53 protein-coding genes (2 of these 53 cut by a window edge) are annotated in these 56,745 nt (G+C 72.7%); 5 read left to right on the forward strand and 48 right to left on the reverse strand.

All coding sequences use genetic code 11. The features are described from left to right. From gltB to rpe, 12 genes are all read right to left on the reverse strand, one after another. Positions 1-29 carry the 5' end (the start) of a glutamate synthase large subunit gene (gene gltB, locus MRBLMI1_RS03695; RefSeq protein ID WP_367726786.1) on the reverse strand. 4,552 nt of this gene lie to the left of the window's left edge, so the window shows 29 of its 4,581 coding nt (coding positions 1-29); it begins with the start codon at positions 27-29; the stop codon falls past the left edge of the window. Positions 30-87: 58 nt separating this feature from the next. Beyond that, on the reverse strand, positions 88-1,092 hold the full coding sequence (gene lgt / locus MRBLMI1_RS03700; protein WP_367726787.1) for a prolipoprotein diacylglyceryl transferase: 1,005 nt from the start codon (positions 1,090-1,092) through the stop codon (positions 88-90). Positions 1,093-1,102: 10 nt separating this feature from the next. After that, complete coding sequence (gene trpA / locus MRBLMI1_RS03705) at positions 1,103-1,894, reverse strand: tryptophan synthase subunit alpha (RefSeq protein WP_367726788.1); 792 nt, start codon at positions 1,892-1,894, stop codon at positions 1,103-1,105. After that, positions 1,891-3,216 (reverse strand): tryptophan synthase subunit beta, encoded by a 1,326-nt coding sequence (trpB, locus tag MRBLMI1_RS03710; RefSeq protein ID WP_367727593.1) that lies wholly within the window; start codon positions 3,214-3,216, stop codon positions 1,891-1,893. Before trpB ends, trpA begins: the two co-directional genes overlap by 4 nt. 2 nt (positions 3,217-3,218) lie before the next feature. Further along, positions 3,219-3,995, reverse strand: a complete 777-nt coding sequence (gene trpC / locus MRBLMI1_RS03715) for an indole-3-glycerol phosphate synthase TrpC (protein WP_367726789.1) — start codon at positions 3,993-3,995, stop codon at positions 3,219-3,221. A gap of 2 nt (positions 3,996-3,997) precedes the next feature. Continuing rightward, positions 3,998-4,228, reverse strand: coding sequence for a DUF6704 family protein (locus MRBLMI1_RS03720; protein ID WP_367726790.1), 231 nt, complete (start codon positions 4,226-4,228; stop codon positions 3,998-4,000). 280 nt (positions 4,229-4,508) lie between these two features. After that, a complete protein-coding gene (locus MRBLMI1_RS03725; protein WP_367726791.1) occupies positions 4,509-5,099 on the reverse strand; it encodes a Trp biosynthesis-associated membrane protein in 591 nt (196 codons plus the stop codon). Next, positions 5,099-5,446 carry a phosphoribosyl-AMP cyclohydrolase gene (gene hisI / locus MRBLMI1_RS03730; protein ID WP_367726792.1) on the reverse strand — a complete coding sequence of 116 codons (348 nt, stop codon included), beginning with the start codon at positions 5,444-5,446 and terminating at the stop codon, positions 5,099-5,101. Before hisI ends, MRBLMI1_RS03725 begins: the two co-directional genes overlap by 1 nt. Further along, entirely contained in the window at positions 5,443-6,207 is a 765-nt protein-coding gene (gene hisF, locus MRBLMI1_RS03735; protein WP_367726793.1) for an imidazole glycerol phosphate synthase subunit HisF, read from the reverse strand. The genes hisI and hisF overlap by 4 nt, the downstream gene beginning before the upstream one ends. Beyond that, a complete protein-coding gene (gene hisG / locus MRBLMI1_RS03740; protein ID WP_367726794.1) occupies positions 6,207-7,049 on the reverse strand; it encodes an ATP phosphoribosyltransferase in 843 nt (280 codons plus the stop codon). The genes hisF and hisG overlap by 1 nt, the downstream gene beginning before the upstream one ends. Before the next feature lie 46 nt (positions 7,050-7,095). Beyond that, positions 7,096-7,359: a phosphoribosyl-ATP diphosphatase gene (locus tag MRBLMI1_RS03745; protein WP_367726795.1), complete on the reverse strand. Its 264-nt coding sequence runs from the start codon at positions 7,357-7,359 to the stop codon at positions 7,096-7,098. Positions 7,360-7,503: 144 nt separating this feature from the next. Beyond that, on the reverse strand, positions 7,504-8,175 hold the full coding sequence (rpe, locus tag MRBLMI1_RS03750; protein ID WP_367726796.1) for a ribulose-phosphate 3-epimerase: 672 nt from the start codon (positions 8,173-8,175) through the stop codon (positions 7,504-7,506). Positions 8,176-8,314: 139 nt separating this feature from the next. On the opposite strand from rpe, the gene MRBLMI1_RS03755 reads away from it, so the two are divergent. Continuing rightward, the gene (locus MRBLMI1_RS03755) at positions 8,315-9,553 is read left to right on the forward strand and encodes a hypothetical protein (RefSeq protein WP_367726797.1); all 1,239 of its coding nucleotides are present in this window, start codon (positions 8,315-8,317) and stop codon (positions 9,551-9,553) included. Positions 9,554-9,662: 109 nt separating this feature from the next. Here the strand turns inward: MRBLMI1_RS03755 and MRBLMI1_RS03760 are convergent, their stop codons facing one another. The 21 genes from MRBLMI1_RS03760 to MRBLMI1_RS03860 all read right to left on the reverse strand — a co-directional run bounded on the left by MRBLMI1_RS03760 (position 9,663) and on the right by MRBLMI1_RS03860 (position 34,512). Then, complete coding sequence (locus MRBLMI1_RS03760) at positions 9,663-11,036, reverse strand: RsmB/NOP family class I SAM-dependent RNA methyltransferase (protein ID WP_367726798.1); 1,374 nt, start codon at positions 11,034-11,036, stop codon at positions 9,663-9,665. Continuing rightward, entirely contained in the window at positions 11,033-11,956 is a 924-nt protein-coding gene (fmt, locus tag MRBLMI1_RS03765) for a methionyl-tRNA formyltransferase (protein ID WP_367726799.1), read from the reverse strand. Before fmt ends, MRBLMI1_RS03760 begins: the two co-directional genes overlap by 4 nt. Positions 11,957-12,024: 68 nt before the next feature. Further along, complete coding sequence (locus tag MRBLMI1_RS03770; protein WP_367726800.1) at positions 12,025-14,007, reverse strand: primosomal protein N'; 1,983 nt, start codon at positions 14,005-14,007, stop codon at positions 12,025-12,027. Between the two features lie 27 nt (positions 14,008-14,034). Next, positions 14,035-15,228: a methionine adenosyltransferase gene (gene metK, locus MRBLMI1_RS03775; protein WP_367726801.1), complete on the reverse strand. Its 1,194-nt coding sequence runs from the start codon at positions 15,226-15,228 to the stop codon at positions 14,035-14,037. A gap of 95 nt (positions 15,229-15,323) precedes the next feature. Continuing rightward, a complete protein-coding gene (rpoZ, locus tag MRBLMI1_RS03780; protein WP_367726802.1) occupies positions 15,324-15,578 on the reverse strand; it encodes a DNA-directed RNA polymerase subunit omega in 255 nt (84 codons plus the stop codon). A gap of 143 nt (positions 15,579-15,721) precedes the next feature. Then, positions 15,722-16,288, reverse strand: coding sequence for a CoA-binding protein (locus tag MRBLMI1_RS03785; RefSeq protein WP_367726803.1), 567 nt, complete (start codon positions 16,286-16,288; stop codon positions 15,722-15,724). After that, positions 16,285-17,598, reverse strand: coding sequence for an O-acetylhomoserine aminocarboxypropyltransferase/cysteine synthase family protein (locus tag MRBLMI1_RS03790; protein WP_367726804.1), 1,314 nt, complete (start codon positions 17,596-17,598; stop codon positions 16,285-16,287). The genes MRBLMI1_RS03785 and MRBLMI1_RS03790 overlap by 4 nt, the downstream gene beginning before the upstream one ends. Before the next feature lie 20 nt (positions 17,599-17,618). After that, positions 17,619-19,631, reverse strand: coding sequence for an acetate--CoA ligase (acs, locus tag MRBLMI1_RS03795; RefSeq protein WP_367726805.1), 2,013 nt, complete (start codon positions 19,629-19,631; stop codon positions 17,619-17,621). Further along, complete coding sequence (locus tag MRBLMI1_RS03800; RefSeq protein WP_367726806.1) at positions 19,628-20,476, reverse strand: ABC transporter permease; 849 nt, start codon at positions 20,474-20,476, stop codon at positions 19,628-19,630. The genes acs and MRBLMI1_RS03800 overlap by 4 nt, the downstream gene beginning before the upstream one ends. After that, the gene (locus tag MRBLMI1_RS03805) at positions 20,476-21,516 is read right to left on the reverse strand and encodes an aliphatic sulfonate ABC transporter substrate-binding protein (protein ID WP_367726807.1); all 1,041 of its coding nucleotides are present in this window, start codon (positions 21,514-21,516) and stop codon (positions 20,476-20,478) included. Before MRBLMI1_RS03805 ends, MRBLMI1_RS03800 begins: the two co-directional genes overlap by 1 nt. Then, positions 21,513-22,373, reverse strand: coding sequence for an ABC transporter ATP-binding protein (locus MRBLMI1_RS03810; protein WP_367726808.1), 861 nt, complete (start codon positions 22,371-22,373; stop codon positions 21,513-21,515). The genes MRBLMI1_RS03805 and MRBLMI1_RS03810 overlap by 4 nt, the downstream gene beginning before the upstream one ends. A 67-nt stretch (positions 22,374-22,440) precedes the next feature. Continuing rightward, on the reverse strand, positions 22,441-23,340 hold the full coding sequence (gmk, locus tag MRBLMI1_RS03815) for a guanylate kinase (RefSeq protein WP_367726809.1): 900 nt from the start codon (positions 23,338-23,340) through the stop codon (positions 22,441-22,443). Continuing rightward, positions 23,333-24,193 (reverse strand): orotidine-5'-phosphate decarboxylase, encoded by an 861-nt coding sequence (gene pyrF / locus MRBLMI1_RS03820; protein WP_367726810.1) that lies wholly within the window; start codon positions 24,191-24,193, stop codon positions 23,333-23,335. Before pyrF ends, gmk begins: the two co-directional genes overlap by 8 nt. Then, positions 24,190-27,477, reverse strand: coding sequence for a carbamoyl-phosphate synthase large subunit (carB, locus tag MRBLMI1_RS03825; protein ID WP_367726811.1), 3,288 nt, complete (start codon positions 27,475-27,477; stop codon positions 24,190-24,192). Before carB ends, pyrF begins: the two co-directional genes overlap by 4 nt. Beyond that, entirely contained in the window at positions 27,470-28,627 is a 1,158-nt protein-coding gene (gene carA, locus MRBLMI1_RS03830) for a glutamine-hydrolyzing carbamoyl-phosphate synthase small subunit (protein WP_367726812.1), read from the reverse strand. Before carA ends, carB begins: the two co-directional genes overlap by 8 nt. Next, complete coding sequence (locus MRBLMI1_RS03835) at positions 28,624-29,124, reverse strand: hypothetical protein (protein ID WP_367726813.1); 501 nt, start codon at positions 29,122-29,124, stop codon at positions 28,624-28,626. The genes carA and MRBLMI1_RS03835 overlap by 4 nt, the downstream gene beginning before the upstream one ends. Further along, the gene (locus MRBLMI1_RS03840; RefSeq protein WP_367726814.1) at positions 29,121-30,443 is read right to left on the reverse strand and encodes a dihydroorotase; all 1,323 of its coding nucleotides are present in this window, start codon (positions 30,441-30,443) and stop codon (positions 29,121-29,123) included. The genes MRBLMI1_RS03835 and MRBLMI1_RS03840 overlap by 4 nt, the downstream gene beginning before the upstream one ends. Then, on the reverse strand, positions 30,440-31,408 hold the full coding sequence (locus tag MRBLMI1_RS03845) for an aspartate carbamoyltransferase catalytic subunit (RefSeq protein ID WP_367727600.1): 969 nt from the start codon (positions 31,406-31,408) through the stop codon (positions 30,440-30,442). Before MRBLMI1_RS03845 ends, MRBLMI1_RS03840 begins: the two co-directional genes overlap by 4 nt. 5 nt (positions 31,409-31,413) lie before the next feature. Continuing rightward, complete coding sequence (gene pyrR, locus MRBLMI1_RS03850) at positions 31,414-31,947, reverse strand: bifunctional pyr operon transcriptional regulator/uracil phosphoribosyltransferase PyrR (RefSeq protein ID WP_367726815.1); 534 nt, start codon at positions 31,945-31,947, stop codon at positions 31,414-31,416. A 209-nt stretch (positions 31,948-32,156) separates the two neighbouring features. Then, positions 32,157-32,786, reverse strand: coding sequence for a DUF1345 domain-containing protein (locus MRBLMI1_RS03855; protein WP_367726816.1), 630 nt, complete (start codon positions 32,784-32,786; stop codon positions 32,157-32,159). Positions 32,787-32,955: 169 nt separating this feature from the next. Next, a complete protein-coding gene (locus tag MRBLMI1_RS03860) occupies positions 32,956-34,512 on the reverse strand; it encodes a Rieske 2Fe-2S domain-containing protein (RefSeq protein WP_367726817.1) in 1,557 nt (518 codons plus the stop codon). Positions 34,513-34,639: 127 nt separating this feature from the next. On the opposite strand from MRBLMI1_RS03860, the gene MRBLMI1_RS03865 reads away from it, so the two are divergent. Further along, positions 34,640-35,635: a DUF2207 family protein gene (locus MRBLMI1_RS03865; protein WP_367726818.1), complete on the forward strand. Its 996-nt coding sequence runs from the start codon at positions 34,640-34,642 to the stop codon at positions 35,633-35,635. A 49-nt stretch (positions 35,636-35,684) separates the two neighbouring features. Here the strand turns inward: MRBLMI1_RS03865 and MRBLMI1_RS03870 are convergent, their stop codons facing one another. The 5 genes from MRBLMI1_RS03870 to MRBLMI1_RS03890 all read right to left on the reverse strand — a co-directional run bounded on the left by MRBLMI1_RS03870 (position 35,685) and on the right by MRBLMI1_RS03890 (position 42,192). Continuing rightward, positions 35,685-38,780 (reverse strand): DEAD/DEAH box helicase, encoded by a 3,096-nt coding sequence (locus MRBLMI1_RS03870; RefSeq protein WP_367726819.1) that lies wholly within the window; start codon positions 38,778-38,780, stop codon positions 35,685-35,687. A gap of 37 nt (positions 38,781-38,817) precedes the next feature. Beyond that, entirely contained in the window at positions 38,818-39,228 is a 411-nt protein-coding gene (nusB, locus tag MRBLMI1_RS03875) for a transcription antitermination factor NusB (protein WP_367726820.1), read from the reverse strand. A 2-nt stretch (positions 39,229-39,230) separates the two neighbouring features. Further along, positions 39,231-39,791, reverse strand: a complete 561-nt coding sequence (efp, locus tag MRBLMI1_RS03880) for an elongation factor P (protein WP_367726821.1) — start codon at positions 39,789-39,791, stop codon at positions 39,231-39,233. 120 nt (positions 39,792-39,911) lie between these two features. Then, positions 39,912-40,370 (reverse strand): type II 3-dehydroquinate dehydratase, encoded by a 459-nt coding sequence (locus tag MRBLMI1_RS03885; RefSeq protein WP_367726822.1) that lies wholly within the window; start codon positions 40,368-40,370, stop codon positions 39,912-39,914. Positions 40,371-40,383: 13 nt separating this feature from the next. Further along, positions 40,384-42,192 carry a bifunctional sugar phosphate isomerase/epimerase/4-hydroxyphenylpyruvate dioxygenase family protein gene (locus tag MRBLMI1_RS03890; RefSeq protein WP_367726823.1) on the reverse strand — a complete coding sequence of 603 codons (1,809 nt, stop codon included), beginning with the start codon at positions 42,190-42,192 and terminating at the stop codon, positions 40,384-40,386. Positions 42,193-42,242: 50 nt separating this feature from the next. Between MRBLMI1_RS03890 and MRBLMI1_RS03895 the strand changes: the two genes are divergently transcribed. From MRBLMI1_RS03895 to MRBLMI1_RS03905, 3 genes are all read left to right on the forward strand, one after another. Continuing rightward, positions 42,243-42,875, forward strand: coding sequence for a TetR/AcrR family transcriptional regulator (locus MRBLMI1_RS03895; RefSeq protein WP_367726824.1), 633 nt, complete (start codon positions 42,243-42,245; stop codon positions 42,873-42,875). A 162-nt stretch (positions 42,876-43,037) separates the two neighbouring features. Further along, entirely contained in the window at positions 43,038-43,919 is an 882-nt protein-coding gene (locus MRBLMI1_RS03900; protein ID WP_367726825.1) for a shikimate dehydrogenase, read from the forward strand. 13 nt (positions 43,920-43,932) lie between these two features. After that, the gene (locus tag MRBLMI1_RS03905) at positions 43,933-45,249 is read left to right on the forward strand and encodes an MFS transporter (protein WP_367726826.1); all 1,317 of its coding nucleotides are present in this window, start codon (positions 43,933-43,935) and stop codon (positions 45,247-45,249) included. Between the two features lie 333 nt (positions 45,250-45,582). Here the strand turns inward: MRBLMI1_RS03905 and aroB are convergent, their stop codons facing one another. The 10 genes from aroB to MRBLMI1_RS03955 form a co-directional block, all read right to left on the reverse strand. Further along, positions 45,583-46,659, reverse strand: coding sequence for a 3-dehydroquinate synthase (aroB, locus tag MRBLMI1_RS03910; RefSeq protein WP_367726827.1), 1,077 nt, complete (start codon positions 46,657-46,659; stop codon positions 45,583-45,585). Further along, on the reverse strand, positions 46,656-47,207 hold the full coding sequence (locus MRBLMI1_RS03915; protein ID WP_367726828.1) for a shikimate kinase: 552 nt from the start codon (positions 47,205-47,207) through the stop codon (positions 46,656-46,658). The genes aroB and MRBLMI1_RS03915 overlap by 4 nt, the downstream gene beginning before the upstream one ends. After that, positions 47,194-48,420, reverse strand: a complete 1,227-nt coding sequence (aroC, locus tag MRBLMI1_RS03920) for a chorismate synthase (RefSeq protein ID WP_367726829.1) — start codon at positions 48,418-48,420, stop codon at positions 47,194-47,196. Before aroC ends, MRBLMI1_RS03915 begins: the two co-directional genes overlap by 14 nt. Positions 48,421-48,424: 4 nt before the next feature. Beyond that, a complete protein-coding gene (locus MRBLMI1_RS03925) occupies positions 48,425-49,258 on the reverse strand; it encodes a shikimate dehydrogenase family protein (protein WP_367726830.1) in 834 nt (277 codons plus the stop codon). Then, the gene (mltG, locus tag MRBLMI1_RS03930) at positions 49,252-51,039 is read right to left on the reverse strand and encodes an endolytic transglycosylase MltG (RefSeq protein WP_367726831.1); all 1,788 of its coding nucleotides are present in this window, start codon (positions 51,037-51,039) and stop codon (positions 49,252-49,254) included. The genes MRBLMI1_RS03925 and mltG overlap by 7 nt, the downstream gene beginning before the upstream one ends. A gap of 1 nt (position 51,040) precedes the next feature. Then, positions 51,041-51,514: a Holliday junction resolvase RuvX gene (gene ruvX, locus MRBLMI1_RS03935; RefSeq protein ID WP_367726832.1), complete on the reverse strand. Its 474-nt coding sequence runs from the start codon at positions 51,512-51,514 to the stop codon at positions 51,041-51,043. Continuing rightward, positions 51,511-54,180: an alanine--tRNA ligase gene (alaS, locus tag MRBLMI1_RS03940; protein WP_367726833.1), complete on the reverse strand. Its 2,670-nt coding sequence runs from the start codon at positions 54,178-54,180 to the stop codon at positions 51,511-51,513. The genes ruvX and alaS overlap by 4 nt, the downstream gene beginning before the upstream one ends. A gap of 59 nt (positions 54,181-54,239) precedes the next feature. Continuing rightward, on the reverse strand, positions 54,240-54,539 hold the full coding sequence (locus MRBLMI1_RS03945) for an ATPase (RefSeq protein ID WP_367726834.1): 300 nt from the start codon (positions 54,537-54,539) through the stop codon (positions 54,240-54,242). Positions 54,540-54,888: 349 nt separating this feature from the next. Then, entirely contained in the window at positions 54,889-55,518 is a 630-nt protein-coding gene (gene rpsD / locus MRBLMI1_RS03950; RefSeq protein ID WP_367726835.1) for a 30S ribosomal protein S4, read from the reverse strand. A gap of 187 nt (positions 55,519-55,705) precedes the next feature. Next, on the reverse strand, positions 55,706-56,745 hold the 3' portion of the coding sequence (locus tag MRBLMI1_RS03955) for a replication-associated recombination protein A (protein ID WP_367726836.1). The gene runs 379 nt beyond the window's last position; 1,040 of the gene's 1,419 nt are visible here — the last part of the coding sequence; its start codon lies off the right edge, out of view; the stop codon is at positions 55,706-55,708.

Here is a 56,745-nt window from a genome sequence, read left to right on the forward strand (position 1 = left end):
GCGCCGGAACGGAGGCTCGAGGAAGCCATACCAACCGTCCTCACTTGCTGCTGCTGCTGGGGATGGGACGACGTCGGCCCAGTGGAGTCATTTCGTCGAGGAGCTGCTTGTGGCGCTGGTCTCGACGCGGTCGTTCGTCGCGGGCGGCTCGCTCACGTCGACGAAGTCAGAGGGGTCGGTTGAGTCTACAGCCCCGCTGCCCTTGGCTTCGCGCCCGGGCACGTACGGCGAGGGCTCCAGACCCGGGTGGCGTCGCTTCTGGACGACGATGATCGCCAGGCCGAGGACGACGCCGATGATCGCGGCCCACACGTTGGTGCGCAGGCCGAGGATGATGTCGCTCGGGTCGATGCGGATGGATTCCCAGACGATGCGGCCCGCGGAGTACCAGACGAGGTACACGCCGAACAGGCGTCCCCACTGCAGGCCGAAGCGCTTGCCGACGTACAGGATGACGGCGGCGCCGAGCAGGTTCCAGATGACCTCGTAGAGGAAAGTCGGCTGGAAAAGCGTGCCCGATGGCAGCCCGACGGGGACGGCCGGGTTGTTCGCGTCGATCTCCAGGCCCCACGGCAGGTCCGTCGGCTGTCCGAACAGCTCCTGGTTGAACCAGTTGCCGAAGCGGCCCATGGCCTGCGCGATGATCAGACCCGGCGCGACCGCGTCGGCGAAGGTCCAGAACCGGATGCCGGTCCACTTGCAGCCGAGGTACGCGCCGATGGCGCCGCCGATGAGCGCGCCGTAGATGGCGATGCCGCCCTCCCAGATCGCCCAGACCGAGCCCGGCTCGAAGGGGTTCCAGGGGTTCGAGCCCGGACCGAAGTAGTACCCGGCGTGCGTGAGGACGTGGTAGATCCGCGCGACGACGATCGCCAGGGGCACCGCCAGCAGGCAGATGTCGATGACGACCCACTTCTCCGCGCCGCGACGCGTCAGGCGCGCGTTGGTGAGGAAGAGCGCCACGATGATGCCCGCGACGATGCACAGGGCGTAGAAGTGGATGCGCAGGGGGCCGAGGTCGACGTACGAGATCGACGGACTCGGGATGCTGGCGAGCACGCCGGAGGCGGCGCTCGGGAGGGCGAACGTCATGGGAACGAGTTTAGGCGCGCCGCGCGGTGCCGGCGGACAGCTCGCCCGCCAGAGCGCGCAGCCCGTCCACACCGCCGTCGCGGAGGGCCTTGACCAGCGCCGTCCCGACGATGGCCCCGTCGGCGTACTCGACGACGCCGGCCACCTGGGCGGCGTTGGAGATCCCGATGCCCACGCACGCGTGCTCGGCGCCGTGGGTGCGCAGGCGCTCCACGAGGCGCCGGGCGGCGGCATCCAACTCCGCCCGCTCCCCCGTGATGCCCATCGTCGACACCGTGTACACGAACCCGCGGGACTCGCGGACGATCATCTCGAGGCGCTCGTCGGTCGATGTCGGGGCGGCGAGGAACACGCGGTCCAGGCCGCGGCTCTCGCTCGCGGCGATCCACTCGTCGGCCGCGTCGGGCGTGATGTCCGGCGTGATCAGCCCGGCGCCGCCGGCGGCGAGCAGCTCGTCGGCGTACCGCTCGACGCCGTACTGCACGACCAGGTTCCAGTAGGTCATGACGAGCACGGGGACGTCGGTGCGCGCGGTGACCTCGCGGATGATCGTGAAGAGGTCGCGCATGCGGAAGCCGTTGGCCAGCGCCGTCTGCGTCGCCTCCTGGATCACGATGCCGTCCATCACCGGGTCGCTGTAGGGCGGACCCAGCTCGATGACGTCCGCACCGGCCTCCGCCAGGGCGACGACGGCTTCGATGCTCGTGGCGACGTCGGGGTACCCCGCGGGGAGGTAGCCGACGAACGCGCCGCGGCCCTCGGCATGGGCGGCGTCGATGGCCGCCGAGACGCGCGAACTCACAGCTCGACTCCGGCACCGCTGGCCGCGTCGGGCGCCGGGACGACGTCCACGGGCGAGCCGGGAGCGGATGCCACGGCTCCCGCGGCCGCCGTCTGCGCGGGGCCGTCGGGGGTCTCGGGCGCGTGCGCCGCGTCGTACAGGTCGAAGTAGCGGGCGGCGGTGTCCATGTCCTTGTCGCCGCGACCGGACAGGTTGACCGCGATGACGGCATCCGGCCCGAGCTCCTTGCCGATGCGCAGGGCACCGGCCAGGGCGTGGGCCGACTCGATCGCGGGGATGATCCCCTCGGTGCGCGAGAGCAGACGGAGCGCCTGCATGGCCTCGTCGTCGGTGGCGGGGATGTACTGGGCCCGGCCGATGTCGGCGAGCCACGCGTGCTCGGGTCCGACGCCCGGGTAGTCGAGGCCGGCGGAGATCGAGTGCGACTCGGTGGTCTGCCCGTCCTCGTCCTGCAGCACGTAGGTGCGCGCGCCGTGCAGCACGCCCGGACGGCCCCGGCCGATGGATGCCGCGTGCTTGGGCGTGTCCACGCCGTCGCCGGCCGCCTCGACGCCGTACAGGGCCACGCCCTCGTCGTCGAGGAACGCGTCGAACATCCCAATCGCGTTCGAGCCGCCGCCGACGCAGGCGAACACCGCGTCGGGGAGACGGCCGAGCCGCTCGAGGAACTGCGCGCGGGTCTCCTCGCCGATGATCTTCTGGAAGTCGCGGACCATCGCCGGGAACGGGTGCGGACCCGCCGCCGTGCCGAAGACGTAGTTCGTCGTCTCGACCGAGGCGACCCAGTCGCGGTAGGCCTCGTTGATGGCGTCCTTCAGCGTGCGCGACCCGGTCGTGACCGGCACCACCTCGGCCCCGAGCAGGCGCATACGGGCGACGTTGAGCGCCTGGCGCTCGGTGTCGACCTCGCCCATGTAGACGACGCACTCGAGGCCGAACAGCGCGGCCGCCGTCGCGGTGGCCACGCCGTGCTGACCCGCCCCGGTCTCGGCGATGACGCGCGTCTTGCCGAGGCGCTTGGTGAGCAGCGCCTGGCCCAGCACGTTGTTGATCTTGTGCGAGCCGGTGTGGTTGAGGTCCTCGCGCTTGAGGAACACGCGCGCGCCCCCGGCGTGGGCGGCGAACCTCGGAACCTCGGTCAGCACCGACGGGCGGCCGGCGTAGTCGTGCAGCAGCGCGCGCAGCTCGGCGTGGAACTCCGGGTCGGCCATGGCCGACTCGTACACCTCGGTGAGCTCGTCGATCGCGGCGATCAGCGACTCGGGCATGTAGCGGCCGCCGAAGTCCCCGAAGAAGGGGCCCTTCTGCTCGCGCAGGCTGATGGTCATGCGGACTCCTGGAGGAAGGCGCGCAGTGTCGCGACGGGGTCGCCCGTGACGAGCGCCTCCCCCACGAGCACCACGTCGGCGCCGGCGGCGCGGTAATGGGCGACGTCGGCCGGGGCGAGCACGGCCGACTCGGCGATCTTGACGGCGTCGGCCGGGAAGCGGTCGGCGAGCGTGCCGAACAGGTCGCGGTCGAGCTCGAAGGTCGAGAGGTTGCGGGCGTTGACACCGATGAGCTTCGCGCCCAGCTCGGACGCGCGGGACAGCTCGTCGGCCGAGTGGGTCTCGACGAGGGCGGTCATGCCGAGGTCGGTCACCAGCCCGTACAGCTCGGTGAGCGTCTTCTGGTCGAGCGCGGCGACGATCAACAGCACGAGATCGGCGCCGGAGGCGCGCGCCTCCAGCACCTGGTACGGCGTGGCGATGAAGTCCTTGCGCAGCACCGGCACGGACACCGCTGCCCGCACGGCCTCGAGGTCGGCGAGGCTGCCCTTGAACTTGCGGCCCTCGGTCAGCACCGAGATCGCGGAGGCCCCGCCCTCCTCGTACAGGCGCGCCTGACGGGCCGGGTCCGGGATGGCGGCGAGGTCGCCGCGCGACGGGCTGGCGCGCTTGACCTCGGCGATGACCTTGACGCGGTCGGCGGGGGCGAGCATCGCGAGGGCGTCCCGCGCCGGCGTCTGCGCGAGGGCGTCGCGCTCCACCTCGGCGAGGGGCCGCGTGCGCGCGCGCTCCTCGGCGTCCTCGACTGCTCCGGCCGTCAGATCGGCCAGCACGGTCAGTGCGCCTTCGGGTTCGCCTTGGCGCCGTTCGCGCCGTACCCGGCCTTGGTCATGATGAGACCGACGAGCGCGCCGACGACGAGGAGACCCACCGACGCCCACACGAGCACCGGCATGTTGAGCCAGAAGAACAGCGTGCCGAGCGTGAATGCGACGAGCATGATGATCACGGCCGTCCAGGCGGCGGGCGAGTGTCCGTGGCCGGGATCGCCGATGGGGTTGCTCATGGATCTCCTTCAGGTCGCGCCGCAGCGCGGGTACAAGCGTCGTCCCAGTCTACCGAAGCGGCGCCGCGGGCCCCGCGCCCGCCGGGCCGGTGTTATCGCGACGTCGAACGATCCGGATCCGGCATGCCCGCGGGTGCAGGGGACCCGGTAAACGCTCGCTCGTGGGGGAAACGCCGCATCACGGCGTTTCCCCCACGCCGGAGCGTTTACCGGCCACAGATGCCACCGCGCGACGGATGCCGCGGGCGCGGTGGTGTCGGAGGCGACGCGCGGGCGCGGGTCAGGCGGTCGGATCGTCGCCGCGGGACAGGTCGTCCCACGAGTCGATCGCGTCGTGCGGGCGAGACGTCCCGTCCGCCGCCCCCGCGGTCTCGGTGCGGTACTTCCGCCCGGCGCCGGAGCGCCACCGCCGCGCCGTCACGAGTGTGAAGACCGCGGCGACGGCCAGCAGCATCTGCACGACGAGCGTCAGCGCGGGCCACGGGGTCAGCGAGATGTCCGCGACGAGGTCGGCGACGGCATCCAGTCCCGAGATCCCGGTCGCCTCGGTGACCGTCGCGGCCGTCGCCGACACGGGGGCCGTGAAGAGGATCTGCGCCGTCGAGACGCCGACGATCGCGGCGATCGCGAGACCCAGCACGCCGAACACGTAGCGCAGGACCGGCCCGACGATCGACAGGGCGGCGCCGAGCGCGAGCGCCGCGAGGCTGAGCGGCGTGAGCACCGGCAGCGCGTCCGACCCGGGGACGGACAGGCTCTGCTGCGCCCCGTCGGCGAGGACGACGTCCATCCACGTCTGCGTGGACGAGATCACCCCGAGGGCGCCGGCCAGCAGCATCGCGAGGACCGCGACGGACCGGCCCCGGCGCATCAGCGCTCCCCCACGACCGGCTCGAGGTCGACCGTGTCGAAGCAGGTCCGCGTCCCGGTGTGGCACGCGGCGCCGACCTGGTCCACCTCGATGAGCAGGGTGTCGCCGTCGCAGTCCACGCGAGCGCCCTTGACGAGCTGGATGTGCCCGGACGTGTCGCCCTTGCGCCAGTACTCCTGACGGGAGCGGGACCAGAACGTCACGCGACCGGTGGTCAGCGTGCGGCTGAGGGCCTCGGCATCCATCCACCCGACCATCAGCACCTCGCGCGTGTCGAACTGCTGGACGACGGCGGCGACGAGGCCGTTCGCGTCGTACGTCACCTTCGCGACGGCGTCGGCGTTCATCGGCGGACCTCGATCCCCTCGGCGGCCATGGCGTCCTTGACCTGGGCGACGGTCAGCTGACCGGAGTGGAACACGGATGCCGCGAGCACCGCGTCCGCACCCGCCTGCACGGCCGGGGCGAAGTGCTCCAGCGCGCCCGCGCCGCCCGAGGCGATCACGGGGACCGCGGCCACCTGGCGCATGAGCCGGACCAGCTCCAGGTCGAAGCCCTGCTTGGTGCCGTCGGCGTCGATGGAGTTGACCAGCAGCTCCCCCGCGCCGCGCTCGACGGCCTCGCGCGCCCACTCGAGGGCGTCGAGCGTCGTCTCTGTGCGACCGCCGTGCGTCGTCACGACGAAGCCGGACGGGGTGGATGCCGCCCGCTTGACGTCCAGCGAGAGGACGATCACCTGCGCGCCGAAACGGTCCGCGATCTCGTCCACGAGCTGCGGCCGGGCGATCGCGGCGGAGTTCACGCCGATCTTGTCGGCGCCGACCGCGAGGAGACGCGCGACGTCGTCGGTGGAGCGGACGCCCCCGCCGACGGTCAGCGGGATGAAGACCTGCTCGGCCGTCCGGCGGACCACGTCGTACGTCGTGGCACGCTCGTCCACCGTCGCGGTGACGTCGAGGAAGGTGATCTCGTCCGCGCCCTGGTCGAAGTAGAGCTTCGCCAGCTCGACCGGGTCGCCCATGTCGCGCAGGTCGAGGAAGTTCACGCCCTTCACGACGCGACCGGCCGCGACATCGAGGCACGGGATGATGCGGCGGGCGAGCGTCATCAGAGCCTCGCGGCGAGGATCTCGGTGACGAGGATGGCGCGGGCGCCGATGGCGTACAGCTCGTCCATGACGCGGTTCACGTCGCGGCGCGGGCTCATGACGCGGACGGCCACCCACTCGGGGTCGCGGAGCGGCGAGATCGTCGGCGACTCCAGGCCCGGGGCGACGGCGATCGCCTGCTCGACCAGGTGGGCGGGCAGGTCGTAATCGACGAGCACGTACTTGCGGGCGGCGAGCACCCCGCGCAGGCGGCGCAGCAGCGTCTCGGTGCCCTCGGCCTCGTTCGGGCCCGAGATGAGGACGGCATCCGACTCCAGGAGCACGGGACCGAAGATCTCCAGCCCCGCCTGGCGCAGCGTGGTGCCGGTGGAGACGACGTCCGCGACGGCGTCGGCGACGCCGAGCTGCACGGCGGACTCGACGGCGCCGTCCAGCGGGACGATGTCCACGGCGATGCCGCGCTCGTCGAGGAACGCGTCCACGAGGCCCGGGTAGGCGGTGGCCACACGCAGGCCCTGCAGGTCGGCGACGTCGGAGAAGCGGCCGGGGCGACCGGCGAAGCGGAACGTGGAGCCGGCGAAGCCGAGCGACTCGACCTCGCGCGCGCCGGGCATCCTGGCATCCAGGAGCAGGTCTCGCCCGGTGATGCCGACGTCGAGGGCGCCCGAGCCGACGTAGGTCGCGATGTCGCGGGGGCGGAGGTAGAAGAACTCGACCTCGTTGACGGGGTCGACGGTGTAGAGGTCCTTGGAGTCGCGACGTCCGGTGTACCCGGCCTCCGAGAGCATCTCGGCGGCGGTCTCGGCGAGCGACCCCTTGTTCGGCACGGCGATACGCAGCATGACGGGGGCTTTCGTGTTGGTCGAGCGGGGGGTGGCGGCGGGCGGCTCAGAGATGTCGGTAGACGTCCTCGAGCGACAGGCCCTTCGCGATCATCAGCGTCTGCAGGTGGTACAGCAGCTGCGAGATCTCCTCGGCCGCGGCCGCGTCGGACTCGTACTCCGCGGCCATCCACACCTCGGCGGCCTCTTCGACGATCTTCTTGCCGATCGCGTGCACGCCCGCGTCCAGCTGGGCGACGGTGCCGGATCCGGCGGGTCGGTCGACGGCCTTGGCGCTGAGTTCCGCGAACAGGTCGTCGAAGGTCTTCACCCCTCCAGGCTATCGGGTCGCCGGGGGTGGGGCTGTCGCCGGGCCCGCCGCCACCGGTCCGAGAAACGCTTCCCGCACCGAGGAACGCCCGCACCCGGCGTTTCTCGGCGCAGGGAGCGTTTACCGGCGGGCCGCGCGGGCGGGTCAGTGGTGGTGGCGGGCGGCGGCGGCGCGGAGGGACCGGATCGCACGATCCGGGTCGTCGGCGCCGAACACGGCCGACCCGGCGACGAAGGTGTCCGCCCCCGCCTCCGCGGCCTGGGCGATCGTGGACTCGCCGATGCCGCCGTCGACCTGCAGCCAGACGCGCGCCCCGCGCCGCCGCGCCTCATCCGCGAGCGTGCGGAGCTTCGGCATTGTCTCGGGCATGAACGACTGGCCCCCGAAGCCCGGCTCGACCGTCATGACGAGGATCTGGTCGAACTCGTTGAGCACGTCGAACAGGCTCTCGACGGGGCTGGCCGGCTTGACCGCCACGCCCGCGCGCGCGCCGATCGAGCGCAGCCGGCGGGCGAGGGCGACCGGGGATGCCGCCGCCTCGAGGTGGAAGGTGACGGAGGCGGCGCCCAGCTCGGCGTACTCCGGAGCCCACCGGTCGGGGTCGTCGATCATGAGGTGCACGTCGAGCGGAACGGGACTGGTGTCCTGGATGCGCCCCACCATCTGCGGCCCGAACGTGAGGTTGGGGACGAAGTGGTTGTCCATCACGTCGACGTGGACGAAGTCCGCTCCCGCGATGCGCGCGAGCTCGGCCTCCATGTTCACGAAGTCGGCGGCCAGGATGCTGGGGTTGATGCGCGGGGCGTCGGTGGGCACCCGCCCATTATCCGCGTCGAGGCGGGTCGCCCGTGTGCGCCGGGTGTGCCGCTATTCACCCGCGGCGGCCGCGGCCGTCCCCGCGATCTCCGGGATCGACGCGGTCCTACCGTCGAGATCTCGACCGATGGAGGTAACGATGACGACAGGTGACCAGAACTCCCCGGCACCGCAGTGGAACGAGAGCCTCGGGCGGTGGACCGCGAACGGCCATGTCTGGGACGACGCCACGCAGCGCTGGGTCCCCCTCGCCGCGGCTGCCGCGCCCCTCGCGCCCGAGGCCACCGACCCGGGGATCGATGCCGGCGCCCGACACACGGATCCGCGCGCGCTCCGCTCGGAGCACGTCGGCCCGCCGGGACCGTCTCGGCCCCGCCGCCTCCGGACCGGTGCCATCGTCGGCCTCTCGCTCGGCGGTGTCGGCGTCCTCGCCGTCGTGGCGCTGGTCATCGGGCTCGCGGTCCTGCCCCGTGGCACGACGACGCCGGGGCTCGCGGACTCTTCGAGCGCCTCGGCGGCCGACGTGGTCCGCACCTACCTGGAGGCGGTGGCCGAGGCGGATGCCGAGACGGCTCTGGCGCAGCTGTCGTCCCTCCCCTCCGACACCGTTCTGCTGACGGACGACGTCCTCGAGAAGTCGCGTCAGTTGGCTCCCGTCGGTGACATCGAGATCGGCGAGCCCGTCCTGTCGGGATACACCGGGCACGTCCCGGTCACCTTCTCGATCGGCGAGAGTCGGCAGCAGACGACCTTCCCCGTCGACGCCTGGGGGGAGGACGAGAAGTGGGGTGTCGGCAGCCCCGCGACCCTCAGCCTCCCCGGGTCGGTGGACAGTCTGCCGTTGGCGATCAACGGACAGGCCGTCACCGGCGACAGCGTGCACGCCTTCCCCGGAACGTACGAGATCACGACGGACTCGCCCCTCTTCGCGCTCGCCGGTCCGACGACCGTGACCCTCCGAGACGCGGACTGGCAGACCCTCTCCGGCGTCGAGGCGGTGCTCAGCCCGGACGGGCTGCAACGCTTCCGGACCGCCGTCACCGACGCGGTGAACGCCTGCCTCGCATCGACCGCTCTGCAGGCGGGGTGCGGGGTCGACATCCGCGCGGTGCTGGACGACGGCACCAAGGTCATCGACGGCACCGTGACGCGGACCCTCGGGGGCGAGGCCGCGACGCGCCTGGCGAACCTCGAGCCGATCTCGACGTACGGAGCACCGTTGCAGATGAGCACGGGCATCATCGGCCGCGTCGACCTCACCGCGGACTGCGAGAAAGACGGGGTGCGCATGTCGGGATGCCGCTTCACCCTGAACCCGAGCCTGGGCTCGGCCATCGTCGACTTCGCCGTCGACCCGCCCGTGGTGCGCTGGGACTGAAACCGCGGTACCGGGGCGGCGCGACGCCGTCGCCCCGGTCTCACCCGCCGCTCCCGAGGGGCGAATCCCCGGGTGATCTCGCCCGCGGTCCGCGCCGCGGGCGGGCGGGTCAGCGCTTGCGCAGCAGGGCGATCGACATCGCGTCCGTGCCGTGCCGGTGCGGCCACAGCTGCGCGCGCAGCGAGCCGTCGGCCTGGTCCGGAAGGTCGATGTCGTCGCGGACGACGCCGCGGACGACTTCCCGCGCGTCGAGCTCCTCGGCCGCCTCGCCGAGCTCCCGCTTCACCTCCGCCAGCACGCCCGCGGTCTCGGCGAGATGCGGCGAGCACGTCACGTATGCGAGGACCCCGCCGGGGGCGAGCGCGGCGAACCCGGCGAGCACCAGCTCGCGCTGCAGCGCCGTGAGGTCCGGCACGTCGGCCGGCGTCTTCCGCCAGCGCGCCTCGGGCCGGCGCCGCAGCGCCCCGATCCCCGTGCACGGCGCGTCGACGAGGATCCGGTCGTACTCCCCCGGGGCCCGCGCCGCGCGGTCGCGCCCGTCCTCCTCGCTCACCTCGACCGGGAGGGGGAGGGATGCCACGGCCCGCCGCACCAGTCCGGCTCGGGCGGGGCTGATCTCGTTGGCATCCAGGTGCGCCCCGTTCGCCAGCGCCTCCGCGGCCAGGAGCGCCGTCTTGCCGCCGGGACCCGCACACAGGTCGAGCCACCGCTCCCCCGCGCGCACCGGGAGCGCCCGGGTCAGGGCGAGGGCGGCGAGCTGCGAGCCCTCGTCCTGGACGCGGATCCGCCCGTCGGACGCGGTGATGAGGGCTTCGGGGTCGCCCCCGGACGTCGTGAACGCGGTCGGCGCGTACGGGGTCGCGCGAGCGTCGGCGGGCGGCTCGGCCAGGCCCGGCAGCGCGATCATGGCGACCCGGGGCGCGACGTTGTCGGCCTCGAGCAGGGCGTCGAGCTCGTCTGCGCGCCCCTCGGCGGCGAGGGCCCGGCGCAGCGCCCGCACGATCCAGACAGGGTGCGAGGTGGTCACGCCGGTGCGCTCGTCGTCGCTGCGCGCGGCGGCGGCGGCGCGTTCGAGCCAGTGGCCCGGCGTCTCGCGCGAGACGCGGCGCAAAACGGCGTTGGCGAAGCCCGCGGCCCCGCGTCCGCCGCCGTGGCGGCGCGCCAGTTCGACCGACTCGTTCACGGCCGCGTGGGAGGCGACACGGGTGGACAGCAGCTGGTGGACGCCGAGCCGCAGCGCGTCGAGCACGGGCGGGTCGATGCGGTCGACGCCGCGGTCGGCGGCGACGGCGATGATCGCGTCGTAGGTCCCGCGGCGACGGAGTGTGCCGTAGGTGAGCTCGGTGGCGAGGCCGGCGTCCTTGGCATCCAGTCCCGCCCGCGCGATCGCGTGGGGCAGGAGCAGGTTGGCGTAGGCCTCGTCGTCGGTGACGGCGCGCAGCACCTCGTAGGCGACGGCGCGCGCCCCCTGGACCGCGGTCATGATCCGAACACCACGTCGCTCGTGCGGAGCCCCCGCAGCCAGTCGCCCGCGTCCATGGCGCCCTTGCCGGCCGGCTGGACCGTGCGGAGGTGCAGCGGCGACGTCCCGGTGCCGACGAGGACGGACCGACCGGATGCCGCCACCCGTCCGGGATCCAGCGGGGGCGCCGCCGGGTCCGCGGGCGCCGCCCGCAGCACCTTCACGCGGGCGCCGTCGAGGGTCGTGTGCGCACCGGGCTCCGGGGTCACGCCCGCGATCCGGGCGAGGAGGGACGCGGCATCCGCCGAGAAGTCCAGCAGGCCGTCGGTCAGGGTGAGCTTCGGGGCGACCGTGGGCTCGCCCTCCTGCGGGACGGCGACGGCGGTCCCGTCCGCGATGCCGTCCACGACACGGGCCAGCAGCGGCGCGCCCACCTCGGCGAGGGCGTCCAGCACGTCCGCGGAGGTCGCCCCGGCGGGGACGTCGTACCGCTCCTCGGCGAACACGTCGCCGGCGTCGAGCGCCGCGACGAGCTGGAAGACGCTCGCGCCCGTCACGGTGTCGCCCGCGATGAGCGCCCGCTGCACCGGGGCGGCGCCGCGCCAGCGCGGGAGCAGGGAGAAGTGCAGGTTGATCCACCCGTGGACGGGGGTCGAGAGCAGCGGCTCGCGGACGAGCCCGCCGTACGCGACGATGACGCCGAGGTCCGGCTCGAGCGCGGCCAGGCGCGCGGTGACGTCCGCATCGAGGCGGTCGGCCTTGACCACGTGCAGGCCCAGGTCGCTCGCCGCCTGCGCCACCGGCGACGGCGTCAGGACCCGCTTGCGGCCGAGCGGTGCGTCCGTGCGCGTGACGACCGCGGCGATCTCATGCGGCCCGTCGGCCAGGGCGCGCAGCGACGGGACGGCGACGGCGGGGGTGCCGGCGAAGACGAGGCGCATGGTTCTCCTCACGCGGTCGGGTGCGGGACGGGCGGGACCGGGGCGGGTCGAGCGATGGATGCCACCGCTCAGAGGTCGGGCTCGGGGATGTCGAGCCGGACTCTGAGTGTATTGCGCGGCTTCGGGCCGCGATCCTTGGTCGACTTGCGCGCACGCAGGGCGTCGGCGATGACCCCGGCCCGCAGCGCCTCCGCGACCGCGCGCCCGTGGGCGTAGTCGAACCGCACGAGGGCGCGGGCCGTCGCCGTGTCCGGCGAGGTCGAGGTGTCGACGGGACCCAGGATCGCGAGGGGGTCCAGCGAGGGCACGCTCTCGCGGAGCGACGCGAGCAGGGTGTCGACGCTCCGGGCGTGTCCGTCGACGCTGGCGACGCGGACGGCGGGCGGCATGCGCAGCGGCGCCCGGTCGGAGAGCTCGGACCGGGCGTAGGCCGGCTGGGTCCAGGTCGCCAGCGCGCGGGCGACGGGTCCGGCGACGCCGACGAGGTGCACGGGAGCGCCGGGGGCGGCGAGGGCGGCGGCGTTGGACCACCAGCGGAGGCAGTGCTCCCCGATCCGCAGCGCCTCGTTCTGCAGCATGCGGTCGCCGTCGAGCAGGATGACGGCGCGGTAGCCGCCGCGGGCGAGCGGCTCGGCGCCGCGCGTGGCGATCACGAGGGCGGGGGCGGCATCCACCTCCGTCACCGGGTGGGCACCGTCGGCGACGATGACCCGGGTCCCCGGGAATGCCCGGCCGAGCTCGTCCGCGGTGCGCTCGCTGCCCGAGGACGCCATCCGCAGCTTGGCCGATCCGCAGTGCCCGCACGTCCACGCGTGGGCGCTCCGCCCGCACCAGGCGCACACGGGGACCGCCCCGGGCCGGGCGGCGCGCAGCGGTCCCGCGCAGTGCGCGCAGCGCGCCGGGCGACGGCAGTCCGCGCAGACGAGGGACGGCGCGTAACCGGGCCGGGCGACCTGCACGAGCACCGGCCCCTCCGCCAGCGCCGCGCGCGCCGCCGCGAACGCCGACGACGGGACGCGCGACTGCCGCTGCTCCCCCTCCCGGGTGGCGCTGAGCACCACGCGCGGGCTCGGGCGGCGAGCCGGGGCGACCTCGCGGACGTAGCCGACGTCGACGAGCCGCTGCACGTCGGTGGTGCGCGTGTGCCCGGCGAAGAGCAGGGCGGACCCCTCCAGCTCCTGACGGACGAGCGCGGCGTCGCGTGCGTGCACGCCCGGGGCGAGCGGCTCGGCGAGGAGCGAATCGCCGTCGTCCCAGATCGCGACGAGTCCCGTCGCGTGGGCGGGCGCGTACACGCCGGAGCGCCGCCCGACGACGATGCACGGAACCGGGGCGAGCGTGCGCAGGTACTGCGCGTAGCGGGCGGGGCCGGACTGGTCCGCGTCGTCGCGGACGATCGCCTCCGCCGGGGCGAGGTCCGCCAGGGCCGCGAGCAGCTGCGCCTGGTCCCGGTAGTCCGGGACGACGAGGACGGCGCTGCGGCCCCCGGCGAGCGTGTGCACGGCCGCCGCGGCGAGCAGATCCGCCCAGGCGCCGCGCGGCAGGTCGCCGGCCGGGAACGGGGGCGCATCGAGGGCGAGCCGCTCCCCCGCGTCCAGCGCGGTCGTGAGGCCGATGTACGGGGCGAGCAGGGCGTCGGCGCGCGCGAGGGACTCCGCGTCGACGACGGGCGTCTCGGGCGGGGGCGCGGCCGCCCAGGCCTTCTCGGCGCGCACCATGCGCTTGGGCACCGCAAGTCGCAGGACGTCGCTCACGGATCCCGCCGCCCGGTCCGCCACGCGGCGTGCGAGCGTGTACAGCGCGTCCGGCAGCACCGGCATCGGCGACACGACCGCCTCGACGGAGGACAGGGGCCGCTCGGTGCCGTCGTCGGCCACGACCTCGACGACGAAGGCATCCATCATCCGGCCGGCGGAGCGCAAGGGGACCTTGACCCGGATGCCGGGGACCACCTCGCCCACGAGGGCGTGCGGCACCGCATAGTCGAACAGCCGGTCGAGCTGCGGCACGGGCGAGTCCAGCTGGACCCGCGCGACCCGACGCGCGCTCATCGCGCACCGCCCGGAGGCGCGCCCACCTCAGAGCCCGGCGGCCGTGCGCAGTTCGTCGACGCGGTCCGTGCGCTCCCAGGTGAAGTCCGCCAGCTCGCGGCCGAAGTGGCCGTAGGCGGCGGTCTGCGCGTAGATCGGGCGCAGCAGGTCGAGCTGGTCGATGATCGCCTTCGGGCGCAGGTCGAACACCTCGCGGATGGCGCGGACGATGGTCTCGTCCGCGACGTGCGCGGTGCCGAACGACTCGACGTACAGGCCGACCGGGTTCGCCTTGCCGATCGCGTAGGCGACCTGCACCTCGAGACGGTCGGCGAGACCGGCGGCGACGGCGTTCTTGGCGACCCAGCGCATCGCGTAGGCGGCCGAGCGGTCGACCTTGGACGGGTCCTTGCCGCTGAACGCCCCGCCGCCGTGACGGGACGCCCCGCCGTAGGTGTCGATGATGATCTTGCGGCCGGTCAGGCCGGCATCGCCCTTCGGGCCGCCGATGACGAACGGGCCCGCGGGGTTGATGTAGTACTGCACGTCCGGCAGGTCGAGGCCCGTGTCGCGGAGGACGGGGTCGATGACCTCGGCCTGCACGCGGGCGCGGAGCTCCTCCTGCGAGATGTCGGGGTGGTGCTGCGTCGAGAGCACCACGGAGTCGACGGTGCGCGGGACGAGCCCGTCGTAGCCGAGGGTCACCTGCGTCTTGCCGTCGGGCCGCAGGAACGGCAGCGTGCCGTCGCGCCGCACGGCCGCGAGGCGCTCCGCGATGCGATGGGCGGTCCACGCCGCCATCGGCATGAGCTGCGGGGTCTCGTTCGTGGCGAAGCCGAACATGATGCCCTGGTCGCCGGCGCCCTGCAGGTCGCGCGGGTCAACCGAGCCGCGCTCCCGCTGCTCGAACGCCTTGTTGACGCCCGCGGCGATGTCGGACGACTGGGCGCCGATCGACACGCTCACTCCGCACGACTCCCCGTCGAAGCCGGTCTCGCTCGACGTGTAGCCGATGCGGTTGACGACGTCGCGGACGATCGCGGGGATCTCGACGTAGGCGCTCGTGGACACCTCGCCGGCCACGTGCACGAGACCCGTCGTGACGAGGGTCTCGACGGCGACGCGGCCGCCCGGGTCCTCGGTGAGGATCGCGTCGAGGATGCTGTCCGAGATCTGGTCGCAGATCTTGTCGGGGTGCCCCTCGGTGACGGACTCGGAGGTGAACAGGCGCAGGTCGGTCAAGACTTCTCCCGGGATGCTGGCGGGCAGGGGGACGGGCACAAGTATGCCCCGGACGGCGGACACCGCCCGGGGCATGCGTCACACCGTGACGGAGGTCACTCCGTGGGGCGCAGGCGCAGCTTGTCCTCGTAGATCTCGTGCAGCGCGATCGTGAGGGGCTTGTCCTCCACGGTCGAGTCCACGAGCGGGCCCACGTTGTCGAAGAGGTTCCCCTCGTGCAGGTCCGAGTAGTAGTCGTTGATCTGACGCGCACGCTTGGATGCGTAGATCACGAGCTGGTACTTCGAGTCGACCTTGTCGAGGAGAGCGTCGATGGGCGGGTCGATGATGCCCTGGTCGCGTCCGGCCATGGGGAACCTCCTGGTTCGGCGGGATTCGGTGGATGCGGCGCGCGAGGCGCCGAAGCATCCCCCTAGTCTACAGCGCCGACGGGCCGGCGACGGCGGCGTCCGTTCGAGTGTCCCGGACGGCCGCCGTCGACACGGCGACGGCGTCAGCGGCGCGAGAGCAGCTGACGCTTGGAGCTGAGCACGCCGGTGTCGAAGCCGGCCAGGTGCAGGCCGCCGTGGAAGCGGGCGTGCTCGATCTTGACGCAGCGGTCCATGACGACGGACAGCCCGGCGTCGCGCGCGATCTCCGCCGCGCCCTCGTGCCACGAGCCCAGCTGCAGCCAGAGGGTCTTCGCACCGGCGTCGACGGCCTCCTGCGCGACGCCCGGCAGGTCGTCGTGCCGGCGGAACACGTCGACGATGTCAGGCGTCACGGGCAGGTCGGCCAGCGACGCGTACGCGGGGCGGCCGAGGATGCTGTCCGCGCGCGGGTTGACGAAGTAGACGTCGTACGGCGAGCTGCTCAGCAGGTACGTGCTGACGAAGTAGCTCGCCCGGGCGGGGTTGTCCGACGCGCCGACGATCGCGACGGAGCGGGCCGCGCGCAGGATCTCGAACCGCTCCTGCGCGCCGGGCGCGGTGAAGGTGCGGGAGGGGTCGGCGGGGACGGCGGCGGCACCCGGGAGGGCGCAGGCGTCCACCGGGGGCAGGGCGCAGGACGCATCGGTCATCGGGTGGCTCCCGTCGCGGCGGTGAGGGCCTGGTCGAGGTCCCAGAGGATGTCCTCGGGGTCCTCCAGTCCCACGGAGATGCGGATAAGGTCGGCGGGGACGCCCGCCGCGGTCAGCTGCTCGGGGGTGAGCTGACGGTGCGTCGTCGAGGCCGGGTGGATGACGAGGGTGCGGGCGTCGCCGATGTTCGCCAGGTGCGAGGCGAGCTGCAGCGCGTCGATCACGGCCTCCCCCGCCGCGCGGGCGGAGGCCGGGTCGTCGGCGCGCACGCCGAAGGCGAACACCGAGCCCGGTCCGAGGGGCAGGTACTTCTCCGCGCGGGCGCGGTGCGGGTGGTCCGGCAGGCCCGCCCACGTGACGAACGAGACGCGGGGGTCGTCCTTGAGCCACTGCGCCACGACGCGGGCGTTCGCGAGGTGCGCGTCGACGCGCTGCGGCAGGGTCTCCACGCCCTGCAGGAGCTGGAACGCCGACTGCGGGCTGAGCGCCGGGCCGATGTCGCGCAGCTGCTCGGTGCGGAGCTTGGTGAGGAAGCCGTACTCGCCGAAGTTGTCCCACCACTTGATGCCGCCGTAGGACGCGACCGGCTCGGTCATCTGCGGGAACTTGCCGTTGCCCCAGTCGAACGTGCCCTTCTCGATGACGACGCCGCCGAGGGTCGTGCCGTGGCCGCCGAGGAACTTCGTCACGGAGTGGATGACGATGTCGGCGCCGTGCTCCAGGGGCCGGGCGAGGTAGGGGGTGGCGAGGGTCGAGTCCACGACGAGCGGGATCCCCGCCGCGTGGGCGACCTCGGCGAGCCCCTCGATGTCGGCGATCTCGCCGGAGGGGTTCCCGATCGTCTCGACGTACAGCACCTTGGTCTCGGGGCGGATCGCCGCGGCGTAGTCGGCCGGGTCGCTGGAGGGCACGAACGTCGTCTCGACGCCGAACCGGCGGAGGGTCACGTCGAGCTGGGTGACGGTCCCGCCGTAGAGCTGGGCGGATGCCACGACGTGATCCCCCGCTCCGACCAGGGCCGCGAAGGTGATGAACTCCGCGCTCATGCCCGACGCGGTCGCCACCGCGCCGATGCCCCCCTCCAGCGAGGCCAGCCGCTCCTCGAGCGCGGCGACCGTGGGGTTGCCGATGCGCGAGTAGATGTTGCCGTACTTCTGCAGGGCGAAGAGGTTGCCGGCATCCGTCGCGTCGTCGAAGACGAAGGACGTGGTCTGGTAGATCGGCACCGCGCGGGCACCCGTCGCGGCATCGGGGGTGCCGCCGGCGTGCAGGGCGCGCGTACGGAATCCGAACTGGTGTTCGTCGGTCATCGGATCTCTCTCGGGGGGTGTCAGGCGTCGGCGAGGACGTCCGCGATGCGGGCGACGGCGTCGGGGTTCTGCAGGGAGGTCGTGTCGCCCAGGGGGGCGGGGGTCCGGCCCTCCCGGCGGTCGCGCTCGGCCTCCCAGAGCTGGGCGAGGAGGCGTCGGAGGATCTTACCCGAGCGGGTCTTCGGCAGATCGGGGACCACGACGACGTGCCGCGGCTTGGCCACCGGACCGATCGCGCGGGCGACCTCGGCCCGGAGCGCCGCCTCGTCGGGCCGCCCGTCGCCGGCGGGCACGACGAACGCGACGACGGCCTGGCCGGTCATGGCGTCCCCCACCCCCGCGACCCCCGCCTCGGCGACGGTGTCGTGCGCCACGAGGGCCGACTCGATCTCGATCGTGGAGAGGCGGTGGCCCGACACGTTCACGACGTCGTCGAGGCGACCGAGGATCCAGATGTAGCCGTCCCGGTCGCGCGTCGCCCCGTCTCCGGCGACGTAGTAGCCCCCGTGCGGTCCGTGCCCGGCGAACGCGGACCAGTAGGCGTCGCGGTAGCGGCGCGGGTCGCCCCACACCGTGCGCGCCATCCCCGGCCACGGCCGGCGGACGACGAGCGTCCCCGAGCGCCCGGGCTCGACCTCGGCGCCCGCGTCGTCCACGACGGTCGCGTCGATGCCCGGCAGGGGCACGGTCGCCGAGCCGGGCTTGAGCGTCGTCGACCCCGGGAGCGGGGCGATCATCGCCGCGCCCGTCTCGGACTGCCACCACGTGTCGACCACGGGGACCTCGTCGCGGCCGAAGTTGCGGCGGAACCACACCCAGGCGGCGGGGTTGATGGCCTCGCCGACGGTGCCGAGCAGACGGATCGTGGACAGGTCGTGCCCCGCGGGCACGTCGTCGCCGAACCACGACATGAACGTGCGGATCAGCGTCGGCGCCGTGTAGTAGACGGTCACGCCGTAGCGCTCGATGATCTCGAGGTGCCGCTCGCGGTGCGGCGCATCCGGCGTGCCCTCGTAGATCACCTGCGTGAGCCCGTTCGAGAGCGGGCCGTAGATCTCGTACGTGTGCGCGGTGACCCAGGCGAGGTCGGCCGTGCACCAGTGCACGTCGTCGGGCTTGGCGTCGAAGTGCGCCCAGTGCGCCCAGCTCGCATGCGTGAGGTAGCCGCCGGCCGTGTGCACGAGCCCCTTCGGCTTCCCCGTGGTGCCCGAGGTGTAGATGATGAACAGCGGGTGCTCGGCGTCGAAGGCCTCGGCCTCGTGCGTGTCCGCGGCGACGTCGACCGTCTCGTGCCACCACACGTCGCGTCCCGGCGTCCACGGCACGTCGCTGCCGGTGCGCCGGACGACGAGCACGTGCTCGAGGGCGGGGAGACCGGATGCCGCGACGTCGGCGATCGACTTCACCTCGACGGCCGCCCCCCGACGGTTCTGCCCGTCCGTGGTGACGAGGAGCTTGGCACCGGTGTCCTCGAGGCGGAAGCGGAGGGCCTCGGCGGAGAAGCCGCCGAACACGAGCGAGTGCACGGCACCGATGCGGGCGCAGGCGAGCGTGACGACGACGGTCTCGACGAGCACGGGCAGGTAGACGACGACCCGGTCCCCCGGGCCGATGCCCAGCGCGGTCAGGGCGTTGGCGGCCTGCGCCACCCGCCGCTGCAGGTCCGCGTAGGTGACGGTGAGGCGGTCGCCCGGCTCGCCCTCGAAGTGCAGCGCGACCTTCGCCCCGCGACCGGCGCGCACGTGCCGGTCGACGCAGTTCTCGGCCACGTTCAGTCGTCCGCCGTCGAACCAGCGCGCCGCCGGGACGGAGAGCTCGCCGTCGTCCCCGACGACCGGCGGACGCCAGTCAAGCGTGGTGTGCCAGGGGGTGCGCCAGTCCAACCGGTGCGCCGCCGCCTCCCAGAACGCGAGGGGGTCGGCGGCCGCGCGCCCGTAGGCCTCGGAGCCGACGTTGGCGAGCGCGGCCACGGCATCCGGAGCCGGGAAGGTCCGCAGCTCGTGCAGACGGGCCTCGGTGTCGACGGCGGTCATGTCCACCTCCGCAGGAGACGTCGTTCGACGAGGCTCAGCAGCGCGTTCGAGAGCGCGCCGAGCAGCGCCAGCAGGGCGATCGTGAGCAGGATGCGGTCCACGCGTCCGTTCTGCTGCGACAGGGTGAGCAGGAAGCCCAGCCCCATCGCGGCCCCCAGGAGCTCGGATGCCACCAGGAACAGCCACGCCTGGGCCATCGCGAGCCGCAGCCCCGACATGAGCGACGGGATGACGGCGGGCAGCTGCACGGTGCGGAAGAGGGCCCATCCGCGCAGGCTGAACGAGCGGCCCATCTCGACCAGGTGCGCGTCGACGTGCCGCAGCGCGTTGGACACCGTGGTGAAGACGGGGAAGAACGCGCCGATCGCGATGAGCGTGACCTTGGAGTCCTCGCCGATGCCCATCCACAGCAGCAGCAGCGGCACGAGCGCGAGCGAGGGGATGGCGCGGATCGCCGCGAGCGTCGGCGAGAGCAGGACGTCGCCGGCGCGGGTCAGGCCCACGAGGGCCGCGACCGCGAGTCCCACGACGGCCCCGAGCGCGAAGCCGATGACCACGCGCTGCACCGAGATGGCGATGTTCAGCCACAGCTCCCCCGACGCGGCGAGGTCGATCGCCGCGGTGACGACCGAGGCCGGCGGCGGGAGCCGGTACACCGGTACGAGCCCCAGCGTGGTGCTCAGCTGCCAGGCGAGGAGCAGCGCCGCGGGCAGGAGGAGGCCGCCCGCGATCTGCACGACCGGGCGGCGCCAGAACGGCCGCGTCGCCAGCCTGTCCGCGCGGTCGACCGTCGAGACGCCCTCGCTCGAGGTCGCCACGCCGAGACCGTAGCCGTACTCCGTCATCAGGACGAGGTGGCGGCGCGGGCGAACTCGTCGTGGACGATCGACTCCAGCGCGTCCTGCACGGCCTGATCGCCGCCCTGGACGGCGTCGGAGTCCACGAGCACGGGCGCGATGACCTCCAGCACGGCGAGCTGGTCGTCGCCGGGGACGCCGCTCACGTCGAGGTTCGAGCGCTCCGTGATGACCGTCGAGGCCACGGACGGGTTGATGCCGGCGACCTCGGCGAGCAGCGCCGCCGTCTCCTCGGGGTTCTCCAGCGCCCAGGCGCGGGCCTCCTCGTAGGCGTCGACGACGACCTGCGCGACGTCGCCGTGGTTGTCGATGAAGTCCTCGGTCGCGTTGAGGAAGCCGTACGAGTTGAAGTCGACGTTGCGGTAGAGCAGCTTCGCCCCGGACTCGGCCTCGGCGCCCGCCATGATCGGATCCAGACCCGCCCAGGCGTCGACCGAGCCGGCCTCGAGGGCGGCACGGCCGTCGGCGTGCTGCAGGTTCTGCAGCTGCACGTCGCCGATGCCCAGACCCTCGGTCTCGAGCGCCTGGAGGAGGAAGAAGTAGGGGTCGGTGCCGGGGGTCGCGGCCACGGACTTGCCGGCCAGGTCGGCGACCGAGGTGATGTCGCTGTCGGCGGGGACGACGAGAGCCGACCACTCCGGCTGCGAGTAGATGTCGATGACCTTGATGGGCGAGCCGTTCGCGCGGGCGAGCAGCGCCGCGGAGCCGGCGGTCGAGCCGACGTCGATCGACCCGGCGCGGAGGAACTCGTTCGCCTTGTTCGAGCCGGCCGACTGGACCCACTCGACGGTGACGCCGTCGCCGAGGGCCTCCTCGATCAGACCCTGATCGCGGACGATGAGGCTCAGCGGGTTGTAGGTCGCGAAGTCCAGCGACAGCGAGTCGGTCGACCACTCGGCGCCCTCGGCGGAGCCGGCCGCCGCGGGCGCGCTCGAGGCGTTCTCGCCCGAGAGGCACCCGGAGAGCAGGAGCATCATCGCCCCGGCGATCGCGGTCGCGGGGACGATACGGCGGGACAGGGTGCTCATCGGGTCTCCTGAGGATGGGGGTGGGAGGGCGTCACCCCGAGCCCCGCGAGGAGCTCGGAGCGCAGACGGGTGAAGTCGTGGGCCGCGCGGTCGCGGGGGCGGCCGCCGGGCACCGTCGTGACGCTCACGACGGAGGGGACGGCCGGGTCGTCGCCGAGGGCGCGCAGCAGCACGACCCGGTCAGCGAGGTAGAGGGCCTCCTCGACGTCGTGCGTGACGAGCACGACGGTCGTCGGACGGGCGGCGTGCACCTCGAGCAGGAGGTCCTGCATGCGCAGGCGCGTCAGCGCGTCCAGCGCGCCGAACGGCTCGTCCAGCAGCAGTACTTCGGGGTCGCGCGCCAGCGCACGGGCGAGCGACGCCCGCTGGGCCATCCCGCCCGACACCTCGCGCGGCCGGCGCGTCGCGGCGGCCTCCAGGCCCACGAGGGCGAGCAGCTCCGCCACGCGGGCGTCCACGGCGGTGCGGTCGCCGCCGCGACGCAGGCCGAGGGCGACGTTCTGGGCGACGGTGCGCCACGGGAGCAGACGGGGCTCCTGGAACGCCACGGCCGTGCGGTCGTCGGTGTCGCGCACCGCGGTGCCGTCGACGGTGATGCGGCCGGAGGTGGCGGCATCCAGTCCCCCGAGGAGACGCAGGAGGGTCGACTTGCCGCAGCCCGAGGGGCCGATGACCGCGACGATCTCGCCGCCGGTCAGATCGAGGTCGACGCCCCGCAGGACCGCGTGCGGACCCTGCGCCGTCGGGAACGTCCGGCCGACCTGCTGCAGGGCGACGGCGCCCGGCCGCGCCGAGGAGGCGGCGTCGGGACGCGTGCCGTCCGCGGGCACGGCGGAGAGGGCGGAGGCGGGGGGCATTCCCTCAGCATGGCGAGGTCGTGCCGCCCGATCGAACCGGGCGTAATGAGACGAAACCTGGGCGGGATCAGCGGGCCGCGAGGGCGACGACCTCGGCGGCCGCCGACGCCACGTCCTCGTTCACGACGCGGTAGTCGAACTCGTTCTGCGCGGCCAGCTCCACCCGCGCGGTGCGCAGACGGCGGGCGCGCTCCTCCGCGTCCTCGGTGCCGCGCCCCACCAGCCGCTGGACGAGCTCGTCCCAGCTCGGCGGCAGCAGGAACACCAGCGTCGCGCGGGGATCCGCCGCCCGGACCTGACGGGCGCCCTGCAGGTCGATCTCGAGCAGCGCGGTGCCGCCCTCGGCGAGCACCTTCTCGATCGGGCCGCGGGGCGTGCCGTAGCGGTGGTGGTTGTGCACCGTGGCGTACTCGAGGAGCGCGCCGGTCGCGATCAGGCGGTCGAACTCGGCGTCGTCGACGAAGTAGTAGTGCTCCCCCTCGACCTCGCCCGGGCGGGGCGCGCGCGTGGTCGCCGACACCGACAGGTGGATCTCGGGGTGGTGCTCCTTGATGTGCGCGGCGACCGTCCCCTTGCCGACGGCCGTCGGTCCCGCCAGCACCACGAGGCGACTGCGGCCCGCGCGGGGGCGCGGCTCCGGCCACCGGGTGTCGAGGAAGTCGCGCAGGGCGTCGCGCTGTCGCGTGCCCAGGCCACCGAGGCGCTTGACCGGGGAAATCCCCAGGGAGGCCAGGATGCGGTCGCGCTTGCCCTCGCCGATCGCGGGGATCGCGGTGAGGAACTCCGTCACGCGCATCGCGCCGGCCGGGGACGCGGGGTCCGCCAGGGCGCGACGGAGCAGCTCCTGCGGGGAGATCACGCGCGTGGACACGTCGCGCTTGAGCGCGGCGCGCTCGCGGCGCGCGGCGACGGCGCGGCGCGACGCGGCGGCGCGATCGACCTCGGGCGGACGACGTTCTTCAGCCATGCGGGTTCTCTCGGTACAAGGCGGCGCGGGCGGTGATGCGGTCGGCCACGCGGTCCGGGCCGACGGCGAGGATGCTGCGGCTCTCGTTGGCCACGACCGCCCCCGCGACGTAGCCGAACAGCCGGGACAGGTCGGCGGGCTGGGCGCCCTGCGCCCCGAACCCCGGCGCGAGGATGGGCATGCCCGCCAGCGTCATATCGCCGAGGCCGAAGTCGGCACGGTCGACCGTGGCGCCGACGACGACGCCGATCGACCCGAGCGCGCCGGGCAGGCCGATGTTGGCCTCGTTCACGTCGCGCGCCACCCGCGCGGCCACGTGCTCGTCGTCGCCGATGGCCAGGGCGTCGTCGACGCGCGCGCTCTGCAGCGCACGGGCCTCCGGGTTGCTCGTCGCGGCCAGGACGAAGGCGCCCTTTCGGGCGCGCAGCGCCAGCGCGAGCGTGGCGCGGAGGGAGTCGGGGCCGAGGTATGGCGTCAGCGTCACCGCGTCGGCCTCCAGCGGCGACCCGGGCTCCAGCCAGGCGGCGGCGTAGCCCTCCATCGTGGTGCCGATGTCGCCGCGCTTGGCGTCCGCGATCACGAGCAGCCCGGCGGCGCGGGCCGCGGCCATCACGTCCTCCAGGGCGGCGAAGCCCCGCGACCCGTACCGCTCGTAGAACGCGACCTGCGGCTTGACCACGCCCACGCGGCCCGCGGCGGCCTCGACCACCCGCAGACCGAGCTCGCGCGCGCCGTCGGCCGTGGCATCCAGCCCCCACGCCGACAGCAGTGCGGCGTGGGGGTCGATGCCGACGCAGAGCGCGCCGTGCGTGTCGAGGGCGGCGCGGAGGCGCTGGCCGAACGTCTCGCTCACAGACGACCGGCGCGGTCGACGGCGTACTCCTGCAGGCTCCGCACGTCGAACCCGTCCTTGACGGCACCGAGGGCGCTCACCGCGGCGCCAAGCACCGCCATCGTCGTGAACAGCGCCTTGTCGGCGGCCACGGCCGCCGCGCGGATCTCGTAGCCGTCGGCGCGGGCGGTGCCGCCGCTGGGGGTGTTGACGATCATGTCGATCTCCCCCGCGTTGATGAGGTCGACGATGTTCTGCTGACCGTTCTCCTGCGTCTCCGAGTACTTCTTCACCACGCGCACGCGGATGCCGTTCCGCGCGAGGATCTCCGCGGTGCCCTCGGTCGCGACGAGGTCGAAGCCGAGCTCCTGCAGGCGGTGGGCCGGCAGGATGACGGCGCGCTTGTCGGCGTCCGCGACCGAGATGAAGACCGTGCCCGAGGTCGGCATGCCGCCGTACGCGGCGTCCTGGCTCTTGGCGAACGCGGTCGGGAAGTCGCGGTCGATGCCCATGACCTCGCCCGTGGAGCGCATCTCGGGACCGAGGACCGAGTCGACGGTGTGCCCGTCCGCGGTGCGGAACCGCTTGAACGGCAGCACGGCCTCCTTGACGGCCACAGGGGCGTCCAGCGGCACGCGCGAGCCGTCGTTCTCGGGCAGCAGGCCCTCGGCGACGAGCTCCGCCACGGTGCTGCCGGCCATGATGCGGCTGGCGGCCTTGGCGAGGGGGATGCCGAGCGCCTTCGACACGAACGGGACCGTGCGGCTGGCGCGGGGGTTCGCCTCGATGACGTAGAGCACGCCGGCGGAGATCGCGAACTGCACGTTCAGCAGGCCGCGGACGCCGACGCCCTCCGCGATGGCGAGAGTCGCCTCGCGGACGCGGTCGATCTCGGTGCGGCCGAGCGAGACCGGCGGGAGCGTGCAGGACGAGTCGCCGGAGTGGATGCCGGCCTCCTCGAGGTGCTCCATGACGCCGCCGATGTAGAGGTCGGTGCCGTCGTAGAGCGCGTCGACGTCGAGCTCCACCGCGTCGTCGAGGAACCGGTCCACGAGCAGCGGGAGGCCCGGGCCGATGATGGCCTGGTCGGCGACGCGGACGAAGTAGTCGCGCAGCGCCTCGGTCGAGTACACGATCTCCATGCCGCGACCGCCGAGCACGAAGCTGGGGCGCACGAGCACGGGGTAGCCGATCTCCTCGGCCACCTCGACCGCGCCCTCGACGTCGATCGCGGTGCCGTTGCGCGGGGCGACGAGACCGGCGTCGTCGAGCAGACGCGAGAACAGCTCGCGCTCCTCGGCGAGGTCGATGGCGGCGGGGCTCGTGCCGAGGATCGTGTAGCCGGCGGCCTCGATGCCCTTGGCCAGGCCCAGCGGCGTCTGCCCGCCGAGCTGGCAGACGACGCCGAGGATCTCGCCGGACTGCGCCTCGGCGTGCAGCACCTCCAGCACGTCCTCGAGCGTCAACGGCTCGAAGTACAGGCGGTCGGAGGTGTCGTAGTCCGTCGACACGGTCTCGGGGTTGCAGTTGACCATGACGGTCTCGTACCCGGCCTCGGCCAACGCGAAGGAGGCGTGCACGCACGAGTAGTCGAACTCGACGCCCTGCCCGATGCGGTTGGGGCCCGACCCGATGATGACGACCTTCGTCCGCTCGGACGGCGTGACCTCGGTCTCGGCGTCGTAGCTGGAGTAGTGGTACGGCGTGAGCGCGGGGAACTCCCCCGCGCACGTGTCGACGGTCTTGTAGACCGGACGCACGTCCAGCGTGTAGCGGGTCTCGCGCACCTCGGCCTCGTCGAGACCGCGCAGCTGCGCGATCTGGACGTCGCTGAAGCCGTGCTCCTTCGCGAGGCGCAGGGTCGCGGCATCCAGGTCGCCCGCCTGACGGATCGCCTCGGCGACCTCGTTGATCAGGACGATCTGGTCGATGAACCACGGGTCCATCGCCGTCGCGTCGAAGGCCTGCTCGGGGGTCGCGCCGAGGCGGAGCGCCTGCTGCAGGACGACGATGCGGCCGTCGGTCGGGGTCTTCGCGATCTCGAGCAGCTCCTCGACCGAGCGGCTCTCGTCGCCCCAGTGGAAGCTCGAGCCGCGCTTCTCGAGGGAGCGCAGCGCCTTCTGCAGCGCCGTCGTGTAGTTGCGGCCGATCGCCATGGCCTCGCCCACCGACTTCATGGTGGTGGTCAGGGTGGTGTCCGCGGCCGGGAACTTCTCGAAGTTGAAGCGCGGCACCTTGACCACGACGTAGTCGAGCGTGGGCTCGAAGCTCGCCGGGGTGACCTTGGTGATGTCGTTCGGGATCTCGTCGAGGCGGTAGCCGATCGCGAGCTTGGCCGCGATCTTGGCGATCGGGAAGCCCGTCGCCTTCGACGCCAGCGCCGAGGAGCGCGACACACGGGGGTTCATCTCGATGACGATGATGCGGCCGGTCGCGGGGTCGACGGCGAACTGGATGTTGCAGCCGCCGGTGTCCACGCCGACGGCACGGATGATGTCGATGCCGATGTTGCGCATCTTCTGGTACTCGCGGTCGGTGAGCGTGAGCGCCGGGGCGACCGTGATCGAGTCGCCCGTGTGGACGCCGACCGGGTCGACGTTCTCGATCGAGCAGACGACGACCGTGTTGTCGGCGGTGTCGCGCATGAGCTCGAGCTCGTACTCCTTCCACCCGAGGATCGACTCCTCGAGCAGCACCTCGTTGGTGGGCGAGTCGTGCAGGCCCGCGCCGCCGATGCGACGGAGGTCCGCCTCGTCGTACGCGAAGCCCGAGCCGAGGCCGCCCATCGTGAACGACGGGCGCACGACCAGCGGGTATCCCAGCTTCTCGGCACCGGCCAGCAGCTCGTCCATCGAATGGCAGATGACGGATGCCGCGACGTCGGCGCCCGCCTCGATGACGAGCTCCTTGAAGATCTGACGGTCCTCGCCGCGGTTGATCGCGTCGAAGTCGGCGCCGATGAGCTCGACGTCGTACTTCTCGAGGATGCCGCGCTTGTGCAGCTGGATGGCCGCGTTCAGGGCCGTCTGGCCGCCGAGCGTGGGGAGCACCGCGTCCGGCTTCTCCTTGGCGATGATCGTCTCGATGACCTCGGGGGTGATCGGCTCGATGTACGTCGCGTCGGCGAAGTCGGGGTCGGTCATGATCGTCGCCGGGTTGGAGTTGACGAGGATGACGCGGACGCCCTCCTCGCGCAGCACGCGGCAGGCCTGGGTGCCGGAGTAGTCGAACTCGCACGCCTGACCGATGACGATCGGGCCGGAGCCGATGACGAGGACGGAGTGGATGTCGTCGCGCTTAGGCATTCTTGTTGGTCTCCAGGTTCGCGATCACCATGTCGCGGAAGCGGTCGAACAGGTAGTTGGCGTCGTGCGGGCCGGCGGCGGCCTCGGGGTGGTACTGCACGCTGAACGCCGGGATGTCGAGGGCGCGGAGACCCTCCACCACGTTGTCGTTCAGGCCGATGTGGCTGACCTCGACGCGGCCGAAGCCGTGCGGGCTGTCGACGACCTGGTCCAGCGGGGCGTCGACGGCGAAGCCGTGGTTCTGCGACGTGATCTCGACGCGGCCGGTCGTCTTGTCGAGGACGGGCTGGTTGATGCCGCGGTGACCGAAGGGCAGCTTGTAGGTGCCGAAGCCGAGCGCGCGGCCCAGCAACTGGTTGCCGAAGCAGATGCCGAAGAACGGCAGGCCGTCGCCGAGGACCGCGCGCAGCAGCTCGACGTGCTGGTCGGACGCGGCGGGGTCGCCGGGGCCGTTGGAGTAGAACGCGGCGACCGGCTCGATCGCGCGGATCTCCTCGATCGTCGCGGACTGCGGGAAGACGTGGACGTCGAACCCGCGCGCGGCGAGGTTGTCGATCGTCGACTGCTTGACGCCGAGGTCGAGCACGGCGAGGTTGCCGATCCGCTCGGCCGCGGCGGGGGTGACCTCGACCTCGGTGACGGACACCTCGGCGCTCAGGTTGCGCCCCGCCATGCCGGGCGCCTCGCGCACGCGGCGCAGCTGCTCGTCGGCATCCAGATCCGCCGCCTCGCCCGAGAAGACGCCGCCGCGCATGCTGCCCGAGGAGCGGATGCGACGGGTCACGGCGCGCGTGTCGATGCCGGAGATGCCGACGATGCCGTCTTCGACGAGCGCGTCGTCGAGGGAGCGGGTGGCGCGCCAGTTCGACACGACGCGCGAGGGGTCGCGCACGACGTAGCCGGCGACCCAGATCCGGCGGGACTCGGGGTCTTCCTCGTTCACGCCGGTGTTGCCGATGTGGGGCGCGGTCTGCAGGACGATCTGGCCCGCGTAGGAGGGGTCGGTGATCGTCTCCTGGTAGCCGGTCATGCCGGTGGCGAAGACGACCTCGCCGAGGGTCTCGCCGCGCTTGCCGTAGGCGCGGCCGGGGTAGCGGGTGCCGTCTTCGAGCACGAGGACGGCGGGCTCGGTGGTGATCAGGGCGGTCATGAGTCGCTTCCTGTGGAGGTGAGGGGACGGATGGCGTCGGCGAGGGCTCGCGCCGAGGCGTCCTGGGGTCGGAGGTAGGTGTCGACGAGGGTGTCGTCGTCGATGCGCCAGGTCACGCGCGTCAGGCCGTCGCGCTCGACCACGCGGTCGATGGCGACCGTGGCCTGAGCGGCGTCGACGAGGCGGTCGCGGGTGAGCGCGATGCGCGGCTGTCCGGGCAGGTCGAGGGCGACGCCCGCGGAGCTGATCACGACGTCGGCGCGGGAGCGGAAGCCGAGGCCCTTGATCGCCAGGCGTTCGAGGGGCTCGCCGTGCCGGGTGGTCGCGACGTAGAGGCTCGCGAACGTCGCGGACTCGACCGCGTCGGCGGGGAGCTCCCCCACCGGTGCGGAGTACCGCGCGTCGCGCCGGGTTCGTCGCACCCAGGCCCACGCGAGCAGCGCGAGCACGAGCGCGGCGACGCCGACGATGACGAGCAGGGCGCCTTCGCGGGTCACGCGAGCGCCCCCGGCGCGTCGAGCACCGCACCGTCGGCGACGGTCGGGATGCCGCGGCGCACGGTCCAGCGGACCTCTCCGGGCAGCTCCCGGCCGAGGTACGGCGAGTTCCTGCTGCGTCCGCGGAGGTCCTCCAGCGCGAAGGGGCGGGACGGGCGCGGGTCGTACAGCGTGAAGCTCGCCGGCTGGCCCACGGCGACCGGGGTGCCGTGCCCGTCGAGACGGCCGATGCGCGCCGGCGCGGCCGACATGACGCGGGCGACGTCGGCCCACGTCAGCAGACCCGTGTCGACCATCGCCTGCTGCACGACGCGGAGGGCGCTCTCGAGGCCCACCATGCCGTTGGCGGCGGCGGCCCACTCGCAGGCCTTCGCCTCGGCGGGGTGCGGGGCGTGGTCGGTCGCGACGATGTCGATCGTGCCGTCGGCCAGACCCTCCCGCACGGCGAGGACGTCCTCCTCGCGGCGCAGCGGCGGGTTGACCTTGAACCGCGCGTCGTAGTCGCGGACGAGCTCGTCGGTCAGCAGCAGGTGGTGCGGCGTCACCTCGGCGGTGACGTTCACGCCGCGCTTCTTGGCCCAGCGGATGATGTCGACCGATCCGGCGGTGCTCAGGTGGCACACGTGCAGGCGGGACCCGACGTGCTCGGCGAGGAGCACGTCGCGGGCGATGATCGACTCCTCGGCGACGGCCGGCCAGCCGGTCAGTCCGAGCTCCGCCGAGACGGCGCCCTCGTTCATCTGCGCCCCCTCGGTGAGGCGGGGGTCCTGGGCGTGCTGGGCGACGACGCCGTCGAACGCCTTCACGTACTCCAGGGCGCGGCGCATGATGAGCGGGTCGAAGACGCAGAAGCCGTCGTCGCTGAAGACGCGCACGCGCGCCCGCGACTCGGCCATCGCGCCGAGCTCGGCGAGGCGCTCGCCCTTCTGCCCGACGGTCACGGCGCCGATGGGCTGCACGTGGACGTAGCCGGCGGCCTCGCCCAGGGCGAGCTCCTGCTCGACGACGCCCGCGGTGTCCGCGACCGGCGACGTGTTCGGCATCGCGAAGACGGTGGTGAAGCCGCCCGCCGCCGCCGCCCGGGATCCGGTGAGGACGGTCTCGGACGCCTCGTATCCCGGCTCGCGCAGGTGCACGTGCAGGTCGACCAGCCCGGGCAGGGCGACGAGACCGTCCGCGTCGATCACGGTGGCACCGGCCTGCGACAGACCCGCACCGGTCTCGGCGACGACGCCGTCGCGGACGAGGAGGTCGGTGGCATCCCGGCCCTCGATGCGCGCCCCGCGGACCAGGATCGTCTGGGGGGTGGCGTGGCTCATCGAGCGTCCTCTCTCTCGGTCTCGGGTCGCTCGCCCGCCAGCAGCAGGTAGAGCACGGCCATCCGCACGGAGACACCGTTCGCGACCTGCTCGAGCACCGTCGAGCGCGGGGAATCGGCGGCTTCGGCGGAGATCTCCAGACCCCGGTTCATCGGACCGGGGTGCAGAACGATGCTACCGTCCGCGAGGGCGTCCAGTCGCCGCGCGTCGAGGCCGTAGCGGCGCGAATACTCCCGTTCAGTCGGGAAATACGCGGCGGACATGCGCTCGAGCTGGATGCGGAGCATCATGAGCGCGTCGGGTCCGGCGGCGATCGCGTGGTCGAGGTCGTAGTCGATCTCGACGGGCCAGCCGCTGACGTCCTGCGGGACGAGGGTCGGCGGGGCCACCAGGGTGACCTGGGCGCCGAGGGTGTGCAGCAGCCACACGTTGGACCGGGCGACGCGCGAATGCAGCACGTCCCCGACGATGGTGACGCGGATGCCGTCGAGGTCGCGGCCGCGGCTGTCGTCGCCGAACGTGCGCTTGCGGATGGTGAACGCGTCGAGCAGGGCCTGCGTGGGGTGCTCGTGGGTGCCGTCGCCGGCGTTGACGACGCCCGCGGTGATCCACCCGCTGGTGGCGAGGGTGCGCGGGGCGCCGGACGCGCCGTGGCGGATGACGACCGCGTCGGCCCCCATGGCCTGGAGGGTCTGCGCGGTGTCCTGCAGCGACTCCCCCTTGCTGACGCTGGAGCCCTTCGCCGAGAAGTTGATGACGTCGGCACTCAGGCGCTTCGCGGCGGCCTCGAACGAGATGCGGGTGCGGGTCGAGTCCTCGAAGAAGAGATTGACCACGGTCTTGCCCCGCAGCGTCGGGAGCTTCTTGACCTCGCGGCGCTGGGTGTCGGCCATGTCCTCGGCGACGTCGAGGATCTCGAGGGCGGCCGCGCGGGAGAGGTGCTGGGTGTCGAGGAGGTGGCGCATGACGGTCACCGCCCCTCGATCGTGACGGACTCGGCGCCGTCCACCTCGGCCAGGCGGACGTTGACGCGCTCGTCGCGCGCGCTCGGCAGGTTCTTGCCGACGAAGTCCGGGCGGATCGGCAGCTCGCGGTGGCCGCGGTCGATGAGGGTGGCCAGGCGGACCGCCGCGGGGCGACCGATGTCCTGCAGCGCGTCGAGCGCGGCGCGGATGCTGCGGCCCGAGAAGAGCACGTCGTCCACGAGGACGACGACCTTGCCGTCGATGCCGCCGGCGGGGATCTCGGTGCGGCGAGGGGCCCGAGTGGGATTGCGGTGCAGGTCGTCGCGGTACATCGTCACGTCGAGCGCGCCGACGGGGACGGGTGCTCCGCCGAACTCCGCCAGCAACGGGGCGATGCGATCGGCGAGGGTGACACCGCGGGTCGGGATGCCGAGGAGGACGAGTCCTTCCGGTCCCTTGTTGGACTCCAGGATCTCGTGCGAGATGCGCGTCAAAGCGCGGGCGATGTCGGCATCGTGCATGACGGTGCGCGTACTCATCCGCTGCTCCCTTCTCCGCCTCACGGGACGGGGTTAAAGGATGCCGTGGTTCTGCTCCAGCTTAGCGGGTGCGGCCACGCCGCCGCTGCTCACCGCCGCCGCGGCTCGTCGCCGCCGCTGTTCACCGCCGTGAAGGGAGGAGATGCGGCGAACGGAGGATGGATGCCACGGCATCCCTCCTCCCCTCCCGACATCTCCTCCGCCGGGGCTCAGCTCGACTGCGTGAGGCTGGTGATGAGGTTGATCGCCACCGCCACCGCGAACGTTCCGTAGAAGTACGCCAGAAGCGCATGCCCGAACGCGATCTTCCGCGACGGCGTGGACGACTGCGTGATACTGCTCGAGCTGTACGACATGCCGATGTTGAACGCGGCGTACGCGAAGTCGCTGTACGAGGGGTCCTCCTCCTGGTTGAAGGCGAACCGGTGACGGTCGTCGATGTAGTACATCCGCGCGTATTTGAACGCGAAGATCGTGTTGACGACCGCCCAGGCCGCGACCACGCCGACGACGGCGAGCAACGCCGACAGCGCCCCGACGAGGTCGTGCTGCTGGCTGCGGATGAGCGCGAGCACGACGCCCACCATGCCGATGAACGTGGCGGCGATGATGAGCGCGTCGACGAGACGGCGCGACTCGTCCTCGTGCATCGCCAGTTCCTGGGTCTTCTCGGGATCGGCAGGCCAGGCCCGCAGCCACGCCCACGTCAGGAACACGGTCGCGGCGACCGCCCATCCGATGAGCAGCGCCAGCTCGGGCGCCCCGAAGAACAGCGGGATCAGTCCGACGAGGATCCCCACCACCGCCCCGACGCCGGCCTTGCGTGCGATGTGCGTCATGGTGGTTCCCCTCCGTCGCGAGGAGGCACGGTCGCATCGGCCGGCGCCGGCGACCCACGGGCTTGACAGCCACGTCGCTGCTCACCGCGGCGAAAGGAGGAGAAACGAGGAGGGGAGGATGGATGCCACGGCATCCGCCCTCCCCTCCCGACATCTCCTCCGCCGGGCGTCAGCCGGCCGCGACCTCCGCGGGCGCCCGCGTCGAACGGATCGGGTGGCCCGTCGTCGTCAGGCAGCGGCCCGTGGCGAGGTCCCACTTCCAGTCGTGCAGGGAGCAGGTCAGGACGCCGTCCTCGATCTTGCCGGTCTTGGTCAGGTCCGCGCGCAGGTGCGGGCAGCGGCGCTGGACGGTCCAGCCGTCGATCTCGGCGTCCTCGGTCTGATCCGACTGCTCGGCGTACCAGTTCTCGACGTACTCGATGCGGTCGCGCGACAGGCACTTGAGGAACGTCGTGAGGAACTCGTTGAACTTGCCCGAGCGTCCGACCTCGAACTGCATCGACAGGAAGATCGAGTTGGACCAGTCGATCTCGTGATCGCGGATGTTCGTCGACACGAGGTCCGCCGGGATCGTGTACCAGTAGATGCACTCCTCGCCGGCGTACTCGCGCAGCTTCGCCTTGGGGAAGTCCACGACCATGTCGAGCTCGCCGATGCGGAAGCGCACCATGCCGCCGACGCCGTTGCGGATCGTGCGGGCACGGCGCAGCAGCGGCTCCCACCACTCCTTCAGCGCGGCGAGCATCTCGGCCGGCGGGATGATCTCGGCCCGGGATGCCACCTCGGCGCGGATCTCGTCCTGGCGGCTGTCCCGCTGCTCGGCGAGGTAGTTCCACTTGTCGCCGAAGACGCGCTCGATCTCGTCGTCCGTGTACAGCGTCTGCGTGACCGTGACGTCGGAGCCCTGCACCTCGACCTCGGTGCCGGGCAGGAACAGGTAGCCCTTCTGGTCCGGCCGCTGCTCCTTCATGTGCGCGAGGAACTCGCGCTGGTCCGTGAAGATCGAGTCGTTCTCGAGGCCGGTGCCGTTGTAGCGGAACAGCTCCTCGCGGAGGAACATCGGCGGGCCCGCCATGGGGAAGACGTGCTCGGCATCCACCTTCTCGATGTAGTACATCGCCCGCTTGTTCTGGGCGTCGCGCTTGAGCTTGGCGAAGTTCTGCTTGGCGTCCTGCGGCAGGTCGTAGACCATGGGCCACCAGATCGCGCCGGAGACCTGGGTGAAGTACGCGTCGGGCTTGCCGAAGTCGAAGAGCTTCTCGAGGTCGAGGGGGTGCGAGTCGTTCTGGTTGAGGATGGATGCCGTGCCGTCGTCGACCGAGAGCGACGAGTCGCCGATGGGGCCGTCGGAGGGCGCGCGCAACGGCGTGATCATGAGCTTCAGGTCGCCGAACTGCAGCGGCACGCCCGCCTCGGTGCGCACGAGGTTGGTGTAGCCGAGGGCGACGAGGTCCTGCTCGAGGTCGTCGGTGGGGTACTCGGGCAGCAGCACCTTGACGTCCTTCGGGACGAAGCGCTCGAGCGAGGCGGGATCGAAGTGATCGCGGTGCCGGTGCGAGATGTACAGGAAGTCGGCCTTGCCGAAACGCTCCCAGTCCAGCGCGCGGTTGTCGGGGAACGGGAACCACGAGCCGAAGAAGCTCGGCCCGATGACGGGGTCGCAGAGGATGCTGCCGCCGGCGGTCTCGATGAACATTCCCGCGTGGCCGAGGCCGGTGATCTTCATGTCGCTCCCGAGTCGAGGTCGTAACCTCAGAAGTCTACGCGGCGCTCGCCTGAACGGGCGGTGAGCGCGCCCCCGGGTCGGGCTCGGGATGCCACGCCCCGCCACCGGCGGGACCTACGCTGACGTCGTGGGTCTTGCTGTGCTCGTGGTGTCGTCGGCCGTGCTCGTCCTCGTCGCCGCGGTCGTGCTCCGCCGCCGGGTCGGCGCTCTGCCGCCGTCGACCGTCGTGGAGTACCTGCCGCTGCCGGGGGCCTCGGTCGTCGACGACGCGATCCTGGCGGGGAGGGAGCAGGTCGCCGTCGCCGCCGGTCTCATCGACCTCGTCGTGCGCGGCCGCGTGCGTCTGCTCACGGAAGAGGGAGTCGACCGGTCCGCCCTGGCCGTGCAGATCGTCGACGCCGACGCGCTCACGGCGGACGACCGGCGACTGCTCCGCGTCGTCGCGGGCACGGCGACTCCGAGCGGCGCGTCGCGACGCCTGCCGGGGCTTCATCCCGGCACGGCGGTGCGCGTACGGGCCTTCGTCGACGCGCGCGCCCGTCGCCTTCGCCGGGCGGGGCTGACCGCGGGCCGCACCCCGTGGCGGGGCGTCGTCCGCTGGTCGGCGGTCGCGGTGCTCGTCCTCGCCGTGCTCTCCGCCCTCGTCACGCCCGTCCCCGTCGTCCTGGTCCTCTCCGCCGTCGCCGCCGTGCTGGCCGCCGCCGGCCTCGTGGTGGTCCCGGCCGGCTCCGCGCGTCGTTTCACCCCGGCCGCCGCGGCCCGCCGCACGCACCTCGCGGGTCTGCGGGCGTACATGCGGGTGGGCGATGCCGCACGCCTGCGCGCGCTGCAGTCGCCGGCCGGCTCTCTCACGCCGGCGGGCGCGGACGTCTCGCGATTCGTGCTGAACGAGCGGCTCCTCCCCTACGCCATCGTCTTCGGGATCGAGAAGGCCTGGCTGCGTACCCTGCGGCTGGAGTTCGACGAGATGGGCGAGACCTCGCGCGACGCGCTCACCGTCACGGGCGACGGCCTGGCGCAGGCGCTCGACGTGCTCGTGACGGCGGGCGCACAGCGGGTGGTCGCCTCGGTCGCCGGCCGCATCGTCGACGCCGTCGGGAACGGGTTCGACCTGCTCCCTTAGCGGCACGCACCGACGCGGCGCCTCGGTCGCGGAGCCCCCGGCGCGGCGGTCAGGGACCGAGAAGGCCGCGGATGTCGTCGGCGTCGAGCGCCGCGGCGAACGCCTCGCCGTCGTCCATCACCGCCCGCGACAGCGCGGCCTTGCGGCGTTGCAGCGCGAGCACCTTCTCCTCGATCGTGCCCGCGGCGATGAGGCGGTAGACGAACACGCTCCGCGTCTGCCCGATCCGGTGGGCGCGGTCGACCGCCTGCGCCTCCGCGGCGGGGTTCCACCACGGGTCGAGGACGAACACGTACTCCGCCTCCGTGAGGGTCAGACCGAAGCCGCCCGCCTTGAGGCTGATGAGGAACACCGGCGCCGCTCCCCCGCGGAACCCCTCGACGACCTCGCCGCGTCGGGCCGTGCTGCCGTCGAGGTGGGCGAAGGCGAGGCCGGCGGCATCCAATCGTTCCGCCGTCAGGTCGAGGAACGACGTGAACTGGCTGAACACCAGCGCGCGGTGGCCCTCGGCGGCGACTTCGACGAGACGGTCGAGGAGCACGTCGAGCTTCGCCGAGCCGAGCGCGGCGTCGCGCTCGTCGACGAGGGCCGGGGCCAGCGCGAGCATACGCAGCAGGGTGAGCGAGCGGAACACGATGAACCGCTGGCGGTCCAGGTCGTCGAGCAGTCCGAGCACCTTCTGCCGCTCCCGCTGCAGCACCCGCTCGTACAGCTCGCGGTGCGCGGGCGCGAGCACGACGGCGATCTCCTGCTCCTGCTTGGGCGGGAGATCGGATGCCACGACCTCCTTCGTCCGCCGCAGCAGGAACGGCCGCACCCTCCGGCGCAGCCGGGCCAGGCTCGTCTCGCGGTGCGCGGCGGACGCCGCCGCGGACAGCGGCGTCGGCGCATCGTCGGGCACCTGCTCGATGGCGCGGACGTACTCCTCGCGGAACCGACGGGCGGAGGGGAACAGGCCGGGCGCAGTGAGGGCCAGCAGCGCCCACAGGTCGTCGAGGCCGTTCTCGATCGGGGTGCCCGTCACGGCGAAGACCGCGTCGGCGTGCAGAGCGGCGACGGCGCGGTGGGCGCGCGTCGCGGGGTTCTTCACGAACTGCGCCTCGTCGAGCACGACCCCCGCCCAGCGCGGCTGGCGGAACTCGACGTCGTCCGTGCGCACGACCCCGTACGAGGCGACGACGATGTCGGCGTCGGCGGCGAGGGCGGCGATGCTCCGGTCGCGGCGGACGGCGGTGGACTCGACGACCACGACGCGCAGCGACGGAGCGAACCGCGCCGCCTCATCACGCCAGGTCGGCAGCACCGACGTCGGCGCCACCACGAGCCACGGCCGCCTCTCCCCCTGCGCCTGCACGTGCGCGATCAGCGCGAGCAGCTGCACGGTCTTGCCCAGGCCCATGTCGTCCGCCAGGATGCCGCCCAGTCGGTGCCGGTGCAGCAGGGCGAGCCACGCGAGCCCGTCCCGCTGGTACGGGCGCAGCTCCGCGCGGAACCCCTCCGGCGTCGCGACCGGCGGGACCTCGGCGACGTCGCGCAGTGCGCGGGCGAGCTCCCGCCACTCGAGCGCGGCCTCGCTCTCGTCCGCGAGGTCCTCGAAGTCCGCCCACAGCGACACGTGCGTGCGCGGCAGGCGCGGGCCCGTCTCCCACTCGTCGAGCTCGGCGGCCTCCTCCAAGAGGTCGCGCAGGCGCTGCAGGGACGGATGCGAGAGCGAGAACCACGCGCCGTCGGACAGCTTGATGCGGGTCCGCCCGCGCGAGAGCGCCGTGAAGAGCGTCCCGAAGGGGATCGTCCGCCCGTCGATGACGACGACGATGCCGAGGTCGAACCAGTCGCGGTCGACGGAGGGGACGGCCGTGATGCGGAGGGACGGGTCACCGCGCAGCTCCCGGAACGACGGCTCCGTCCCCGTGACGGACACGCGGACGTCCGCGAGCACGTCGATCGCGGGGAGCACGCGGGTGGCGAACGCGGCGGCGTCGGCGTCGCGGAGGGTCTCGCGGGCGCGCAGCGGCAGGTCGGCCGCGGCGGCCCACACCGCGCCGACGCGGGCGGCGATCTCGTCCTCCGCGTCGATCCAGCGGTCGGGATCGGCGCCGGCGGACGGCCGGGCGGAATCGGCGCCCGCGGACGGCCGGGCGGGATCCGCGCCCGCGGGCGGCCGCGCGGGACCGGCGCCCGCGGACGGCCCGGCGGAATCCGCGCCCGCGGGCGGTCCGGCGGAATCCGCGCCCGACCCTCCGGCCGGCTCGAACGCCACGGACCGCGGGCCGGGGTAGCGCCAGCTCAGCACGTACGTCAGGGCGTCGTCGTCGAGATACGCCACGTCGACCTGCAGCACCGGCCGGGGCGGCGGCGGCGCCGGCACCCCCGCTCCGACGCTGACCGGCACACGCCGCGCGAGCCGGGGGTAGAGCTCGGCGAGGAACTCCTCCGTCTCGGCCGCCGGGACGTCGAGCGGCCCCGTCGCGAGCAGCGCCGGCAACGGATCGGGCAGGGCGACCGGCGCGAGCACGACGGGGATCGGGTCGCGGTCGACCTCGAACACGTAGACTCCGCTCCCGCCGAGGGGCCGGGCGCGGGCGGCATCCACTCCCCCACCGTCGATCTCGAGATCGACGGAGACCCGCAGGCCCCCGCCGCGCCGTCCGTCCACGGCGACGCGCGCGACGCCCTCGGTCGCGAGGCGCACCGTCTGCTGCGGGTGGAGGGCGACGAGGGGGATGCCGCGCTCCCGACCGTCGCGCAGGTGCGCCCAGAGGTGCGGCGAGGCGACGGAGTCGAGCACGAGGGCGTCGGACACGGCCGAGAACGGTCCCGTCGACTTCAGCGCCTGGGCGAGCGCGTGCAGCTCGGCGAACCACCGGACGACGTCGGGTGCGAAACGGTCGCGCGACCGGCGGACCGCGTCCCACGTCGCGTCGCCGCGGATCCAGGTGTCGCGCGCGCCGCGCACGAGCGGACGCACGGCCAGCTGCAGGTCGTCCTGCCGCTGGCCGAGCATGCGCGGCGTGACGGGCTCGACCGCGCGCGCCTCCCAGCGCCGCGGGTCGTACGCCTCGCGCTGGCGCAGCTCGACGCCGAGCGCGAGCGGCTCGTACGTCGGCGGCTCGGCGCCCGGCAGCAGATCGCGCCAGGAGCTCACGCGATCATCCTGCCGGGGGCCTCCGACATGCCGGGACTCAGGACGAGCGGGCGATCCGGGCCAGCACGCCGTGCACGAACGAGCCGGAGTCGTCGGTCGAGAACTCCTTGGCCAGCTCCACGGCCTCGTCGATGGCGACGGCGGTGGGCACGTCGTCGTTGTAGAGGATCTCCCACGTGCCGATGCGCAGCAGCGCCCGGTCGACGGCGGGCATGCGCTGGAGCGACCAGTCCTTGGCGAACGTCGTGATCTGCTCGTCGATCGCGTCGCGGTTGTCGATCACGCCGTCCACGATGTCGCGGGCGTAGAGCCACGAGGCCTCGCGCGCCGGCTCGGACGCCGCGCGCTTGGCCTCGGTGGCGAGCATGATCGCCAGCTCCTCGCCGCGCACGTCGGCCTGGAAGAGGATGTCGAGGGCGCGCTTGCGCGCCTTGGTACGGGCGCTCAACGTCAGCTGATGCGGCCGAGGTAGTCACCCGTACGGGTGTCGACCTTGACCTTGGTGCCGGCGTCGACGAACAGGGGGACCTGGATCTCGTACCCGGTCTCGACGGTCGCGGGCTTGGTGCCGGCCGACGAGCGGTCGCCCTGCAGGCCCGGCTCGGTGTACGTGATCTCGAGGACGACGGACGGCGGCATCTCGACGTAGAGCGGGTTGCCGTTGTTGAGGGCGATCTGCACCTGCTGGTTCTCGAGCAGGAAGTTCGCCGCGTCGCCGACGGTGGCCGCGCCCACGGTGATCTGGTCGTAGTCCGCGACGTCCATGAAGACGAAGCCGTCGCCGTCGTTGTAGAGGTAGGTGAAGTCGCGGCGGTCGACGTTCTCGATGTCGACCTTGGCGCCGGCGTTGAACGTGCGGTCGACGACCTTGCCGGACATGACGTTCTTCAGCTTCGTGCGGACGAACGCGCCGCCCTTGCCGGGCTTGACGTGCTGGAACTCCACGACGTTCCAGAGCTGACCGTCGATGTTCAGGACGACGCCGTTCTTGATGTCTGCGGTGGATGCCATGAGAGTCGATGTTCCGTTTCGTGAGTCGTGGTGGGCGAGAGCCCGACGTCCGAGTCTACGCGATGGCCTCGCCCCTGCCTCCACGTGCGCCATATGCGCGCCAGGACGCGCCGGCGCGGGTCAGCCGTCCGCCTGCCCGGTGATGACGTCGACGAGGAGGTCGACCGCCCGCGTGTAGCCGGGCACTCCCTCGCCGATGACGTGCACGACGGCGACGTCCTCGATGTACGAGAAGTGCCGGAAGCTCTCGCGCGCGCGGATGTCCGAGATGTGCACCTCCGCGACGGGCAGGGCGACGGATGCCAGGGCGTCCCGCAACGAGACGGAGGTGTGCGTCAGCCCGCCGGCGTTGATCACGACGCCGGCGCAGTCGAGGCGCCCCTCGTGGATCGCGTCGATCAGCACGCCCTCGTGGTTGCTCTGGATCGCACGGACCTCGAAGCCGTGCCGGGCGGCGGCCTCCGTGGTCACCCGCTCGACGTCGGCGAGGGTGTCCCGCCCGTAGATCTCGGGCTGACGGGTGCCGAGCAGGTTGAGGTTCGGCCCGTGGACGAGCAGGAGGCGGCGGGGGCGGGTCACGTCAGGCACGCTATCAGCGCCGTCCCTGCGCGGTGAGGCGCACCGGGGCCGTGCCCGCGCCGTAGCCGGCGTACGCGTCGACGCGTTCGACGAACTCGAAGAACACCTCGCCGATCGTGCGCGTGTAGAAGTGCAGGTACTCCCCCGTGTCGTCGCGGTCGTACCCGAGGTGCAGGTCGCGCAGGTCCTCGACCGCGGCGGGCGCCAGGTCGAAGCGGGCCGCGATGTCGTCGTAGTAGTTGTCCGGCATCTGCAGGGGCCGGAACCCGCGGTCGCGGGAGGACCGGGCGAGCCGCCGCACGTCGGTGCACGCGAACGCCACGTGCTGCGGCATCGCGGCGTCGGCGAGGATCGGCGGGCCCACGTTCAGCGGGATGCGCACGCCCCCGCCCGGCGAGGTGAGGACGCGGCTCGCGACGAGACCCTGCGGGCCGGGGACGTCGGTGCTGCTGTCGAGGCCGAGCGCGAACCCCGCCGTGTAGAAGAGGATCGCCTCGTCGATCGCGTGCCACGGCTGGGTGAGGCTCACGTGGTCGACACGCGAGATCGGCGCGGGTCGCTGCCTCTCCCCGTGCTCGAACTCCCGGACCCAGGCCGGATCGCCCTCGTCCGCCGCCTGCGCCCAGTACACCTCGGTGCCGTCCGGCGCGACGGCGCCGTCGAGCCGCTCCTCCGACGCGTAGGTGCGGCGGTACGCGCGGGGCACGCGCAGCCCCCGCATGCGGAGGTCCACGGCCTCGGCGTCGTCGACCTCGAACCCGACCGCGGCGAGACGGGGCGGCCAGCCCCGGGCGTGCTGTTCGTTGAGCACGACGCGGGCCGCGCCCGCGACCCACAGGGTGACGGGCTTCGTGCGGTGGCGCCCGCGGGACGTGAAGCCGAGCTGGGCCAGCAGCTCCTCGATCGCCGAGGTGTCCTCGGCTTTGACCTCGACGAAGTCGATGCCGGACGGAGCGGCGGAGTCGGGCAGCATCGCGAAGTCGTGCCGCGAGGCCGTGGCATCCGGAGCCGTCCGCGCCACCGCGTCCTCGAGCCAGCGGAGGGACCGCCGGGCGTGCAGCGCGGTGCGGCCGGGATCGGTCTGCCGGAAGGTGTCGTTGAAGACCTCGAGCGACCACGGGCCGTCGTACCCGGTGCCGGCGATGAGCCCGGTGAACGTCGCGAGGTCGAAGTCGCCCTCCCCCGGGAACAGGCGGTGGTGCCGGCTCCACGACAGCACGTCCATGCTGAGGCGCGGGGCGTCGGCGAGCTGGACGAAGAAGATCCTCCCGCCCGGAATGTCCGCGATGGCGGCCGGGTCGTGGCCGCGCGACAGGATGTGGAACGAGTCCAGGCACACGCCCACCGCGGGGTGGTCGGCGAGCTGGACGACCCGCCAGGCGCGGCGGTAGTCGTCGATGAACCGCCCCCAGGCCAGAGCCTCGAAGGCGATGCGGATGCCGAACCGCTGGGCGAGGTCGCCCAGCCGGCGGAGCTGGTCCGCGGAGACCTCGTCGTCGTCGACCGTCGCGGTGGCGACGTTGCTGCAGCAGAGGACGGTGTCGATGCCGAGACGTCCCATCAGGCGGAACTTGGCCTCGGCTCGGCGCAGCACCGCCGCGAAGGCCTCCTCGTCGACACCCTCGACGTCGCGCATCGGCTGGTACAGGTCGAGCGTGAGGCCGAGGCGGGCGGCCAGCGCCGCGATCTCCTCGGGGCTCTCGGGGGCGGCGAGAAGGTCCGGCTCGAAGATCTCCACGCCGTCGAAGCCGGCGTCCGCGCAGGCGCGGAGCTTGTCGGCCAGGGTGCCGCTGATGCAGACGGTCGCCATCGAGGTCCTCATGGCGGCCGAATGTACCAGTTGGTACAAAAGCCGTCCACTATCCTGGCCCGATGGCCGAGGCACGTCGAGACGCCGAACGCACGCGCTCCGAGCTCCTGTCGGTGGCCACCGAGGTCTTCGCCGAGGACGGCTTCTCCGGCGCCCGGGTCGACGAGATCGCCGCGCGCACCCGCACCACCAAGCGGATGATCTACTACTACTTCGGCGGCAAGGAAGGCCTCTACCGGGCCGTGCTCGAAGAGGCCTACCGCGGCATCCGCGAGGCCGAGCGCACGATCGACGTCGCGCACGCGGACCCCCTGGATGCCATCCGCACCCTGGCCGAGCTGACCTACGACCACCACGTGGGGCACGACGCCTTCATCCGCCTCGTCGCGATCGAGAACATCCACCGCGGGGAGTTCGTCCGGCAGATCGAGGCGCTGCGGGCCCAGTCCCAACCGGCGGTCGGCCGGATCGACGAGATCCTCGAGCGCGGCCGGGCCGCCGGCGTCTTCCGGGCGGACGTCGACGCGCTCGACGTGCACCTGGTCATCAGCTCCTACTGCGTCTTCCAGGTGGCGAACCGCTACACCTTCGGCCACCTGTTCGACGTCGACCTCGCCGCCCCGGACCGCCGCCCGCACCTGCGCGCCGTGATCGGCGACCTCGTCGTCAGCTGGCTCACCGCACCCCGGCGGTGACCGGACCGGGATGCCGCGGCCCCGAGCCGGCGGTGCCAGGGAAGGTCTCGCGGCGGCGAGCCCGCGGCATCCGGATCCGTCGTTGACACGATCGCGCCGAGGTGGTTTCCTCTGAACGTACCGGTTAGTACATAGCCGGGATCCGGGAGACGAAGGAGTACCGTGATCGACGCGCACCCGTACCTCGTCGGCTTGATCGGCACGGGGGTCCTCCCCTCGCTGACGCCGCCGATGCACATGGCCGAGGCCCGCGCCCTCGGCCTGACCTACGTCTACCGCCCCCTCGACCTGACGAGCATGGGCGTCGATCCCGAGCGGGTCGGCGACGTGCTCGCGTGGGCGGAGCGCCTGGGCTACGACGCCGTCAACGTGACGCACCCCTGCAAGCAGCTCGTGCTGGCCCACCTCGACCGTGTCGACCCCGTGGCCGCCGCCCTCGGTGCCGTGAACACTGTGCTGTTCACCCCGAACGGCCGCGTCGGCCACAACACCGACACGACCGGCTTCGCCGCCGCCTTCGCCGACGGCCTGCCCGGCGCCGCGACCGACCACGTCGTGCAGCTGGGCGCGGGCGGGGCCGGCTCCGCCGTCGCCGACGCGCTGCTGCGCCGGGGGACCGGGCGCCTCAGCATCGTCGACCTCGACCTCGCGCGCGCCCGCGCCCTGGCCGACGACCTCAGCGCGCGGCATCCCCTCGCCCTCGTCGACACGGCCGAGCCCGCTCGCCTCGGCGAGGTCCTGGCCGGCGCGGACGGACTCGTCCACTGCACCCCGGTCGGCATGGCCGAGCACCCGGGGCTGCCCCTCGACGAGGACCTGCTGCGCCCCGAGCTGTGGGTGGCCGACATCGTCTACCGGCCGCTCGACACGGCCCTCCTCACCACCGCGCGCGAGCGCGGCTGCCGCACGCTCAGCGGCGGACGCATGGCGGTCCACCAGGCCGTCGACGCGTTCCACCTCATCACCGGGACGCGACCCGATCCCGACCGCATGACCGCCCATTTCCTCGATCTCGTCGCCGCCGGCGACGTCCTCGCCCGCTAAGGAGCACTCGTCCATGACCACCACCGCAACGACGCGGAAGACCCCCGTGAAGGCCGCCGCCGCGAGCTTCATGGGCAGCGCCGTGGAGTACTACGACTTCTTCCTGTTCGGCTCCGCCGCCGCTCTCATCTTCCCGACGGTGTTCTTCCCGTCGGGTGACGAGGCCGCCCTGGTGATGTCGTTCGCGACCTTCGGCTTCGCCTACGTCGCCCGCCCCTTCGGCGCCGTCATCCTCGGTCACTTCGGCGACCGCATCGGGCGCCAGAAGGTCCTGATGTTCACTCTCCTGCTGATGGGCCTGTCGACCTTCGTGATCGGCTGCCTCCCCGGCTTCGCGCAGATCGGGTGGTTCGCCCCGGCGCTGCTCGTCCTCTGCCGCCTCGCGCAGGGCCTCTCGGCCGCCGGCGAGCAGGCGGGGGCGTCGTCGCTGACGCTCGAGCACGCCCCGGACCGCCGGCGCTCGTTCTTCACCTCGTGGACGCTCACCGGCACGCAGGGCGGGCAGATCCTCGCCGCGCTCGTCTTCATCCCCGTCGTCGCGCTCCCCGACGAGATCAAGTTCTCGTGGGGCTGGCGCGTGCCGTTCTGGCTGAGCGCCGTCGTGGTCGTCGTGGCCTTCTTCATCCGCCGGAGCCTGCACGAGACCCCCGAGTTCGAGCAGGCCAAGGCCTCCGGACAGATCGCCCGGATGCCGCTGGTGCCGCTGCTGCGCGACCACTGGCGCGACGTGCTCCGCGTCATCTGCTGCGCGTTCATCGCGGCCGTGTCGACCGTGTTCGGCAACCTCGCCATCGCCTACGGCAAGCAGGAGGGTCTCGCTGAGAGCCTGACCCTGTGGCTCGTCGTCGTCGCCAACCTCGTCGCACTGTTCACGCAGCCGATGTTCGGCCGCCTGGCCGACCGGATCGGCCGCAAGCCCGTGTTCGTGTACGGCGCACTGTCGTCGGCGGCGTTCATGCCGTTCTACATGCTGTCGATGGGCGCGGGGAACGACGTCGTCACGTTCGCCCTCGCCGTGCTCACCTTCTCGTTCGGATACGCGGCCGCCAACGCCGTGTGGCCGTCGTTCTACGGCGAGATGTTCAGCACGCGCGTCCGCTTCTCCGGCATGGCGATCGGCACCCAGCTCGGCTTCCTCATGGCCGGGTTCGCGCCCAGCATCGTCGCGGCCCTCGGCGGCGTCGCGGAGGGCGGCTGGGTCGTCATCAGTGTCTTCACCGCGGTGATCGCGATCATCGCGTCGGTCAGTGCGCTGACGGCCCGCGAGACCCGCGACGTGCCGACCGAGCAGCTGGGCCTGGCCGCCGAGCGCGAGCCCGCCCGGGTCTGACCCGCGCCGAAAGGCCCCGTCTCCTCCGGGAGGCGGGGCCTTCTTGCGCGCTCCCCCGCACTGTTCCGCGCTCCCCCGCCGCCTTCTGCCGGGGCCCCGGGGCCGGGACCCGGAGCGCTGACTTGCCGCAAATGCACACCGGGCAGCGCCCGCCGCGTGCGTTTGCGCCAAGTCAGCGCAAGAGCGGGCCGCACCCCCGGGGCCGGAACCCTGGGGCGCTGACTTGCCGCAAATGCACACCGGGCAGCACCCATCGCGTGCATCTGCGGCAAGTCAGCGCGAAAGTGGGGCGCACCCCTCGCGGCAGGGGTCAGCACGAAGGGAGGGCGGGAGCTACGCCCCGACCTCCTGGTACGCGGCGAACAGCAGCGACTCGTCGGGCGCCTGCAGCACCGTCGGGCGGGCGAGGTCGTCGAGGACGATGAACCGCAGCATGCTCCCGCGGCTCTTCTTGTCGCGCTGCATGGTGGCCTTCAGCGTCTGGAACGCGCCCGCGCGGTACGTCGTCGGCAGCCCGAGCGACTCCAGCACGGTGCGGTGGCGCTGGGCGACGTCGTCGGACAGCCGTCCGGCCAGACGCGACAGCTCGGCGGCGAACACCATCCCCACCGAGATCGCCGCGCCGTGCCGCCAGCGGTACCGCTCGGCGTGCTCGATCGCGTGGCCGAGGGTGTGGCCGTAGTTCAGCACCTCGCGCAGGCCCGCCTCGCGGAGGTCCTCCCCCACGACGCGAGCCTTCATGTCGATCGCGAGCTCGACGCACCGGCGGAACTCGTCGCTCCGGGGGTCGACGACCCGCTCGGGGTCGGCCTCGATCAGGTCGAGGATCTCGGGATGCCAGATGAACCCGGCCTTCACGACCTCGGCGAAGCCCGCGGTGGCCTCGTTCCGCGACAGCGTGTCGAGCAGGTCGAGGTCGCACACGACCGCGACGGGCGGCCAGAACGCGCCGACGAGGTTCTTGCCCTCGGCGGTGTTGATCCCGGTCTTCCCGCCGACGGCGGCGTCCACCATGCCGAGGACAGTCGTCGGCACCTGTACGAGCGCGACGCCGCGCAGCCACGTCGCGGCGACGAAGCCGGCGAGGTCGGTGACCGCTCCCCCGCCGAACCCAACGACGACGTCGGTGCGGGTGAAGTCCGCCTGACCCATCACCTGCCAGCAGAACGCCGCGACCTCGACACGCTTGCCCGCCTCGGCGTCGGGGATCTCGGCCAGCAGCACCTGACGGTCGCCCATCAGCTGCGACCGCAGGGCCTCCGCCTGCGCGGCGAGGGTCGGCGGGTGCACCACCAGGACCTTCCGCGCCGCGGCGGGCAGCGTGTCCGCGAGCGAGGCGAGCAGGCCGCGGCCGATCGTGATGTCGTAGCCGGGGTCGCCGGCGACGCTGATGGTGGTGGTGTCGGTCATGCCGTCTCTCCGGCCGGCACACGGCGTGCCCAGGCCACGATGTCGTCGACGACGCGCGCGAGCGGTCCCGACGAGGTGTCGAAAGCGATGTCGGCGGCCTGCTCGTAGACCGGTCGCCGCTCCTCGTAGATGCGCTGCCAGCGGACCACGGGGTCCTCCCCGCCGAGGAGAGGCCGGTCATCGCCGTGGATGCGGGATGCCACGACGTGAGGGGCCACCGTCAGCAGGACGACGCGGTGGGCCGTCAGGCGCTCGCGCGTCTGCGGGTCCAGCACCGCCCCGCCCCCGAGCGCGACCACGCCGCCGCGGCCGAGGGCCTCGACGACGGCCTCGCGCTCGAGCGCTCGGAAGTGGGCCTCGCCATGCGCGAGGAACAGGTCGCGGATCGGCCCGTGGTCGCGGACGACGATCTTGTCCGTGTCGCTGAACGAGGCGCCCAGCGCCCGGGCGACGCGGCGCCCCACGCTCGTCTTGCCCGCCCCCATCGGTCCGATGAGGACGACCGCGGCGCCGGGGAGCTCTGCCGGCGCGCCGTCAGACGAGGTCATGCGCGAGGAGCGCGGCGTCCGACGCGTCGGTGCTGCGCAGGGTCTGCGGCAGGCTCGCGAGGTACGCGTCGAGGTTGCGCTTGGTCTCGGCCACGTTGTCGCCGCCGAACTTCTCCAGCACGGCGTCGGCGAGGGTGATCGCCGTCATGGCCTCCGCGACGACGCCCGAGGCGGGCACGGCGCACACGTCGGAGCGCTGGTGGTGCGCCGAGGCGGTCTCGCCCGTGGCGACATCGACCGTCCGCAGCGCCTTCGGCACCGTCGCGATCGGCTTCATCCCCGCGCGCACGCGGAGCACGGTGCCGGTGGACATGCCGCCCTCGGTGCCGCCGGCGCGGTCGGTGGAGCGGGTGATGCCGTCCTCGGTCTGGAACAGCTCGTCGTGCGCCTGCGAACCGCGGCGGGTGGTCGTGAGGAAGCCGTCGCCGACCTCGACGCCCTTGATCGCCTGGATGCTCATCAGGGCCTGGGCGAGCTTGGCATCCAGTCGCCGGTCCCACTGGACGTGCGAACCGAGCCCCGGCGGAACGCCGTAGGCGAGCACCTCGACGATGCCGCCGAGGGTGTCGCCCGCCTTCTTCGCGTCGTCGACCTCGGCGACCATCGCGGCGGAGGTCTCCGGGTGGAAGCACCGCAGCGGGTCGGCGTCGAGCGCGTCCACGTCGTCGGGCGTGGGGAACGGCGCGTCCTCGGGCACCCGGACCGGGCCGATCGAGAGCGTGTGGCTGACGAGGCGGATGCCGAGCTCGGCGAGGAAGGCGCGGGCGACGGCGCCGAGCGCGACGCGCGCGGCGGTCTCGCGGGCCGAGGCGCGCTCGAGGATGGGACGCGCCTCGTCGAAGCCGTACTTCTGCATGCCCACGAGGTCGGCGTGGCCGGGGCGGGGGCGCGTCAGCGCCGCGCCGCGTCCACGCGAGCGGTCCGACAGCTCGACGGGCTCCGGGTTCATGACCTCGACCCACTTCGGCCACTCGGTGTTGCCGATGCGCAGGGCGATGGGGCTGCCGATCGTGTAGCCGTGGACGATGCCCGTCGACAGCGACAGCTCGTCCTCCTCGAACTTCATCCGCGAGCCGCGGCCGTAGCCGAGCTTGCGGCGGGCCAGATCGGCGCGGATCTGGGCGGGCGAGATGGGAACGCCCGCGGGCATCCCCTCCATGAGGGCGACCAGTTCGGGGCCGTGGGACTCTCCGGCCGTCAGTACGCGCAGCATTCGTCTAGTCTCCCACGAGCGCGGCGCGCATTGCGGCCAGCACCGCGTCCTCGCGGTCGAGCGGCAGGGCCGGGTCGCCGCCGACGAACACGCGCACCTGCAGCAGCGCCTGGTGCAGCAGCATCCCGCGTCCGTCGTGGGCGTCCCGGCCGGCACGCCGCCAGGCCTGCGCGAGCGGGGTCGGCCATCCGCCGTAGACGACGTCGACGAGCGGGCCCCCGACGGATGCCAGCGCGTCGGCGATCGGACCGAGGTCGGTCCCGCCGGGCAGCGTCGCGATCGTGACGTCGACGGGCTCCGGCGCGGACGCGTCCAGGACCGGCGTGGTCACGGCGACGCCGAGGTCCTCGCCGAGCGCCCGCAGCGGCTCCGCGGCCTCGGGACGCCGGGCGCGCACCTCGATCTCGCGCGCCCCCGAGCCCGCGGCCGAGACCAGCGCCGACGTGGCGGTCGCCCCCGCACCGAGGATGCGCACGCGCCGCGGGGCGGCGACGCCGTAGTCGACGAGCGCCCGGGCGAGACCGGCGACGTCGGTGTTGAACCCGCGCGGTCCGTCCTCGCCCAGCAGCAGCGTGTTGACAGCGCCCGTGCGCCGCGCGTCGTCGTCGAGGGTCACCGCATGGCGCGCGGCGGCGTGCTTGAGCGGCATCGTCAGCGACAGCCCGCGCCAGGCGGCATCCAATCCCTCCACGGTCGGGACGAAGGACGTCTCGGCGACCTGCCGCCGGCCGTACTGCCAGTCCAGGCCGAGCTCGGCGTACGCCGCGGCGTGCAGGCGGGGCGACCGTGAATGCGCGATCGGGTCGCCCCAGACCTCCAGTCGGTGGCCCGTCAGCATCCGGCGTCGGGGTTGTCGGCGCACCACGCGCGCCACTGGTCCACGGCCTTGAGGTGCTCGGAGTAGGTGCTCGTGAAGACGGTCTCGCCGGTGTTGAGGTTGACCGTGACGAAGTAGAGCCACGGGCCGTCGGCGGGCTTCATGGCGGCGTCGATCGCCTGGTCGCCGGGGTTGGCGATCGGCCCCTTCGGCAGACCCGGGTACATGTACGTGTTCCACGGGTTGTCGGAGTTGCGCGCCTCCTCCGAGGTGCTCACGCTGCCGCTGGCCATTTCGCCCGCGCCGTACTGCACGGTGGAGTCCATCTCGAGCTTGCCGAAGGTCTCCTGGTTGGAGGGGTCGAGTCGGTTCTCGATGACCCGCGAGACCTTGTAGAAGTCCTCGGAGAAGCGCGCTTCGCGCTCGATGATGGATGCCACGGTGAGGATGCGCTCGCGGTCGTCGACGGGCACGCCGGCGGTGTCGAGGGACTGCACGGTGCGGTCGACCATGCGGGCGATCACATCGGTCGCCGAGACGCCCTCGTCGAAGTCGTAGGTGGCGGGGAACAGCCATCCCTCGAGGGTGTCCGCCGCGACGCCGTAGGCGGCGGGGTCGGCGGTCGCGGCCTGCAGGTCCTCGAGGGGGAGGCCGAGCTGCTCGGAGACGGCCTGGAGTGACTGCTCCACCGTCAGGCCCTCGCGCAGCTGCACGGTGTTGTTCAGGCGGCTGTCGGGGTTCTGCAACATCTTCAGCACCGCGGCCGAGGTCATCTGCTGCTGCAGACGGTAGACCCCGGGCTGGAAGGTGAAGACCACGTTGTTCTCGACCATGTACCGGTAGAGCGCGTCGGAGGTCTTCGTCACCCCGGCATCGAACAGCTTCGGCGAGACGGAGGCCCCGGTGTCACCGGAGACGATCGTCACGCGCGCCTCGCCCGTGGCCATGCCCTCCTCGTAGTCGAGGGGCTCGCTCGCGCCGAAGAAGCTCTGGACGCGATCGCCGTACGTGTTCCAGAGGTTCACGCCGACGAGGACGAGGGCGCCGATGAGCACGACGGAGATCGCGAGGGCGATCCAGCCGCCCATCCGGCGGCGGCGGCGCGGCGGGCGCGGCGGCGTCGAGCCGATCTGCTCAGTGCTCGCGGCCCCCGTGAACAGGTCTTCGAGGGAGCCGGAGGGCGCAGGACGGCCGGCGGAGGCGGCTCCCCCACCGGCAGCGGCCGCACCGACCCCGGCGAGGACCGGCTCGCGACGGCGCTCGGCGGCCTGGTCGTCCGCGGTCTCCGCGGCGCGCGGCGCGGGGACGGGCTCGGCGCGGCGGGCGGCGTCGTAGCGGCGCACGGGACCGGCGGCGGCCGATGCGGCGGCAGGACGGGATGCCGCCGGGCGCTCGGACGGGGCGGGGCGGGATGCCGCCGGGCGCTCGGACGGGGCGGGGCGGGACGCCGCGGGGCGCGAGGCGATGGCCTCGTCGGACACGGCCGGGCGGGGCGCGGCGGCGGCGGTCGAGGCCGAACGTGGCGCGGCGGCGTCGCTCACGGCCGAACGTGGCGCGGCGGCGTCGGTCACGGCCGGACGGGGCGCGGGGGTCTCCGGCGACGGCGCGGTCGAGGACGGTGCGTCGGGGTCCGCCGACTGCTGCGGCGTCTCGCCCGTGCGGGCGCGGCGGGCCTCGCGCGCGGCGCGGCGCGACTGCGGGGGCTCGTCGGCGTCGCGCGGCGTCGGCGCCGCACCGTTTCCGGGCAGACGCGAGAAGAGGTCTGCGAACGCGTCGTCGGTGGAGGGGTCGTTCTCGGGCATCTCAGGCGGGCTCCCGTCCCGGGGAAAGAGCGGGTCCGGCCGGCTCGCCGGACTGTCGCTCTACGTCGAGCGCCTGCTGCAGCAGCACCACAGCGGCGACTTGATCCACAATGCTACGAGAATCACGCTGAGAACGCCCCGCTTCGCGCAGAAGGCCATGCGCCGAGACCGTGCTCAGACGCTCGTCGACCAGCCGGACCGGCATCGGCAGGACGGCCGCGAGGTCCGCGGCGAAGGTCCGGGCGTCCGCCGTCGAGGGGGTGTCGCCCCCGCTCAGGCTGAGCGGCAGACCCACCAGCACCTCGAACGCCTCGTACTCCGCGGCCAGCGCCGCGATGCGGCGCACGGGCTCCTTCTTGCGCGGCACCGTCTCGACGGGCACGGCGAGGAGCCCGTCCGGGTCCGACCGGGCGACGCCCACCCGGGCGCGTCCCACGTCGATCCCCAGACGGATGCCGCGACGGAACTCCGTCACGCGATGGTCGCCCGCACGTCGGCCTGGACCCCGTCCAATGCGCGCGGGAGGGCGGCGGCATCCGTCCCTCCGCCCTGCGCGACGTCGGGACGTCCGCCGCCACCGCCGCCGAGGACACCGGCGGCCGCCTTGGCGAGGGCCCCGGCGGCCAGGCCGCGCTCGCGGGCGGCCTCGTTGGTCACGACGACGACCGTGGCCCGGCCGTTCGCGACGCTGCCGAGGGCCACGACAGCGGCCTCCGAGCCGAGACGGTCGCGCACCTGGAGGGCGAGCGAGCGCAGGTCGTCGGCGCTCGCGCCCTCGCCGAGCGACTGCGCGACGACACGGACGGAGCCGACGGCCACGGCCGTGTCGACCAGCTGCGGCAGACGGTCGGCCAGCGCGCGGGCCTCGAACGCGGCGATCTTCTTCTCGGCGGCCTTCAGACTCGCGGCCAGCTCCGCGATGCGGGCGGGCAGCTGCTCGCGCGGGGTCTTCAGGCTGGAGCTGAGCTGCGACACGATGGCGCGCTCGGAGGCCAGATCGCGGAAGGCGTCGAGCCCCACCAGCGCCTCGACGCGGCGATTGCTCGCCCCGACCGAGGACTCGCCGACGAGGTTGACGAGTCCGATCTCGGCGCTGCGCGCCACGTGCGTGCCGCCGCAGAGCTCGCGCGACCAGGGTCCGCCGATGTCGACCATGCGGACGGTGTCGCCGTACTTCTCGCCGAACAGCGCCATGGCGCCGGCGGCCTTCGCCTCGTCGAGCGACATCACGCGCGTCGTGACCTCGAGGTTGTCGCGGACCGCGTTGTTGGCGATCTCCTCGATCTCGCTGCGGGTCTCGGGCGACAGCGCCGCGCTCCAGCTGAAGTCGAAGCGCATGTAGCCGGCGCGGTTGAGCGAGCCGGTCTGCGTGGCGGTCTTGCCGAGGGTGTCGCGGATGGCCGCGTGCACGAGGTGCGTGGCCGAGTGCGCCTGCTGCGCGGCGTGACGGTTGAGCGCGTCGACGACCGTGGTGGCCGGGGCGCCCAGCGCCACCTCGCCGGAGGTCACCTCGACGGTGTGGCTGATGAGTCCGGGGACCGGGCGCTGGACGTCGAGCACCTCGAGCTCGTAGCCGGGGCCCACGATGACGCCCTTGTCGGCGACCTGACCGCCGGACTCGGCGTACAGCGCGGTCTCGGCGAGGATGACCTCGGCGATGCGCCCCTCGGCCGCACGGTCGGCCGGGCGGCCGTCGATGAGGATGCCGAGGACGCGCGACTCCGTCTGCACCTCGGTGTAGCCGGTGAAGACCGTCTCGCCCAGGGCGCGGAACTCGCGGTAGGCGCTCTGATGGGCGATGGCGCCCTTGCGGGAGCGGGCGTCGGCCTTGGCCCGCGCGCGCTGCTCCTGCATGAGCGTGTCGAACGCGGCGCGGTCGACGCTGAGGCCCTGCTCCTCGGCGATCTCGAGCGTGAGGTCGATGGGGAACCCGTACGTGTCGTGCAGCAGGAACGCCTCGGAGCCCGAGAGCTCGGTGGCGCCGTCGCTGCGAGCCTCGGCGACCGACTGGTCGAGGATCGCGGAGCCGGCGGCGAGGGTGCGCAGGAACGTCTGCTCCTCGGCGACGGCGTAGGCGGACAGGCGCGCCCAGTCGGACTCGACCTCGGGGTAGGACTCCTTCATGGCATCCCGCGCGGCGGCGAACAGCTCGGGGAACGTCGCGCCCTCCACGCCCAGCAGGCGCATGGAGCGGATGGCGCGGCGCATGATGCGGCGGAGGATGTAGCCGCGCCCCTCGTTCGAGGGGGTCACGCCGTCGGCGAGCAGCATGAGCGAGGAGCGGACGTGGTCGGCGACGATGCGCAGCCGGACGTCGTCCTCGTGCGACTCGGCGCCGTAGGCCTTGCCCGCCAGCTTCGCCGCCAGGTCGAGCACGGGGCGCACCTGGTCGGTCTCGTACATGTTGTCGACGCCCTGCTTGATGAACGCGATGCGCTCCAGGCCCATGCCGGTGTCGATGTTCTTGGCCGGCAGCTCGCCGACGATGTCGAAGTCGTACTTCGACCGCACGTTCGTGATCTCGTACTGCATGAACACGAGGTTCCAGATCTCGACGTAGCGGTCGTCGTCGGTGGCGGGGCCGCCGTCGATGCCGTAGGCGGGACCGCGGTCGAAGAAGATCTCCGAGCAGGGCCCGGCGGGGCCCGGCAGGCCCGTCGACCAGTAGTTCGTGTCCTTGCCGAGGCGCTGGATGCGCTCCTCGGGGAGGTCCGTGAGCTCGCGCCACAGGGCGTGCGCCTCGTCGTCCTCCTCGTACACCGTGACCCACAGGTCCTTCGGGTCGAAGGCGAGACCGCCGTCCTCCTCCGGGGAGGTCAGCAGCTCCCAGGCGTAGCGGATCGCGTCGCGCTTGAAGTAGTCGCCGAACGACCAGTTGCCGAGCATCTGGAAGAACGTGCCGTGGCGCGGCGTCTTGCCGACCTCTTCGATGTCGTTGGTGCGGATGCACTTCTGCACGTCCGCGGCCCGCGGGTACGGCGGCGGGACGACGCCGCTGAGGTACGGGATGAAGGGCACCATGCCGGCGACGGTGAACAGCAGGGCCGGGTCGTCGGTGACGAGCGAGGCCGACGGGACGATCGTGTGGTCCTTCTTCTCGAAGAAGTCCAAGAAGCGCTGGGCGATCTCAGCTGTTTTCATGTCGGGTCTTTCCGTGCGCGGGCGTGGCCGCCCCGGTGAGGGGGACGGGATGCCAGGGGTCAGTCGGAGGGGGAGACGGTCGTGCGCACCGCGGCGGCGGCGTCGCCCACGGCGTCGGCGGTCGTGTCGACCGTCGCGTCCACGGCGGTGCCCGCGGCGTCCTTGGCGTCGTCGATGAGGCGGGAGAGCCGGGTCTCCTGCTCGTGGTACGCGTCGCTCATGCGGTCGGTGAACTCGCCGATGCGGGAGTCGAGCTGCGCGAAGAGCTCCTGACCGCGCGGGTCCTTGTTGACCAGGTGGGCGGCGACGAAGCCTCCGGCGATGCCCAACACGAACCAGACGAGGCTTCTCACGATCACCACTTCTTCCTCGAGCGAATGCCGCGGTCGCGGCATCCCTTCATCGTAGGCGACGGCCCCGGCCCCGCGTGTCCGCGCGCTCGGGCCTCGGCGGGTGAAATCCGGCGCCCTCCCTCGCCGATAAACGCGTCCTGCCCCGGGAAACGCAGGGTGCGCACGTTTCTCAGGGAAGCCAGCGTTTATCGGGATGGATGCCACGGCAACGACAGCAGGCCGGGCGAGAACCCGACCGAGAACGACAGCAGGCCGGGCGAGAGCCCGACCGAAGACGACAGCAGGCCGGGCGAGAACCCGACCGACGACGACGAAGGGCGCCGGGAGAACCCGGCGCCCTTCTGTGCTCGCTGGATCAGCGGGCGGCGTAGTACTCGACGACGAGCTGCACGTCACAGGTGACGGGCACCTCGGCACGCTTCGGGCGACGCACGAGGCGCGCCTGGAGCGTCGAGAGGTCGACCTCGAGGTAGCCCGGGACCGGGGGCAGGACCTCGGCGTGACCGCCGGCGGCTGCGACCTGGAAGGGCTCGAGGCCCTCGCTCTTGGGCTTGACGTGGATCTGCTGACCCGGCTTCACGCGGAACGACGGGCGGTCCACGAGCTGGCCGTCGACCAGGATGTGGCGGTGCACGACGAGCTGGCGGGCCTGGGCGGTGGTGCGGGCGAAGCCCGAACGCACGACGAGGGCGTCCAGACGCATCTCGAGCAGCTCGACCAGGTTCTCACCGGTCAGGCCGTCGGTGCGGCGGGCCTCGTTGAACGCGATGCGCAGCTGCTTCTCGCGGATGCCGTACTGCTCGCGCAGACGCTGCTTCTCACGCAGACGGACGGCGTAGTCGCTGTCGGCCTTGCGCTTGGTGCGGCCGTGCTCGCCGGGAGCGTAGGGACGCTTCTCGAGGTAGCGGGCGGCCTTGGGGGTGAGCGCGACGCCGAGGGCGCGCGACAGACGGACCTTGCGGCGGTCCTGGGACTTCGTTGCCACGAAGTGCTCCTTCCGATGACGTGACCGCGCCTTTCGCGGTTCACGGACGTATCGCCCCCTTCCGCCCGTTCCGCAGCGCACGCCGGGGCGCACCGGAAGGTGATCTCAGGAAGAGGGGGATGCCCGAAAACCCTGTTTCGAGCCGATTCATGCTACCAGAGCGGCCCGGACGACCGGTGTGCGTCCGTCACTGCCCCTCGAGGATGCGGCGGATCTTCTCCAGGCGCGCGGCGACGTCGCGCTCGGCGCCGTGACTCGTGGGCTGGTAGTACCGCGTGCCGCGCAGCTCGTCGGGCAGGTACTGCTGCGCGACGATGCCGATCTCGCTGTCGTGCGCGTACTTGTAGCCCTTGCCGTGGCCGAGCCGCTTCGCCCCCGGGTAGTGCGCGTCGCGCAGGTGCATCGGGACGCGCCCGAAGCCCCCTCGGCGCACGTCGGCGATCGCCGCGTTGATGGCGTTGTAGGCGGCGTTGGACTTGGCCGTGGTCGCGAGGTAGACGGTGGCCTCGGCGAGCGGGATCCGCCCCTCCGGCATCCCGATGAAGGCGACGGCGTCAGCCGCGGCGACGGCGATCTGCAGGGCCTGCGGGTCGGCCATGCCGATGTCCTCGGCGGCGGAGATGACCAGGCGACGGGCGATGAACCGCGGATCCTCCCCCGCCTCGATCATGCGCGCGAGGTAGTGGATCGCCGCGTCGGCGTCGGAGCCGCGGATGGACTTGATGAAGGCGCTGATGACGTCGTAGTGCTCGTCGCCCTGCCGGTCGTAGCGCAGCAGCGCGCGGTCGACGGCCTGCGCGATGTGGTCGGCCGTGATCGTCGCGGTCCCGACCTCCGCCGCGGGCGGCGCGCCGGCCTCGTCCTCTTCGTCGTCGTCCGCGTCGGCGGCATCCCGGGGCACGTCCCCCTCGGCGCCCGCCTCCGCGTCGTCGACGGCGACGGATGCCGCGGCCTCCAGAGCCGTGAGCGCCCGGCGCGCGTCACCGGAGGCGAGTCGGACGAGGGCCGCACGCGCGTCGTCCGTCAGCTCCACCCGGCCGTTCAGGCCGCGCGGGTCGGACACCGCCCGGTCGACCAGGGCGCCCAGGTCGTCGTCGCCCAGCGGGCGAAGAGTGAGGAGCAGCGAGCGTGAAAGCAGGGGTGAGATGACCGAGAAGGACGGGTTCTCGGTCGTCGCGGCGATGAGGATGACCCAGCCGTTCTCGACGCCCGGCAGCAGCGCATCCT

The sequence above is a fragment of the Microbacterium sp. LMI1-1-1.1 genome (genome assembly GCF_040815675.1).
Taxonomy (GTDB): Bacteria; Actinomycetota; Actinomycetes; order Actinomycetales; family Microbacteriaceae; genus Microbacterium.

Coding starts and splice junctions, on each gene's coding strand:
- lgt (WP_367726787.1), bottom strand. CDS start 1,092: ATGACGTTCGCCCTCCCGAGCGCCGCCTCCGGCGTGCTCGCCAGCATC.
- MRBLMI1_RS03720 (WP_367726790.1), bottom strand. CDS start 4,228: ATGAGCAACCCCATCGGCGATCCCGGCCACGGACACTCGCCCGCCGCC.
- MRBLMI1_RS03725 (WP_367726791.1), bottom strand. CDS start 5,099: ATGCGCCGGGGCCGGTCCGTCGCGGTCCTCGCGATGCTGCTGGCCGGC.
- hisI (WP_367726792.1), bottom strand. CDS start 5,446: ATGAACGCCGACGCCGTCGCGAAGGTGACGTACGACGCGAACGGCCTC.
- hisF (WP_367726793.1), bottom strand. CDS start 6,207: ATGACGCTCGCCCGCCGCATCATCCCGTGCCTCGATGTCGCGGCCGGT.
- hisG (WP_367726794.1), bottom strand. CDS start 7,049: ATGCTGCGTATCGCCGTGCCGAACAAGGGGTCGCTCGCCGAGACCGCC.
- MRBLMI1_RS03755 (WP_367726797.1), top strand. CDS start 8,315: ATGACGACAGGTGACCAGAACTCCCCGGCACCGCAGTGGAACGAGAGC.
- MRBLMI1_RS03760 (WP_367726798.1), bottom strand. CDS start 11,036: ATGACCGCGGTCCAGGGGGCGCGCGCCGTCGCCTACGAGGTGCTGCGC.
- fmt (WP_367726799.1), bottom strand. CDS start 11,956: ATGCGCCTCGTCTTCGCCGGCACCCCCGCCGTCGCCGTCCCGTCGCTG.
- MRBLMI1_RS03770 (WP_367726800.1), bottom strand. CDS start 14,007: ATGAGCGCGCGTCGGGTCGCGCGGGTCCAGCTGGACTCGCCCGTGCCG.
- rpoZ (WP_367726802.1), bottom strand. CDS start 15,578: ATGGCCGGACGCGACCAGGGCATCATCGACCCGCCCATCGACGCTCTC.
- MRBLMI1_RS03785 (WP_367726803.1), bottom strand. CDS start 16,288: ATGACCGATGCGTCCTGCGCCCTGCCCCCGGTGGACGCCTGCGCCCTC.
- MRBLMI1_RS03790 (WP_367726804.1), bottom strand. CDS start 17,598: ATGACCGACGAACACCAGTTCGGATTCCGTACGCGCGCCCTGCACGCC.
- acs (WP_367726805.1), bottom strand. CDS start 19,631: ATGACCGCCGTCGACACCGAGGCCCGTCTGCACGAGCTGCGGACCTTC.
- MRBLMI1_RS03800 (WP_367726806.1), bottom strand. CDS start 20,476: ATGACGGAGTACGGCTACGGTCTCGGCGTGGCGACCTCGAGCGAGGGC.
- MRBLMI1_RS03805 (WP_367726807.1), bottom strand. CDS start 21,516: ATGAGCACCCTGTCCCGCCGTATCGTCCCCGCGACCGCGATCGCCGGG.
- MRBLMI1_RS03810 (WP_367726808.1), bottom strand. CDS start 22,373: ATGCCCCCCGCCTCCGCCCTCTCCGCCGTGCCCGCGGACGGCACGCGT.
- gmk (WP_367726809.1), bottom strand. CDS start 23,340: ATGGCTGAAGAACGTCGTCCGCCCGAGGTCGATCGCGCCGCCGCGTCG.
- carB (WP_367726811.1), bottom strand. CDS start 27,477: ATGCCTAAGCGCGACGACATCCACTCCGTCCTCGTCATCGGCTCCGGC.
- carA (WP_367726812.1), bottom strand. CDS start 28,627: ATGACCGCCCTGATCACCACCGAGCCCGCCGTCCTCGTGCTCGAAGAC.
- MRBLMI1_RS03840 (WP_367726814.1), bottom strand. CDS start 30,443: ATGAGCCACGCCACCCCCCAGACGATCCTGGTCCGCGGGGCGCGCATC.
- MRBLMI1_RS03845 (WP_367727600.1), bottom strand. CDS start 31,408: ATGCGCCACCTCCTCGACACCCAGCACCTCTCCCGCGCGGCCGCCCTC.
- pyrR (WP_367726815.1), bottom strand. CDS start 31,947: ATGAGTACGCGCACCGTCATGCACGATGCCGACATCGCCCGCGCTTTG.
- MRBLMI1_RS03855 (WP_367726816.1), bottom strand. CDS start 32,786: ATGACGCACATCGCACGCAAGGCCGGCGTCGGGGCGGTGGTGGGGATC.
- MRBLMI1_RS03860 (WP_367726817.1), bottom strand. CDS start 34,512: ATGAAGATCACCGGCCTCGGCCACGCGGGAATGTTCATCGAGACCGCC.
- efp (WP_367726821.1), bottom strand. CDS start 39,791: ATGGCATCCACCGCAGACATCAAGAACGGCGTCGTCCTGAACATCGAC.
- MRBLMI1_RS03890 (WP_367726823.1), bottom strand. CDS start 42,192: ATGAGGACCTCGATGGCGACCGTCTGCATCAGCGGCACCCTGGCCGAC.
- MRBLMI1_RS03895 (WP_367726824.1), top strand. CDS start 42,243: ATGGCCGAGGCACGTCGAGACGCCGAACGCACGCGCTCCGAGCTCCTG.
- MRBLMI1_RS03905 (WP_367726826.1), top strand. CDS start 43,933: ATGACCACCACCGCAACGACGCGGAAGACCCCCGTGAAGGCCGCCGCC.
- aroB (WP_367726827.1), bottom strand. CDS start 46,659: ATGACCGACACCACCACCATCAGCGTCGCCGGCGACCCCGGCTACGAC.
- MRBLMI1_RS03915 (WP_367726828.1), bottom strand. CDS start 47,207: ATGACCTCGTCTGACGGCGCGCCGGCAGAGCTCCCCGGCGCCGCGGTC.
- aroC (WP_367726829.1), bottom strand. CDS start 48,420: ATGCTGCGCGTACTGACGGCCGGAGAGTCCCACGGCCCCGAACTGGTC.
- MRBLMI1_RS03925 (WP_367726830.1), bottom strand. CDS start 49,258: ATGCTGACGGGCCACCGACTGGAGGTCTGGGGCGACCCGATCGCGCAT.
- mltG (WP_367726831.1), bottom strand. CDS start 51,039: ATGCCCGAGAACGACCCCTCCACCGACGACGCGTTCGCAGACCTCTTC.
- alaS (WP_367726833.1), bottom strand. CDS start 54,180: ATGAAAACAGCTGAGATCGCCCAGCGCTTCTTGGACTTCTTCGAGAAG.